The organism is Cupriavidus ulmosensis, from assembly GCF_977008105.1.
Genome location: NZ_CDRMWP010000001.1, coordinates 2,816,861 through 2,872,487, shown reverse-complemented (window position 1 = coordinate 2,872,487; position 55,627 = coordinate 2,816,861). Strand labels below are relative to the sequence as shown.

52 protein-coding genes and 2 tRNA genes (2 of these 54 cut by a window edge) are annotated in these 55,627 nt (G+C 68.3%); 23 read left to right on the top strand and 31 right to left on the bottom strand.

Annotation, left to right across the window (positions count from 1 at the left end; translation table 11 throughout):
* Window positions 1–4, top strand: partial view of a YbaL family putative K(+) efflux transporter gene (gene ybaL / locus ACWTPI_RS13095; RefSeq protein WP_020202254.1) — the end only. The gene continues 1,232 nt to the left of window position 1, outside the view; 4 of the gene's 1,236 nt are visible here — the last part of the coding sequence; the start codon falls outside the window, past its left edge; the stop codon is at window positions 2–4.
* A gap of 63 nt (window positions 5–67) precedes the next feature.
* On the opposite strand, the gene ACWTPI_RS13090 is transcribed toward ybaL, so the two are convergent.
* Entirely contained in the window at window positions 68–982 is a 915-nt protein-coding gene (locus tag ACWTPI_RS13090; RefSeq protein WP_059415466.1) for a LysR family transcriptional regulator, read from the bottom strand.
* A 129-nt stretch (window positions 983–1,111) separates the two neighbouring features.
* Between ACWTPI_RS13090 and ACWTPI_RS13085 the strand changes: the two genes are divergently transcribed.
* Complete coding sequence (locus ACWTPI_RS13085) at window positions 1,112–2,203, top strand: YeiH family protein (RefSeq protein ID WP_454731835.1); 1,092 nt, start codon at window positions 1,112–1,114, stop codon at window positions 2,201–2,203.
* Between the two features lie 16 nt (window positions 2,204–2,219).
* Here ACWTPI_RS13085 and ACWTPI_RS13080 read toward each other — a convergent pair.
* Window positions 2,220–2,306 (bottom strand) — tRNA-Leu (locus ACWTPI_RS13080).
* A gap of 204 nt (window positions 2,307–2,510) precedes the next feature.
* On the opposite strand from ACWTPI_RS13080, the gene ACWTPI_RS13075 reads away from it, so the two are divergent.
* The 3 genes from ACWTPI_RS13075 to ACWTPI_RS13065 all read left to right on the top strand — a co-directional run bounded on the left by ACWTPI_RS13075 (window position 2,511) and on the right by ACWTPI_RS13065 (window position 3,960).
* Entirely contained in the window at window positions 2,511–2,828 is a 318-nt protein-coding gene (locus tag ACWTPI_RS13075) for a hypothetical protein (RefSeq protein WP_029043434.1), read from the top strand.
* 281 nt (window positions 2,829–3,109) lie between these two features.
* On the top strand, window positions 3,110–3,373 hold the full coding sequence (locus ACWTPI_RS13070) for a hypothetical protein (protein ID WP_020202259.1): 264 nt from the start codon (window positions 3,110–3,112) through the stop codon (window positions 3,371–3,373).
* Between the two features lie 179 nt (window positions 3,374–3,552).
* A complete protein-coding gene (locus ACWTPI_RS13065) occupies window positions 3,553–3,960 on the top strand; it encodes a heme-binding protein (RefSeq protein WP_020202260.1) in 408 nt (135 codons plus the stop codon).
* A 314-nt stretch (window positions 3,961–4,274) separates the two neighbouring features.
* Here ACWTPI_RS13065 and ACWTPI_RS13060 read toward each other — a convergent pair whose 3' ends face one another.
* The 4 genes from ACWTPI_RS13060 to ACWTPI_RS13045 all read right to left on the bottom strand — a co-directional run bounded on the left by ACWTPI_RS13060 (window position 4,275) and on the right by ACWTPI_RS13045 (window position 6,697).
* The gene (locus ACWTPI_RS13060; RefSeq protein ID WP_020202261.1) at window positions 4,275–4,604 is read right to left on the bottom strand and encodes a hemin uptake protein HemP; all 330 of its coding nucleotides are present in this window, start codon (window positions 4,602–4,604) and stop codon (window positions 4,275–4,277) included.
* A gap of 228 nt (window positions 4,605–4,832) precedes the next feature.
* A complete protein-coding gene (locus ACWTPI_RS13055; protein WP_059415448.1) occupies window positions 4,833–5,246 on the bottom strand; it encodes an ExbD/TolR family protein in 414 nt (137 codons plus the stop codon).
* Window positions 5,247–5,276: 30 nt separating this feature from the next.
* Window positions 5,277–6,011: a MotA/TolQ/ExbB proton channel family protein gene (locus ACWTPI_RS13050; protein WP_020202263.1), complete on the bottom strand. Its 735-nt coding sequence runs from the start codon at window positions 6,009–6,011 to the stop codon at window positions 5,277–5,279.
* 29 nt (window positions 6,012–6,040) lie between these two features.
* The gene (locus ACWTPI_RS13045) at window positions 6,041–6,697 is read right to left on the bottom strand and encodes an energy transducer TonB (RefSeq protein WP_020202264.1); all 657 of its coding nucleotides are present in this window, start codon (window positions 6,695–6,697) and stop codon (window positions 6,041–6,043) included.
* A 526-nt stretch (window positions 6,698–7,223) separates the two neighbouring features.
* Between ACWTPI_RS13045 and ACWTPI_RS13040 the strand changes: the two genes are divergently transcribed.
* Window positions 7,224–9,524, top strand: a complete 2,301-nt coding sequence (locus tag ACWTPI_RS13040) for an AAA family ATPase (protein WP_020202265.1) — start codon at window positions 7,224–7,226, stop codon at window positions 9,522–9,524.
* An 18-nt stretch (window positions 9,525–9,542) separates the two neighbouring features.
* Here ACWTPI_RS13040 and murI read toward each other — a convergent pair whose 3' ends face one another.
* The 4 genes from murI to ACWTPI_RS13020 all read right to left on the bottom strand — a co-directional run bounded on the left by murI (window position 9,543) and on the right by ACWTPI_RS13020 (window position 13,791).
* A complete protein-coding gene (gene murI, locus ACWTPI_RS13035) occupies window positions 9,543–10,355 on the bottom strand; it encodes a glutamate racemase (protein WP_020202266.1) in 813 nt (270 codons plus the stop codon).
* 105 nt (window positions 10,356–10,460) lie between these two features.
* Entirely contained in the window at window positions 10,461–11,984 is a 1,524-nt protein-coding gene (locus tag ACWTPI_RS13030; RefSeq protein WP_020202267.1) for a fumarate hydratase, read from the bottom strand.
* 198 nt (window positions 11,985–12,182) lie between these two features.
* Complete coding sequence (locus ACWTPI_RS13025) at window positions 12,183–12,710, bottom strand: TIGR00645 family protein (RefSeq protein ID WP_020202268.1); 528 nt, start codon at window positions 12,708–12,710, stop codon at window positions 12,183–12,185.
* 112 nt (window positions 12,711–12,822) lie between these two features.
* Window positions 12,823–13,791: a DMT family transporter gene (locus tag ACWTPI_RS13020; RefSeq protein WP_454731833.1), complete on the bottom strand. Its 969-nt coding sequence runs from the start codon at window positions 13,789–13,791 to the stop codon at window positions 12,823–12,825.
* Window positions 13,792–14,113: 322 nt separating this feature from the next.
* Here ACWTPI_RS13020 and acs point away from each other — a divergent pair, with 322 nt between their 5' ends.
* The 3 genes from acs to ACWTPI_RS13005 all read left to right on the top strand — a co-directional run bounded on the left by acs (window position 14,114) and on the right by ACWTPI_RS13005 (window position 18,389).
* Window positions 14,114–16,096 (top strand): acetate--CoA ligase, encoded by a 1,983-nt coding sequence (gene acs / locus ACWTPI_RS13015; protein WP_454731832.1) that lies wholly within the window; start codon window positions 14,114–14,116, stop codon window positions 16,094–16,096.
* 90 nt (window positions 16,097–16,186) lie between these two features.
* Window positions 16,187–18,238 (top strand): VC_2705 family sodium/solute symporter, encoded by a 2,052-nt coding sequence (locus tag ACWTPI_RS13010; protein WP_020423735.1) that lies wholly within the window; start codon window positions 16,187–16,189, stop codon window positions 18,236–18,238.
* Window positions 18,239–18,298: 60 nt separating this feature from the next.
* A tRNA-Ser gene (locus ACWTPI_RS13005) sits at window positions 18,299–18,389 on the top strand.
* 101 nt (window positions 18,390–18,490) lie between these two features.
* Here the strand turns inward: ACWTPI_RS13005 and ACWTPI_RS13000 are convergent.
* Window positions 18,491–20,008, bottom strand: coding sequence for a sensor domain-containing diguanylate cyclase (locus ACWTPI_RS13000; protein ID WP_454731831.1), 1,518 nt, complete (start codon window positions 20,006–20,008; stop codon window positions 18,491–18,493).
* A 477-nt stretch (window positions 20,009–20,485) separates the two neighbouring features.
* On the bottom strand, window positions 20,486–21,019 hold the full coding sequence (locus ACWTPI_RS12995) for a GNAT family N-acetyltransferase (protein WP_454731830.1): 534 nt from the start codon (window positions 21,017–21,019) through the stop codon (window positions 20,486–20,488).
* 212 nt (window positions 21,020–21,231) lie between these two features.
* Between ACWTPI_RS12995 and ACWTPI_RS12990 the strand changes: the two genes are divergently transcribed.
* On the top strand, window positions 21,232–21,747 hold the full coding sequence (locus tag ACWTPI_RS12990; RefSeq protein ID WP_454731829.1) for a cytochrome b: 516 nt from the start codon (window positions 21,232–21,234) through the stop codon (window positions 21,745–21,747).
* 57 nt (window positions 21,748–21,804) lie between these two features.
* Here the strand turns inward: ACWTPI_RS12990 and ACWTPI_RS12985 are convergent, their stop codons facing one another.
* Together ACWTPI_RS12985 and ACWTPI_RS12980 are read right to left on the bottom strand one after the other, a co-directional pair.
* The gene (locus ACWTPI_RS12985; RefSeq protein ID WP_454731828.1) at window positions 21,805–23,154 is read right to left on the bottom strand and encodes a sensor histidine kinase; all 1,350 of its coding nucleotides are present in this window, start codon (window positions 23,152–23,154) and stop codon (window positions 21,805–21,807) included.
* A 2-nt stretch (window positions 23,155–23,156) separates the two neighbouring features.
* Window positions 23,157–23,813 (bottom strand): response regulator transcription factor, encoded by a 657-nt coding sequence (locus tag ACWTPI_RS12980; RefSeq protein ID WP_029043439.1) that lies wholly within the window; start codon window positions 23,811–23,813, stop codon window positions 23,157–23,159.
* Between the two features lie 299 nt (window positions 23,814–24,112).
* Between ACWTPI_RS12980 and ACWTPI_RS12975 the strand changes: the two genes are divergently transcribed.
* The gene (locus ACWTPI_RS12975) at window positions 24,113–24,808 is read left to right on the top strand and encodes a VIT1/CCC1 transporter family protein (RefSeq protein ID WP_454731827.1); all 696 of its coding nucleotides are present in this window, start codon (window positions 24,113–24,115) and stop codon (window positions 24,806–24,808) included.
* Window positions 24,809–25,039: 231 nt separating this feature from the next.
* Here the strand turns inward: ACWTPI_RS12975 and ACWTPI_RS12970 are convergent, their stop codons facing one another.
* The 6 genes from ACWTPI_RS12970 to ACWTPI_RS12945 form a co-directional block, all read right to left on the bottom strand.
* A complete protein-coding gene (locus ACWTPI_RS12970) occupies window positions 25,040–27,298 on the bottom strand; it encodes a hypothetical protein (protein WP_454731826.1) in 2,259 nt (752 codons plus the stop codon).
* An 88-nt stretch (window positions 27,299–27,386) separates the two neighbouring features.
* Window positions 27,387–29,648, bottom strand: a complete 2,262-nt coding sequence (locus ACWTPI_RS12965) for a phosphocholine-specific phospholipase C (RefSeq protein ID WP_454731825.1) — start codon at window positions 29,646–29,648, stop codon at window positions 27,387–27,389.
* Between the two features lie 49 nt (window positions 29,649–29,697).
* The gene (locus ACWTPI_RS12960) at window positions 29,698–29,859 is read right to left on the bottom strand and encodes a hypothetical protein (RefSeq protein ID WP_020202278.1); all 162 of its coding nucleotides are present in this window, start codon (window positions 29,857–29,859) and stop codon (window positions 29,698–29,700) included.
* A 218-nt stretch (window positions 29,860–30,077) separates the two neighbouring features.
* The gene (locus tag ACWTPI_RS12955) at window positions 30,078–30,836 is read right to left on the bottom strand and encodes a DeoR/GlpR family DNA-binding transcription regulator (RefSeq protein ID WP_020202279.1); all 759 of its coding nucleotides are present in this window, start codon (window positions 30,834–30,836) and stop codon (window positions 30,078–30,080) included.
* A 454-nt stretch (window positions 30,837–31,290) separates the two neighbouring features.
* Window positions 31,291–32,274, bottom strand: coding sequence for a Bug family tripartite tricarboxylate transporter substrate binding protein (locus ACWTPI_RS12950; protein WP_020202280.1), 984 nt, complete (start codon window positions 32,272–32,274; stop codon window positions 31,291–31,293).
* A gap of 210 nt (window positions 32,275–32,484) precedes the next feature.
* Entirely contained in the window at window positions 32,485–33,294 is an 810-nt protein-coding gene (locus tag ACWTPI_RS12945; protein WP_020202281.1) for an IclR family transcriptional regulator, read from the bottom strand.
* Window positions 33,295–33,550: 256 nt separating this feature from the next.
* Between ACWTPI_RS12945 and ACWTPI_RS12940 the strand changes: the two genes are divergently transcribed.
* The 8 genes from ACWTPI_RS12940 to ACWTPI_RS12905 all read left to right on the top strand — a co-directional run bounded on the left by ACWTPI_RS12940 (window position 33,551) and on the right by ACWTPI_RS12905 (window position 39,762).
* Window positions 33,551–34,378 carry an enoyl-CoA hydratase-related protein gene (locus ACWTPI_RS12940; protein WP_454731824.1) on the top strand — a complete coding sequence of 276 codons (828 nt, stop codon included), beginning with the start codon at window positions 33,551–33,553 and terminating at the stop codon, window positions 34,376–34,378.
* 58 nt (window positions 34,379–34,436) lie between these two features.
* A complete protein-coding gene (locus ACWTPI_RS12935) occupies window positions 34,437–35,336 on the top strand; it encodes an SDR family oxidoreductase (protein WP_020202283.1) in 900 nt (299 codons plus the stop codon).
* A 3-nt stretch (window positions 35,337–35,339) separates the two neighbouring features.
* Entirely contained in the window at window positions 35,340–36,005 is a 666-nt protein-coding gene (locus ACWTPI_RS12930; protein ID WP_020202284.1) for a 3-oxoacid CoA-transferase subunit A, read from the top strand.
* Window positions 36,002–36,700: a 3-oxoacid CoA-transferase subunit B gene (locus tag ACWTPI_RS12925; protein ID WP_020202285.1), complete on the top strand. Its 699-nt coding sequence runs from the start codon at window positions 36,002–36,004 to the stop codon at window positions 36,698–36,700. Before ACWTPI_RS12930 ends, ACWTPI_RS12925 begins: the two co-directional genes overlap by 4 nt.
* 10 nt (window positions 36,701–36,710) lie before the next feature.
* Entirely contained in the window at window positions 36,711–37,697 is a 987-nt protein-coding gene (locus ACWTPI_RS12920) for an NAD(P)H-dependent flavin oxidoreductase (RefSeq protein ID WP_454731823.1), read from the top strand.
* A gap of 66 nt (window positions 37,698–37,763) precedes the next feature.
* The gene (locus tag ACWTPI_RS12915; RefSeq protein ID WP_029043443.1) at window positions 37,764–38,228 is read left to right on the top strand and encodes a MaoC family dehydratase; all 465 of its coding nucleotides are present in this window, start codon (window positions 37,764–37,766) and stop codon (window positions 38,226–38,228) included.
* Window positions 38,225–38,605: a Zn-ribbon domain-containing OB-fold protein gene (locus tag ACWTPI_RS12910; RefSeq protein ID WP_020202288.1), complete on the top strand. Its 381-nt coding sequence runs from the start codon at window positions 38,225–38,227 to the stop codon at window positions 38,603–38,605. The genes ACWTPI_RS12915 and ACWTPI_RS12910 overlap by 4 nt, the downstream gene beginning before the upstream one ends.
* Window positions 38,602–39,762, top strand: a complete 1,161-nt coding sequence (locus ACWTPI_RS12905) for a thiolase (protein WP_454731822.1) — start codon at window positions 38,602–38,604, stop codon at window positions 39,760–39,762. The genes ACWTPI_RS12910 and ACWTPI_RS12905 overlap by 4 nt, the downstream gene beginning before the upstream one ends.
* Window positions 39,763–39,865: 103 nt before the next feature.
* On the opposite strand, the gene ACWTPI_RS12900 is transcribed toward ACWTPI_RS12905, so the two are convergent.
* Together ACWTPI_RS12900 and ACWTPI_RS12895 are read right to left on the bottom strand one after the other, a co-directional pair.
* Window positions 39,866–40,984: an alkene reductase gene (locus ACWTPI_RS12900; protein WP_454731821.1), complete on the bottom strand. Its 1,119-nt coding sequence runs from the start codon at window positions 40,982–40,984 to the stop codon at window positions 39,866–39,868.
* Between the two features lie 89 nt (window positions 40,985–41,073).
* Window positions 41,074–41,472, bottom strand: a complete 399-nt coding sequence (locus ACWTPI_RS12895) for a VOC family protein (RefSeq protein ID WP_454731820.1) — start codon at window positions 41,470–41,472, stop codon at window positions 41,074–41,076.
* Between the two features lie 123 nt (window positions 41,473–41,595).
* Between ACWTPI_RS12895 and ACWTPI_RS12890 the strand changes: the two genes are divergently transcribed.
* Window positions 41,596–42,501, top strand: coding sequence for a LysR family transcriptional regulator (locus ACWTPI_RS12890; protein WP_454731819.1), 906 nt, complete (start codon window positions 41,596–41,598; stop codon window positions 42,499–42,501).
* 36 nt (window positions 42,502–42,537) lie between these two features.
* On the opposite strand, the gene ACWTPI_RS12885 is transcribed toward ACWTPI_RS12890, so the two are convergent.
* From ACWTPI_RS12885 to ACWTPI_RS12845, 9 genes are all read right to left on the bottom strand, one after another.
* The gene (locus tag ACWTPI_RS12885) at window positions 42,538–44,031 is read right to left on the bottom strand and encodes an aldehyde dehydrogenase (RefSeq protein ID WP_454731818.1); all 1,494 of its coding nucleotides are present in this window, start codon (window positions 44,029–44,031) and stop codon (window positions 42,538–42,540) included.
* A gap of 44 nt (window positions 44,032–44,075) precedes the next feature.
* Complete coding sequence (locus ACWTPI_RS12880) at window positions 44,076–45,236, bottom strand: acyl-CoA dehydrogenase family protein (protein WP_454731817.1); 1,161 nt, start codon at window positions 45,234–45,236, stop codon at window positions 44,076–44,078.
* A 2-nt stretch (window positions 45,237–45,238) separates the two neighbouring features.
* Window positions 45,239–46,234, bottom strand: coding sequence for a tripartite tricarboxylate transporter substrate binding protein (locus ACWTPI_RS12875; protein ID WP_454731816.1), 996 nt, complete (start codon window positions 46,232–46,234; stop codon window positions 45,239–45,241).
* An 85-nt stretch (window positions 46,235–46,319) separates the two neighbouring features.
* Window positions 46,320–46,805, bottom strand: coding sequence for a Zn-ribbon domain-containing OB-fold protein (locus ACWTPI_RS12870; RefSeq protein WP_454731815.1), 486 nt, complete (start codon window positions 46,803–46,805; stop codon window positions 46,320–46,322).
* Complete coding sequence (locus ACWTPI_RS12865; RefSeq protein WP_454731814.1) at window positions 46,802–47,992, bottom strand: thiolase C-terminal domain-containing protein; 1,191 nt, start codon at window positions 47,990–47,992, stop codon at window positions 46,802–46,804. Before ACWTPI_RS12865 ends, ACWTPI_RS12870 begins: the two co-directional genes overlap by 4 nt.
* Window positions 47,993–48,033: 41 nt before the next feature.
* Window positions 48,034–49,260: a CaiB/BaiF CoA transferase family protein gene (locus ACWTPI_RS12860; protein WP_454731813.1), complete on the bottom strand. Its 1,227-nt coding sequence runs from the start codon at window positions 49,258–49,260 to the stop codon at window positions 48,034–48,036.
* On the bottom strand, window positions 49,257–50,234 hold the full coding sequence (locus ACWTPI_RS12855; protein ID WP_454731812.1) for a MaoC/PaaZ C-terminal domain-containing protein: 978 nt from the start codon (window positions 50,232–50,234) through the stop codon (window positions 49,257–49,259). The genes ACWTPI_RS12860 and ACWTPI_RS12855 overlap by 4 nt, the downstream gene beginning before the upstream one ends.
* 121 nt (window positions 50,235–50,355) lie before the next feature.
* Window positions 50,356–51,276 carry a LysR family transcriptional regulator gene (locus ACWTPI_RS12850; RefSeq protein ID WP_454731811.1) on the bottom strand — a complete coding sequence of 307 codons (921 nt, stop codon included), beginning with the start codon at window positions 51,274–51,276 and terminating at the stop codon, window positions 50,356–50,358.
* 220 nt (window positions 51,277–51,496) lie between these two features.
* Complete coding sequence (locus tag ACWTPI_RS12845; RefSeq protein ID WP_454732477.1) at window positions 51,497–52,150, bottom strand: GntR family transcriptional regulator; 654 nt, start codon at window positions 52,148–52,150, stop codon at window positions 51,497–51,499.
* A 336-nt stretch (window positions 52,151–52,486) separates the two neighbouring features.
* Between ACWTPI_RS12845 and ggt the strand changes: the two genes are divergently transcribed.
* The 3 genes from ggt to ACWTPI_RS12830 all read left to right on the top strand — a co-directional run.
* Window positions 52,487–54,079: a gamma-glutamyltransferase gene (ggt, locus tag ACWTPI_RS12840; protein ID WP_020202292.1), complete on the top strand. Its 1,593-nt coding sequence runs from the start codon at window positions 52,487–52,489 to the stop codon at window positions 54,077–54,079.
* A gap of 100 nt (window positions 54,080–54,179) precedes the next feature.
* Window positions 54,180–55,121: a Bug family tripartite tricarboxylate transporter substrate binding protein gene (locus ACWTPI_RS12835; protein ID WP_020202293.1), complete on the top strand. Its 942-nt coding sequence runs from the start codon at window positions 54,180–54,182 to the stop codon at window positions 55,119–55,121.
* Window positions 55,122–55,331: 210 nt separating this feature from the next.
* A protein-coding gene (locus tag ACWTPI_RS12830) for a succinylglutamate desuccinylase/aspartoacylase family protein (RefSeq protein WP_454731810.1) crosses the window boundary here: on the top strand, window positions 55,332–55,627 show its 5' portion. The gene runs 823 nt beyond the window's last position; only the first 296 of its 1,119 coding nucleotides appear in the window; it begins with the start codon at window positions 55,332–55,334; the stop codon falls past the right edge of the window.

Sequence of the window (55,627 nt, the reverse complement as noted above, 5' to 3'; positions counted from 1 at the left end):
CTGATGGCGGGGCGATCGCTGGGCCGATAGTCCGGCCGATAGCTGCGCCGATCGTCGGGCTGGCCTGCTAGCCCGCGGCGGCTTGCCCCGGGGCGGCCGCGCGGCGCAGGTATTCGGTGAAGGCCAGCAGGCCCTGCGTGGGGTACTTGTCCTGGTGCACCACCAGTTGCAGCGGCCTGACCACCTCGGGCAGCCCGTCGCGCAGCGCCACCAGGGTGCCGTGCTTCAGCTCGTCTTCCACCACCTGCAGCGACAGGCAGCTGACGCCGTAGCCGCTCATCACGGCCCGCTTGATCGCCTCGGTATTGCCCAGCTCCAGCGCGAAGCGCAGCTCGCCCAGCAGCGGCGCGAGCCGCTGCTCGATGATCTCGCGCGTGCCCGAGCCAGGCTCGCGCACCACCCAGTCCGCGTCGCGCAGGGCGGCCAGGTCGCCCGGCTTGCCGGCCAGCGGATGCGCCGGGCTGACCACCACCGCCATTTCGTCGTCGCGCCAGTGCGCGCTGCGCAGGTCGCGCTCGTGGCAGGTACCTTCGATCAGGCCGATGTCCGCCTCGAAATGCAGCAGGGCCTGCAGCACGTCGCGCGTGTTGCCGATGCGCATGTCCAGCGCGCACGGCCCGCTCTGCGCGTGGCGGAAGCCCGCCAGCAGGCCGGGCAGGATGTAGCTGCCGATGGTGTTGCTGGCGGCGATGCGCAGCTGTATGCCGGGCTGGACCGTGAAGTGCTCCAGCTCGTGGGCCTGGTCCAGCAGCGAGAGCGCGCGCGGGAAGAACAGCCGGCCCGACTCGTTGATGCTGAGCCGGCGCGCGACGCGGTCGAACAGGGCGCCGCCCAGCGCGGCTTCGAGGTCCGCCAGCGCCGCGCTGACGGCCGACTGGGACATGGCCAGCGCCTCGGCGGCGGCCACGGTGCTGCCATGCTGGGCGACGGCGACGAACACGGAGAGCTGGCGCAGGGTCAGCCGGAGCGGGCGCTGGTTCATATCTGGAATTCAGGTAAGGTATAACGATATTACCCGTTTTACAGGTTTGTGGCGGCTACGTACTCTGTGGACATCATCCACCAGCGCCCCGCCGCCACCCGGCGGCAGGGGCGGAGAGCCCCGCCCGCCATGTCGCCCACGCCCTCGACTGCAACCGCCAACCTCGGCGCCATGCCGCCTTCCTGGGCCGCGCGCCTGCTGACGCTGGTGCCGCTCGGCTTCATCGCCTGGCTGGCGATGGTCTTTTCGGCGCATCCGGCGGTGTCCCACCTCGGCATGAGCGCGCTGACGCTGGCGATGTTCGCCGGCATGGTGGCCGGCAATACCTTGCCGCAGCGCTGGCTGGTGCCGCTGGCGCCGGGCATGCAGGTGGCCCGGCATCACCTGCTGCGGCTCGGCGTCGCGCTGTACGGCCTGCGCCTGACCTTCGGCGCCATCGCCGATCTCGGCGTGGCCGGGGTGCTGGTGCCGCTGGCCATGCTGGTGGCGACGCTGCTGGTGGGGGTCTGGGCCGGCACCGCGCTGCTGGGCCTGAGCCGCCGCGAGGCGATCCTGGTGAGCGCGGGCAGCGCGGTCTGCGGCGCCGCCGCGGCCATCGCGGTGGCGTCGGTGGTACGCACCGACGACCGCCAGACCGCGGTGGCCGTCGCCACCGTGGTGCTGTTCGGCACGGCCGGCATGCTGCTCTATCCCTACCTGTTCGAGGTCGCCACGCGGCATCTGCACTGGGCCGTCAGCGAGCGTACCTTCGGCATCTACACGGGCGCCACGCTGCACGAGGTGGCCCAGGTCATCGCCTCCGGCAAGATGGTCAGCGATGCCACCGCCGACGCCGCCGTGGTGGCGAAGATGGTGCGGGTGCTGGCGCTGGGTCCGCTGCTGCTGGTGCTGGCGCTGTGGCCGCAGCTGCATGCCGAGGGCGAAGGCGAGCGCGCGGGCGGCGCGCGCCCGTGGCGCGCGATCCTGAAGGCCGTGCCGTGGTTCGCGGTGGGATTCGTGGCGGTGATGGCGGCGCATTCCGCCGGGCTGGTGCCGCCGGCGTGGAAGCCCGGCCTGCTGTCGCTGGACAACTGGCTGCTGGCCTGCGCGATGCTGGCGATCGGCCTGCACACGCGCATCGGCACGCTGCTGCATGCTGGGCGCAAGCCGCTGGTGCTGGCGGGCCTGCTGTTCCTGTTCCTGATGGCCGGTGGCGCGGCGCTTTGCGCGGCAGTCGCCTGAGCCGGCGCTGTGCTGCTGGTGCGGCCGACGGGGGTCGAACCCGTAAGCCCGTAAAGGCGGCAGATTTTAAGTCTGCTGAGTCTACCAATTTCTCCACGGCCGCACGCAAGCCCGGTATTGTGGTCGGTTGGGCGCGGTGATGCAAGCTTGGCGCGGGACAGCCGCGATGCGGCGGGAAGCGCGCAGATGCCGCCTAGATGTGCCGGTTGTTACGCCCGGTAACAATGTAGAACCCGCGGTTTCACCTGGATTGGCGGCAGTCTCTACAATATGACTTATCGAATAACGACTTGCAGGGGCAAAGATCATGAAACGCTGGTTGCTCGCAGGACTTGCAGTGCTTGGGGTGCTTTCGTCGGGCGCGGCAATGGCGCATGTCAATGTCGGCCTGTCGATCGGCGTCCCCGGCGTGGTGGTTGGCGGCCCGGCATACTATCCGGCGCCCGCTTATGTCGCGCCGCCGGTGGTGATGGCGCCCGCTCCGGTCTACTATGGCCCGCCGCCGGTGGTGGTACGCCCGGCGCCGGTCTATTACGGTCCGGGCTACTATGGCCCGCGCTACTACGGCCGCGGCTACTACGGCCCGCCGGGACGCTGGGGGCATGAGCATCGCCACTGGCGATAAGCATGAACGATCTGCTTCGCGCAGCGTCACAAAAGGGCCCCTCGGGGCCCTTTGACATTTGGGGCCGCGGCCGGCGGATGGCCGAATGACGCGGCAAAGCGGCAAGTGGTTCCCGCGAGATGATCGGGGTCAAAATATTTGAACAGACAAGTCAAACGGCAGGTTAGATCGTTATTAGGGTTTCCACCTACACTACTTGTGTTGCACCGCGATGAAATGATTTCGCAAAGTCCTGTCATCCGGTGCCCCTCCAGCACAGTACCTACCCAAAGGATCAGACCATGAAGATCAAGAACAGCCTGGTGACGATCGCCGCCTTGACCGCCCTCTCCGCCCTCTCCGCTTCCGCATTCGCCGCTGGCACCGGCAAGGCCGATCCGTACACCGATGGCGCCAAGCTTGGCAAGGTCGATCCGTACACGGACGGCGCCAAGTTCGGCAAGGTGGACCCGTACACCGACGGTGCCAAGTTCGGCAAGGTCGACCCCTACACGGACGGCGCCAAGGTCAGCGACCGCCGCGACTCGTTCACCGACGGGGCCTGAGTCTTCCGCAGGTTCAAGCGCGCCAACACAGCAACGCAAGCAGCAAGCAAGAAACCCGCTCCGGCGGGTTTTTTGCTTTTTCGCGCGCGCGGGGCGGCCCGTGGCAATGCCGGCGGCCGGAGCGCTATACTTCCGGCTCGTTGAACTGATTCACCGAAATGAACTTCGAGGAGAGTGGTATGCAGCAAAAAACTGTGCTGACGGCAGACGATGTGAAGAAGGTACTGGCCGCAGCAGAGGTCGAAGCCAAGAATCACCAGTGGGCCGTGTCGATCGCCATCGTTGACGATGGCGGCCACCTGCTGGCCCTGCAGCGCCTGGACGGCGCCGCGCCGATCTCGAGCTACATCGCCACCGAAAAGGCGCGCACGGCGTCGCTGGGCCGCCGCGAGTCGAAGATCTACGAAGACATGATCAACAACGGCCGCCAGTCGTTCATGACCGCGCCGGTGCTGCAAGGCATGCTGGAGGGCGGCGTGCCCATCGTCGTCAACGACCAGGTGGTGGGCGCCGTCGGCGTGTCCGGCGTGAAGTCGACCGAAGACGCGCAGATCGCGCGTGCCGGCATCGCGGCCCTGGGCGTCTGAGCCCAGGCTTCCGAGCCGTAGACGCGCGCAGCAGAAGCGCGCAGTAGAGGCGCGCAGTAGAAGCGTTCACCGGCAGCGGGCATCCTCGCTGCCGGTATCAGGATGAGGGCAGCGGCGCGTTGCCGCCATGTCCCGTTCCTCGCCGCTCCCGCCCGTGCCGTGGCTGTCGATGGCCCGGCACGTGGCCTGCCGGTCCCGGCAGGCATCTCGCCCGTTCCCGTCCGTTCCCGTTCGCAAGCCGCGTAGTGGCGCGACCTGCCATGCTTGCGCAGGCGGGTGCTCGCGCCCATGCGCAAGCGCGGACGGCGCGCGGCTTACTTCGTCAGGATCAGCTTGCCGTAGCGCGTGATGCGCAGCGTGTAGACCTCGCCGTTATGCAGGATCGGCAGCACGTTGTTGCCGCGCATCAGCGTTTCCAGCGGCACCGCTTCGCTGGCCTGCGCCACCGGCAGGCTGTCGCGCACGAGGGCCTCGAGGCGGGCGGGCAGGGCGGCCACGGCGGACTTCATCGATTCGATCGCCGTGCTGGCCGCGGTCTCGCGCCGCGACGGCGTGCGCGAGCTCGGATTGACTTCGATCCGGCGCAGCGAGAGGCGGCGGCGAGTCACGGCGGGTTGCGACATCGGCAGGGTCAGGGTGCTCATCGGAGGGCTCCGGTGCGTTGGCTGGCGGCGGCGGCGCGGGCTGCGCGCCATCACCAGCGGGGTTCAAGTTGCCCTTATCTTAAATGAGAACAGTTATCATTACAATAGTGTTTTTCGATGGAACCGCATGGAAACGCCGCGCCGGCGCCGGATGCGGCGAGGGCGGCGCGCCAAGCAAAAAGGGCACCCCTCGGGAGTGCCCTTTTGCTTGCCGATCGGTCCGGCCGCTCAGTGCTTCGGCTCGGTGATGAAGCCGATCTTGCCGAGCCCGCCGTGCTGCGCGGCGGCCATGACTTCGGCCACGCGCTCGTAGCGCACGTCGCGGTCGGCGCGCAGGTGCAGTTCCGGCTGGGGCTGCTGCTGCGCGGCTTCGGCGATGTTGGCGTCGAGCGTCTGCTCGTCGACCTCGGTCTGGTTCCAGAAGACCTTGCCGCTGGCATCGATCGACACGTTGATGCTCTGCGGCTTCGGATCGTTGGGCGTGTTGGTCGCGCGCGGCAGGTCGATCTTGACCGCGTGATTGATCACGGGAATGGTGATGATGAAGATGATCAGCAGCACCAGCATGACGTCGACCAGCGGCGTCATGTTGATCTCGCTCATTACCTCGTCATCGTCTGAGTCGAGGGTACCGAATGCCATGATGACTTCCTTCTTGCCTTGCTGCGGGCCTTACGGGTTCTTGACGGCGAGGCGCATACCGCTGTCGTCGGTAGCGCCACGGGCGTTGCTCGGACGCACGCGGGCGCCGGTCACGAAGTAGGCGTGCAGGTCGTGGGCGAAGCGGTTGAGCTTGGAGATCACGCCCTTGTTGCCGCGGCTCAGCGCGTTGTAGCCGAGCACCGCCGGAATCGCCACGGCCAGGCCGAAGGCGGTCATGATCAGCGATTCGCCGACCGGGCCGGCCACCTTGTCGATGGTCGGCACGCCCGAGGCGCCGATGTTGATCAGTGCGTGATAGATGCCCCACACGGTGCCGAACAGGCCGACGAACGGCGCGGTCGAGCCGACCGAGGCCAGCACGGCGAGGCCGGACTGCATGCGCGCCACGGCGTCGTCGATGGCGCTCTTGAGCGAGCGGGTCAGCCAGTCGGAGATGTCCATCACGTCATGCAGCTGGGGCTGGCTGGCGCGGTGGTGCTGGGCGGCTTCCTTGCCGGTCACGGCGAGCGAGCGGAACGGGTTGGCGTCGTTGCCGCCGAGCGTCTCGAGGGCGTGGTCGAAATCGTCGGAATGCCAGAAGCGCTTCTCCGCGCCGTGCGCCATCTTCTTCAGGCGGATCAGGTCCCACGCCTTGGTGAGGATGACGATCCACGAAGCCAGCGACATGATGAGCAGAATGATGGCGGTGGCGCGCATGACGAAATCGCCTTGCGTCCAGAGGTGCGAGAGTCCGAGGTCCTGCATGATGGTTCCTGGTGAGGTCGGTATTGAAATCAGTTGAGTTCGAAGCCGATCGGCTGCTGGGCGGTGACCGCCACGGCGCGACCGTTGTCCATGTATGGCTTGCAGCGCATGCGCTGGACCGCGTCCACGGCGGCCTGGTCCAGGCGCGACGAGCCGCTCGACGAGACGATGGCCGTCTTCACCACCTTGCCGCTTTCGTCGGTGGTCAGCCGGACCACGGCCTTGCCGGTTTCACCCATGCGGCGCGATTGCGAGGGATAGGCCGGCTGCGGCGGCGTGCACTGGATCTCGCCGATGCCGACGGCGCGCGGCGCGGCCGATGCCGGCGCGGGCGGCTCGGGTGCCGGGGCGGGCGGAGCCGGAGGCGCGGGCGGTGCCGGCGGCGCCTCGATGGCGTTGGGCGTGGGCGGCAGCGACGGCACCGGCAGCGGCGTGGGCCGGGGCTGCGGCGGCGTCGGTTTCGGCGTAGTGACCTTGACCTGCTTGGGCGGCGTTTCGGGCTTGGGTTTGGGGGTCTCGACGGCAGGCTTCTGCGGTGGCTCGAGCGGAATGATGCGGGCGATGATCTCGGGCGCGATCACGGCTTCCGTGATTTTGCGCCCCAGCCCGCTCTGGATCAGGTAAAGCAGGCCGACGTGGAACAGCAGGACGGCTAGCGTGATCTTGAAAAAACGTTGATCGAACATGTGAAAACAACGGATGTCGGCGGTCTGGCGCGGCGCCGGCTTTATTAGCGATAGGGCCTATTTGCGATAGAACAGGATCAGCGAGATGCCACAACCGACCAGCAAGCTAAGCAGCAATTCCATGATAAACGCTCCTTCAACAGGTATGCCGGTGGGAGCGCCGCTCTAGGGGGCAGCGTGTCAGCTTGCAAGTATAAACGATAATGATTCTTATTTGTTAGCATTTTGTGCAATGCAGCCGGGCATTCCCGCCGGCTTGTTGCGCGCCGGCGCGGCAATCGGCGCGGCAGCCGGTTCCGGGTCGCATCGCGGCGCTGCACAAGTCGTCTTTATACGCCGATTTCGCCGCGATTTCGCGCCGCGCTCCCGCCCCGCGACCGGACGCCGCGCCCGAATGCGCTCCGGCGCACGGCACAGGGTTGCCGGCAATGCCCGATCTGCCACAAAGCGCGCTAGCATAGGAAAAAGACGAGCAATTCGCCGCGCCGCCCACGGCGCCGGCGCCCCCGTGCGAGAGGATCAGGCTATGGACTTCACCCGTTGCGCCGATGATGACCGCTCCACGCTGCTGCGTGCCGCCGCTGTCTCGCCGGGCACCTCCGCGCTCGACTGGATGTGCGCCCAGTTCGCCCTGCGCGTGGTGTGCGCGCTGGGGCCGCGCTTCAACCTGCGCAGCAACATCAACGACATCCTGACCGTCAGCGCCCAGGACATGGTGTGGCCCTACGGCGTGGTGCTGCGCGTGCAGCGCTTCCTGGCCGCGCGCTGCGCCGACATGCCGGCCTGGAAGGGCGCCGCGCGCCTGACCCCGGAGGAATTCCTCGAGCGGCACGGCCAGTGGAACAGCGCCTTCGACGAGAGCGCGCTGTTCTATTACCTCGACGAATACGTCAAGCACCACGCCAAGGACATGTTCGCCGTGTTCGACGTCTCGGCCGCGGCGCTGGCCGCACGGCTGGACGGCGAGCGCGTGCTGCTGGTGCGCAATATCGACATGCTCAGCCACGTGCTGGACCTGCCCGAGCACGAGCGCAAGCTGCTGCTGTACGCCGCGCTGGCCAAGTACAAGCGCGACCTGCGCGCCGTGATGGTGGACTGCAAGGTGGCGCACAGCCAGGAGGCCTTCCAGATCCTGGCCGGGCTCACCGGCGCCAGCCCCGCGGCGGTGGCCGCCTCGCTGCGGCCCGGCTCGCGCCTGGAGACGCTCAACCTGATCGAGCAGCCGCTGCCCGAGAACAGCGTGACCGACCTCGGCGACCTGATGCGCCTGTCCGACCGCCTGCTGCACGTGCTGCTGGGCAACTACGCCGACGAGGCGGAGATGATGGCGGTGTTCACGCGCCCCGCCGCGGCGCCCACGCTGGGCACCGGCGACTATCCGCACGTGGAGACCGATGCGCGCTATCTCTCGGCGCTGCTGGCCAACGCCACCAGCCAGCACGCCTGCGGGGTCAACGTGCTGATCTACGGCCCGCCCGGCACCGGCAAGACCGAGTTCGCCAGGCTGCTGGCGCGCGAGGCCGGCTGCGAGCTGTACGAGGTGGACTGCCTCGACCGCGACGGCAACAGCCTCTCGGGCAAGGACCGCTATCGCTCGCTGCAGGTGTCGCAGGCATTCCTGCGCGGCCGCCCGCACACGGCGCTGCTGTTCGACGAGGTGGAAGACGTGTTCCCCGGCAGCACGCGCGAGCTGACCAGCCTGTTCGGCCAGGAAGACCCGCGCGGCTCGGTCAACGGCAAGGCCTGGGTCAACCAGACGCTGGAGCAGAACCCGGTGCCGGTGATCTGGATTTCCAATTCGATCCGGCAGATCGATCCGGCCTACCTGCGCCGCTTCCAGTTCCACCTGGAGCTGAAGATTCCGCCGCCGCAGGTGCGCGAGAACATCATCCGCAAGCATCTCGGCGCGCTCGACGTGAGCGATGCCTTCATCGCCACGCTGGCCGCGCGCAAGACGCTCACGCCGGCGCAGGTGCAGTCGGCCGCGCGCTTCGTGCAGCTGGCGCGCACGGGCGTGGCCGAGCCGGTGGAGGCGCTGATCCTGCGCCAGCTCGACCATGCCGACCGCGCGATGGGCCTGCGCCCGGAGGTGGAAGGGCGGCCGCTGGTGACGCATTACCGGCTCGACTACCTCAACCTGGAGACGCGCTACGACGTGGGCAAGATCGTGCAGGCGCTCAAGGCGCGCGAGCGCGGCACGCTGTGCTTCTACGGGCCGCCCGGCACCGGCAAGACCGCGCTGGCCGAGCATATCGCCGCGGCGCTGGAGCAGCCGCTGATGATCCGCCGCGCGTCCGACCTGATGAGCAAGTACGTGGGCGAGACCGAGCAGCAGATCGCGGCGATGTTCGCGCGCGCCGAGGAGGAGGGCGCGGTGCTGCTGCTCGACGAGGCCGACAGCTTCATGCAGAGCCGCCAGAACGCCGTGCGCAACTACGAGGTGTCCGAGGTCAACGAGATGCTGCAGGGCATGGAGCGCTTCAACGGCATCTTCGTGTGCACCACCAACCTGTTCGAGCGCATCGACGAAGCCGCGCTGCGGCGCTTCTCGTTCAAGATCCGCTTCCTGCCGCTCAAGCCTGAGCAGCGCGCCGCGATGTTCGTGGAAGAAGCGCTCGACGGCGACGCCGCGCGCCTCGACAGCGCCATGCGCGAGGAACTGGCGCACCTGGACTGCCTGACGCCGGGCGACTTCGCCACGGTCAAGCGCCAGTGCGTGCTGCTGGGCGAGTCGCTGACGCCCGACGAATTCCTCGCGCAACTGCGCCAGGAGCATGCGGTCAAGCCCGACGTGCGGCAGCGCAGGCCGCTGGGCTTCCTGCAGTAGCGTGGGCGCGCGCCGGGGTCAGGCCAGCGCGGGAGCCGGCTCGATCGACACGGTTTGCGCGTCGGCCTCCACGTGCAGCAGCGCGGCGGCCATCGCGCGCAGGTGCGCGGCGTCCTTGGTGGACGCATAGCGGTCGCGCGGCACCGCGCCGGCATCGGCGGCCAGGCCGTGCTCGCCAAGCTTGCGCTGCAACTGGCGCGCGATGGCGCTGCCGGTGTCGACCAGCGCCAGCCGGTCTCCCACCATGCCGTGGATCGCCTCCGCCAGGAACGGGTAGTGGGTGCAGCCCAGCACCAGCGTGTCGGCGCCGGCCGCGAGCATCGGCGTGAGATAGGCGTCGAGCTTCTCGCGCACGGCGGGGCCGGCCACGTCGCCTTCCTCGATCAGCGCGACCAGGCCGCTGCCGGCCTGGCAGAGAAAGCGGCTCTCGCCATCGAGCGAGGCCAGCAGCCGCGCGAACTTCGCGCTCCTGAGCGTGTTGCCGGTGGCCAGCACGCCGACCACCTTGCTGCGGCTCGCCGCCGCCGCCGGCTTGAGGCCGGGCTCGACGCCGATGATCGGCAGCGCCAGCCGCTCGCGCAGCGTGTGCACCGCGTGCATGGTGGCCGTGTTGCAGGCGATCACCAGCGCCTTGCAGCCTTGCGCCACCAGCCATTCGCAGGCCTGCAGCGTGCGCGCCTCGACGAAGCGCTCGGGCTTCTCGCCATACGGGTTGTACTTCGAGTCGGCGAGGTACAGCAGCGACTCATGCGGCAGCAGCGCGCGGACCTCGCGCAGCACGGACAGGCCGCCGAGGCCGGAGTCGAAGATGCCGATGGGTGCGTTGTTCACGGATGGCGTGTGGCGTATGGGAAGGAATTCGGGGCCTGCATGCAAAAAGCCGGGTCGGCGACCCGGCTCTCTACAGCGGCATGGCTGTCGCGGAAGCGGCCCGGATTATGCCGCGGCGACCGGGATCTTGCCGATCTTGGCCTGCCATTCGGCGGGGCCGGTCTTGTGCACCGAGGTGCCTTCGCTGTCCACGGCCACCGTCACCGGCATGTCCTTGACGTCGAACTCGTAGATGGCTTCCATGCCCAGGTCCGCGAAGCCGACCACCTTGGCTTCCTTGATCGCCTTGGCCACCAGGTAAGCCGCGCCGCCGACCGCCATCAGGTAGGCCGACTTGTGCTTCTTGATCGCCTCGATCGCCACCGGGCCGCGCTCGGCCTTGCCGATCATCGAGATCAGGCCGGTCTCGGCCAGCATCATCTCGGTGAACTTGTCCATGCGCGTGGCGGTGGTCGGGCCGGCCGGGCCGACCGCTTCGTCGCGCACCGGGTCGACCGGGCCGACGTAGTAGATCACGCGGTTCTTGAAGTCCACCGGCAGCTTCTCGCCCTTGGCCAGCATGTCGGCGATGCGCTTGTGCGCGGCGTCGCGGCCGGTCAGCATCTTGCCGTTGAGCAGCAGGGTCTGGCCCGGCTTCCACGACGCCACTTCCTCGGGCGTGAGCGTGTTCAGGTCGACGCGCTTGGAGGTTTCGGTGTTGGGCGCCCACTCGACCTTCGGCCATTGCGACAGGTCCGGCGCTTCCAGCCTGGCCGGGCCGCTGCCGTCCAGCGTGAAGTGCGCGTGGCGCGTGGCCGCGCAGTTCGGGATCATCGCCACCGGCTTGGAGGCCGCGTGGGTCGGGTAGCCCATGATCTTGACGTCGAGCACGGTGGCCAGGCCGCCCAGGCCCTGCGCGCCGATGCCCAGCGCGTTGACCTTCTCGTACAGCTCGACGCGCAGTTCCTCGATCCAGTCGCGCGGGCCGCGCGCGATCACGTCCTGGATGTCGATCGGGTCCATCAGCGATTCCTTGGCCATGACCATCGCCTTCTCCGCGGTGCCGCCGATGCCGATGCCCAGCATGCCGGGCGGGCACCAGCCGGCGCCCATCGTCGGCACGGTCTTGAGCACCCAGTCGACGATGGAGTCGGACGGGTTGAGCATGACGAACTTCGACTTGTTTTCCGAGCCGCCGCCCTTGGCCGCGACCTGGATGTCCACCGTGTTGCCGGGCACCACTTCATAGTGGATCACGGCCGGGGTGTTGTCGCGGGTGTTCTTGCGGCCGCCTTCGGGCGGGTTGACGATGGAGGCGCGCAGCACGTTGTCCGGATGGGTGTAGCCGCGGCGCACGCCTTCGTTGATCATGTCCGACAGCCCCATGGTGGCGCCGTCCCAGCGCACGTCCATGCCCACCTTGACGAAGATCGTGACGATGCCGGTGTCCTGGCAGATCGGGCGCTTGCCCTCCGCGCACATGCGGCTGTTGGTCAGGATCTGCGCGATCGCGTCCTTGGCGGCCGGACTCTGCTCCAGCTCATAGGCGCGGCCCAGGCTGGTGATGTAGTCCATCGGGTGGTAATAGCTGATGTACTGCAGGGAGTCGGCGACGCTCTGGATGAGGTCTTCTTGTTTGATGACGGTCATTTTTGTGGGGGACAGGCGAGGGGAAATTCAACTCGGAATGATACACCCGCGCGGCGGTGTCGCGGCACGCGCATGCGCATGCCGGCAACGCCGCGGGTGATGCCTGGGCCGCATCGCGCGGCCCGCCGGGCGTTCCGGCGGCAGGCCGAAAAAAACCGCAGCCGGGGCTGCGGTCTGGTGGCCTCGCCGGGAGCGCCTTCAGTGCGCCTTGCCGGGCGCGGGGTGCGACACCAGCTTGTCGACGTAGGCCATCGCCACCGCCGAGAGCAGGAAGGCGAGGTGGATGATGACCTGCCACATGATGGTGTTCGGCGCGCGCTGGTCGGCGTCGATGAAGGTCTTGAGCAGGTGGATCGACGAGATGCTGATCAGCGCCATCGACAGCTTGACCTTGAGCACGCCGGCGTTGACGTGGTCGAGCCATTCCGGCTCGTCCGGATGGTTGTCCAGCCCCAGGCGCGAGACGAAGGTCTCGTAGCCGCCCACGATCACCATGATCAGCAGGTTGGAGATCATCACCACGTCGATCAGGCCCAGCACCACCAGCATGAACTTGGTCTCGTCGTATTCGGTGGCGTGCGCCACCAGGTGCCAGACCTCCACGCCGAAGTGATAGACGTAGACCGCCTGCGCGACGATCAGGCCGAGGTAAAGCGGCAGCTGCAGCCAGCGCGAGGAAAAGATCACGCTGGCCAGCGGGCCGAGCCGCCGGGGCTGGTTCGACATGGGATTCGATGCCATTGGGGTTGAAAGCGGAATGTAAGGGAAGGGTTGCAATTGTACATTGCGCATATTTCGCGAATCGCGCGTTTTGCACCCCGGCCGGCCTTCAACCTGTTCAGCCGCCGCGATCCCGTCCGGCGCCGGCCGCCGCGCCGGCGCCGTCGCGCCACGTGCGCCGGGCGAGCGGGCCGGGCCAGCTCGCCAGCACGATGCCGGCCAGCACGCAGGCCAGCGCCACGCCATGCGCCCAGCCCGGCTTCTCGCCGAGGAAGACGATGCCGTAGGTGGCCGCCGCGACCGGCAGCACCGCGGTGAACACGCCGGCCAGTTGCGCGGGCACGTGGCGCACGCCCTTCATCCACAGCCAGAACGAGAAGATGCTGGCCGACAGCGCGTACCACAACAGCATCAGCCAGATGCCGGGCGGGACCGAGGCCATGTCGAACGTGAGCAGCGGCACCAGCCCCAGCGGCAGCATCAGCAGGCCGCCGATCAGGTGCGTGTAGGCGCAGATCTCGATCGCCGCCAGCGTCTGCGCCAGCCGCCGCGACAGGATCACGTAGACCGATTCGCAGATCACCGCGCCCATGATCATCAGGTTGCCGAGCAGCGCCTGCCCGCCGTCGGTCCCGCCGCCGGCGCCGTGCCCGGTGCCGCGCGCCACGTTCAGCACCGCGATGCCCGCCACCGCCAGCAGCACCGACAGCACGGTGCGGCGCGACAGCCGCTCGCGCAGGACCAGCCACGACAGCAGCGCCACCGTGGCCGGGATGGTGCTGGTGATCACGCCCGCGGCCATCGCGCTGGTCAGGCGCACGCCGCCCAGCATCAGCAGCGTGAACAGGAAGGTGCCGAAGAACGCCTGCAGGAATAGGTTGAGCCACTCGCCGCGCGACACCGCGCGCATGCGCGCGGGCCGGTACCACGGCGCCAGGCACACGATGGCGATGGCAAAGCGCAGCAGCGCGAACAGCAGGATCGGCACGTAGGCCACGATGGCCTTGCCCAGTCCGACATTGCTGCCGACCAGGGCCATCGCGGCGATCAGGAGGAGGGAGTGGACGGGCAAGTCGTGGACGGCCAAGTCGGCTCGGCGGGCGGCGTGCGGCGCGCGCAAACTCCGCGAATGTCGCAGCGCCGTGTTCGGAATAGGGCTCGCGGCATTATAGCTGTGCTAGCCTAATGGAGAAGGCTGCACATCGGCATGCGGGCGCCGCGATCGCGCCACCCGCGTTGCCGGCGCAACGCTCGCCGATGCTGCACCGCACGCAAGCGGCATGCTGCATCGCAGCAGCCGGACCCGGCCCAGCGGGGGCCTGAAAACCCCCGGCGGCACGTCAGGTTTAAGTAAGCCGTCGGGCGTAAGTTTGCAGCCACGCAGCCACACCATATCAGGAGACAAACAAATGTCCGCCATCGAATCGGTGATGCAGGAGCATCGCGTTTTCAATCCCCCGGAGTCGTTCGCAAAGCAGGCCGCGGTGCCAAGCATGGAGGCCTACCGGGCGCTGTGCGATGAAGCGGAGCGTGATTACGAGGGCTTCTGGGCGCGGCATGCGCGCGAACATCTGCACTGGAGCAAGCCTTTCACCAAGGTGCTCGACGAAAGCGACGCGCCGTTCTACAAATGGTTCGAGGACGGCGAGCTCAACGCCTCCTACAACTGCCTCGACCGCAACCTCGCCAACGGCAACGCCGACAAGGTGGCGATCGTGTTCGAGGCCGACGACGGCGCCGTCAGCAAAGTCACCTACCGCCAGCTTCACACCAAGGTCTGCCAGTTCGCCAACGGCCTCAAGGCGCTCGGCATCAGGAAGGGCGACCGCGTCGTCATCTACATGCCGATGTCGGTCGAAGGCGTGGTGGCCATGCAGGCCTGCGCGCGCATCGGCGCCACCCACTCGGTGGTGTTCGGCGGCTTCTCGGCCAAGTCGCTGCAGGAGCGTCTGGTGGACGTCGGCGCGGTCGCGCTGATCACCGCCGACGAGCAGATGCGCGGTGGCAAGGCGCTGCCGCTCAAGGCCATCGCCGACGAAGCGCTCGCGCTGGGCGGCTGCGAAGCCGTGAAGAGCGTCATCGTGTATCGCCGCACCGGCGGCAAGGTCAACTGGACCGAAGGCCGCGACCGCGCGATGGACGACGTCGCCAAGGGCCAGCCCGAGACCTGCGAAGCCGAGCCGGTCAGCGCCGAGCACCCGCTGTTCGTGCTCTACACCTCCGGCTCCACCGGCAAGCCCAAGGGCGTGCAGCACAGCACCGGCGGCTACCTGCTGTGGGCGCTGATGACGATGAAGTGGACCTTCGACATCAAGCCCGACGACCTGTTCTGGTGCACCGCCGACATCGGCTGGGTCACGGGCCACACCTACATCGCCTACGGCCCGCTCGCCGCCGGCGCCACCCAGGTGGTGTTCGAAGGCGTGCCCACGTATCCCAACGCCGGCCGCTTCTGGGACATGATCGCGCGCCACAAGGTCAGCATCTTCTACACCGCGCCGACCGCGATCCGCTCGCTGATCAAGGCCGCCGACGCCGACGAGAAGGTCCATCCGAAGCAGTACGACCTGTCCAGCCTGCGCCTGCTCGGCACCGTGGGCGAGCCGATCAACCCGGAAGCCTGGATGTGGTACCACCACAATATCGGCAACGAGCGCTGCCCGATCGTGGACACCTTCTGGCAGACCGAGACCGGCGGCCACATGATCACGCCGCTGCCGGGCGCCACGCCGCTGGTGCCGGGCTCGTGCACCTTGCCGCTGCCCGGCATCATCGCCGCCATCGTCGACGAGACCGGCCAGGACGTGCCCAACGGCAGCGGCGGCATCCTCGTCGTCAAGCGCCCGTGGCCGTCGATGATCCGCACCATCTGGGGCGATCCGGACCGCTTCAAGAAGAGCTACTTCCCCGAGGAACTCGGCGGCAAGCTCTACCTTGCCGGCGACGGCTCGATCCGCGACAAGGAAACCGGCTACTTCACCATCATGGGCCGCATCGACGACGTGCTCAACGTCTCGGGCCACCGCATGGGCACGATGGAGATCGAGTCGGCGCTGGTGTCCAACCCGATCGTGGCCGAGGCCGCCGTGGTGGGCCGCCCCGACGACATGACCGGCGAGGCCATCTGCGCCTTCGTGGTGCTCAAGCGCTCGCGCCCGACCGAGGAAGAAGCCAAGCAGATCGCCACCGAGCTGCGCAACTGGGTCGGCAAGGAGATCGGCCCGATCGCCAAGCCCAAGGACATCCGCTTCGGCGACAACCTGCCCAAGACCCGCTCCGGCAAGATCATGCGGCGCCTGTTGCGCTCGCTGGCCAAGAACGAGGAAATCACCCAGGACACCTCGACCCTGGAAAACCCCGCCATCCTGGACCAGCTCAAGCAGGTCCAGTAAGCAGGGCACGCACCACCGGCCGGCCGGTACGCCACGCGCGTGCCGGCCGGCCGTTTCCGCATCCGCGGCGCCAGTCCAACCACGCATCCCATGCCCGACGAACAGTCGCGCTTCCGCCGCCGGCTGCTGCTCTACTACGGCTTGTTCACCGTCGGCCTCTTCACGTTCATCGGCATGATGGGCCTGCTGGAGCATTCCAGCGGCGACGCGCTCTGGCTTGGCTACGTCTTCCTGTTCGTCACCATCGCCATCTATGCGTGCATCGGGCTGATCTGCCGCACCTCCGACCTCAATGAATACTACGTGGCGGGGCGCCGCGTGCCCGCCATGTTCAACGGCATGGCCATCGCCGCCGACTGGATGAGCGCCGCGTCCTTCATCGGCCTGGCCGGCATCCTGTTCGCCTCGGGCTACGAAGGGCTCGCCTACGTGATGGGCTGGACCGGCGGCTACTGCCTGGTCGCCTTCCTGCTCGCGCCCTACCTGCGCAAGTACGGCGGCTACACCATCCCCGACTTCCTCGCCGCGCGCTACGGCAACGGCAAGCCCGGCGGCAACCTGCCGGTGCGCGCGATCGCCGTGCTGGCCGCCTCGCTCTGCTCCTTCGTCTACCTGGTGGCGCAGATCCAGGGCGTAGGGCTGATCGTCACGCGCTTCATCGGCGTGGAGTTCGCCGTCGGCGTGTTCTTCGGTCTGGCCGGCATCCTGGTCTGCTCGTTCCTCGGCGGCATGCGCGCGGTCACGTGGACCCAGGTCGCGCAATACATCATGCTGATCGTCGCCTTCCTGGTCACGGTGTCGATGATCGCGTGGAAACATCATCACGACGCGCTGCCCCAGCTCAGCTACGGCAAGCTGCTCTCGCAGCTCGACACGCGCGAGCGCGAGATAGAGCGCGACCCGGCCGAGCAGGTCGTGCGCGAGTTCTATCGCCAGCAAGCCATCCGCATGCAGGAACGCATCGCCAGGCTGCCGCAGTCGTTCGCCGAGGAACGCGACGCGCTGTCCGCGCGGCTGCAGGAACTGCGCCTGCGCAACGCGCCGCTGCGCGAGATCAAGACCGTCGAGCGCGAGCGCATCGAATTCCCGCGCGACGTCGCCGCGGCGCAGCTGCAATGGAGCCAGCAGCGCGAAGAAGCGCTCGCGCGCAGCCAGCCGTCCACGCCCTCCACCGAACCCTATCCCTCCGCCTCCGAGCAGGAGCGCAAGACCAAGCGCCTCAACTTCGTGCTGCTCGTGTTCTGCCTGATGCTCGGCACCGCCAGCCTGCCGCACATCCTCACGCGCCTCTACACCACGCCGTCGGTCAAGGAAACACGCAGCTCCGTGGCCTGGGCCGTGTTCTGCATCGCGCTGCTCTACGTCTCCGCGCCCACGCTCGCCGCGCTGGTGAAATACGAATTCTTCCAGCACCTGGTCGGCACGCCCTACGCCGAACTGCCGCAGTGGGTAGTGCAATGGCGCAAGGTCGACCCGCCCGTGTTCGGCATCCGCGACGTCAACGGCGACGGCATCGTGCAGTGGGCCGAGATCCTGATCCAGCCCGACATGATCGTGCTCGCCGCGCCCGAGATCGCCGGCCTGCCCTACGTCATCTCCGGCCTCGTCGCCGCCGGCGCGCTCGCCGCGGCGCTTTCCACCGCCGACGGCCTGCTGCTCACCATCGCCAACGCGCTCTCGCACGACGTCTTCTATCACATGATCGACCGCACCGCGAGCCACCAGCGGCGCGTCACCACCGCCAAGATCGTCCTGCTCGGCGTCGCGCTGTTCGCCTCGTACGTCACCTCGCTGCGGCCCGGCAACATCCTCTTCCTGGTCGGCGCCGCCTTCTCGCTGGCCGCCTCCAGCTTCTTCCCGGTACTCGTGCTCGCCATCTTCTGGCGCCGCACCACCGCCGCCGGCGCGGTCGCCGGCATGACCGCCGGGCTCGGCGTGGCGGTCTACTACATCTTCGTCAACTACCCGTTCTTCACCCGCATGACCGGCATCTTCGGCAACCGCTGGTTCGGCGTCGACCCCATCGCGTCAGGCGCCTTCGGCGTCCCCGCCGGCTTCGCCGTCGCCATCCTCGTCAGCCTGCTGACCCCGCGCAACGCGCCCGTGATCGACCGCCTCGTGACCTACCTGCGACGTGGCTGACGGACCGCTTCACGAAACACTGGAATTGCCGGACAAGTCTGTTATAATCGCCGACTTCCCGGAGAGATGGATGAGTGGTTTAAGTCGCACGCCTGGAAAGCGTGTATAGGTTAATAGCCTATCGGGGGTTCGAATCCCCCTCTCTCCGCCAGGATCCCATAAGCCCTTGATTCTTCAAGGGCTTTTTTCATGGCTTCTCTGCCAGGTACCCCTCACAGGGGGACCTCTTTCCCTAATGGGAATGGACTGGGTTCATACTTCGCAAGCCATCGCAAGCCGATCCCGTCTAGCCGCTTTGGCGCGGTACAGTGCTTGGTCTGCCGCCTTGACCAACCCTTGCCACCGATCTAGCTTCGAGCCGGAGACGGAGGCAATCCCGACACTCGCGCTCACACGGCCAAACGGACTGGTTTCGTGGCGGATATTCTGCTGCCGCAACCGCTCCAGGATACGTTGCGCGACCACCTGTGCCCCGGCGCCGTCGGTATTGGGCAAGATGACGCCCATCTCTTCTCCACCATACCGCGCCACCAAATCGGACGGCCGTCGCACGCAATCCTCCAGCACTTTTGCAACCTTCTGCAAACAAGCGTCTCCGGCGAGATGGCCATGGGTGTCGTTAAACCTCTTGAAATAGTCGATGTCGATCATCAACAATGCCAATGGTGTCCCGTCCCGATGTGTCCGCTTCGTTTCCGTGGCAAGCGTCTCGTCAAAGCATCGCCGGTTCGCCAGACCGGTCAGTGCGTCTTTCATCGCCAGCAATTCCAGCTGCTGATTCGAACAGAGCAATTTTTCTTGCGTGACCAGCAATTCCCTTTCGACCTCGGTTCGCCGATTGATGTCCCGGATCAACAGCCAGCCGATAAGGCCGGTGAGTCCCAGCAGGCTGGACACCACGCTTATCGACAGCAGTGCGTTTAACTGCCACGCAGCCAATACTTCATGCCTGCCGAGTGCGACGGTAGTCACCAGTGGCAGCATGGCACTCTTGCGAAAAGCGTAGAGCCGCTCCACCCCGTCCAGAGTGGAGGTGTACGAAGCCGTACCGACCGATTGGTCGACAAGGTACTTGGCATAGATCGGGGACTGCAAGAAATTGCGCCCCATGTCCTGCTCGCGGAATGGATAGCGAACCAGCATCGAACCATCCGTATAGGTCACCCCGATGGCGCCATCCCGTCTCACGTCGATCTGCCCGAACAGCCGCAGGAAGTTTTCCACGTCCAATGCCACGACCACCACCCCGGCAAATTTCCCGTGAGCTTCATTGAAACGCCGACTGACGGTGATGATCCATTTGTGGGTGGCGCGGCTGCGAATCGGTTTCCCGATGAATGGCTCCCGGGATGGATCGTCACGGTGATGAATGAAATAGGCGCGACCTTTACAGGAAACCCCAGACAGATCCGGCCGATTCGAGAACATCAGGGCGCGGCCCTGGTCATCGCAGATGGCGACACCGTTTAGTTGTGGCATCTGGGGCCGCTGTCGGCCGACCAGTGCTTCCAGCCGCTGGATCTGGGCGGGGCCGCTGCCATCTATTTCCAGGCGATCGGCAAGCCCGAGCGAGAACATCGCGCTTTGCCGAACGATGTCTTCAGAGTAAGTCGCGAGCGCCTGGGTAAGGTTCAACCCGTGGATGCTCGCATTCTTCAGCGTCCGATCTCGGGATGCCACAACGTTCCAGATTGTCAGCAGCGCCAGGGAGCAGCCGCTAACGAGCAGCAAAAGTATGACGAGGTGGATGTCACGCTTCGATTTTCTCAAGAATGCAAACCCCCGTGGAATCTGAGGGGCTCGCCTTGCCGTCAAGGGGGAAATTGTATGAAGATTGACCACCTTGAATACGGAATAGCATATGGCAATAACAGGTTCTTACGCAGACGTGTCATTATACGTCTATTGATACGCAGAAAAAAGGCAGATAGCGGTCAAGATCGTACCTGTTGCAAGGATTAATCATCTGTGAATGCATCGCAGATGTGCAAGATCCGGGAAGTCACCTATGCCCTTAATTGAGGTGGGGTGAGATTTTCCAGGATTTGGCAGGGCACATACTCCGAAAAAGGGGGGGGTAAGAGTCTAGTGTAAATTGAGTGCTGGAGATCTGGTGAGGCACGTTAACCAGTGGGGAAGGGGTTCATATTCGTGAATTAAGAGCGTGCGGCGACGAAAGATCACTTTTGCAGCCTAATTTCATGCCGCGGCTATTCAGGGTTCACGAAATTTTGATGGCTGATCGCGTTATTCTTCAATAGACCATTCTTTACGAAGCATAGCGTACTGCATGGTGTTCTCGTAGATGGGTACGCCGTGACTGTCGTTCTTGAAGGACACAAATTCCTTGAAAATTCCTTCCTGTCGCATACCAAGTTTTTCGCAAAGTCGCCGGGATGGCGCGTTGGTGTCTTCCACATATGCATAAAGGCGACGTGCAGCCCTTTCTGAAAAGAGACTGGCTACCAGGGTCTTTGCCGCCTCATACGCATAGCCCATTCCGCCGAATTCAGGGTTGAAATTCCAGCCGACCGAGAAGGTATCTTGTTCCTGCACTGCAAAAAGATCCCCGATAAGTCTGCCTGATCTCCGCAGGCATACCGCAATATACTCATCACTTTCACTTCGCTTTTTAGCCTCGCCTTCGGCCTCGGCCATGTCTTTCAGGGCAAGCGAGAGAAAGCAATTGGAGACCGGCTTGTGCAAATATTCGAAGAGATCCGCGGCATCCTCCTGAACGAAACGCCTCAGAATGAGCCGGTCAGTTTCAATTGTTTTCATGGTAACGCGCATCGCATTATTCGAATTTCGATTTTATATGGGTGAATTTCATTCTTGAGTTCGCTGCGTGGAGTATAGCCATTTTAAGGAGTTCATCAACGATGTCCTTGCGTCCATAAGGGGCGGCGCCGGAAACCTGTTTGATTTTCAGGCTGGCGTCAGCTTGGCGGGGTCTACTAGGCGACATGGTTATCGTCATGGAAAGACATCCGATGGAACACAAGGTCCAGCACTACTCAAGATTCATGATCGTTCTGCACTGGCTTACCGCGCTCTGCGTGGGGATCGCATGGTTGCTCAGCGACGGTGGGCCGGCGGTCGTGCGCAATCCGCCGACGTGGCATTTCATGTTCGGACTAGCCGTGCTGCTGCTGGTAGTGCCGCGTATCGGCGCGCGGCTGGCTGGTGGCGCGCCTCCGCTCGACGCGGGTAGCCCGCCGTTGCTGCAGCTTGCCGCCAAGGTCGGTCATGGGGTGCTTTATCTGTTCCTGATCGCCATGCCGTTGACGGGCTGGTACGCCGCCTCGGCGCTGGGTATCCCGGTCACGGTGTTCGGGGTGGCCTTGCCGGCGCTGACGGATCCGGTCCAGCCACCGCCGGGCTTCGTTGCTGAACTCCACAGCACGGGCGGTTCCGTGTTTCTGGTCATCGCGGGCCTGCACGGACTCATGGCGCTGTATCACCATTTCGTGCTGAAGGACGACACGCTGCGGCGCATGACACTCTGATCCGGCTGCGTTGCGCTGTCGATGCCTGCCGCCGGCCGTGGCTGGCGGCTGCGGAAATCATGGCATCGAAGGTGGTTCGTCCGGCCATGCGATGATGGCCTCGAAGCCATCGCTTCTTCCGCTCGCGGGCGAGCGAAGCGTCAGGCTTCCGCCGGTCTGGTCCATGATGGCGCGAACGATGGACAGGCCCAGGCCGGTTCCCGCGGCCGACGTGACGCCGCGCCTGAAGGGCTCGGTGATCCGCGGCAGCATTTCGGTCGGGACCACTGGCCCCCGATTGACCACGCGAACCTGCTGGCCCGGTCCGGCGATCACGTCAACCGGGCCGTCCGCTGCGCCGTGGAGCAGGGCATTCTGGATCAGGTTGCGCACGGCGATGGCAAAGGCGTCGAGATTGATCCGGCGCTTCAGGACCAGTCCATCGCAGACCTGCAGCGTCACCCGGGCTGGCGTGCCGGAGGTCGGCTGGAAGTCCCGCACCACCAGGCGCAGCGCGGGAAGGAGGTCGGACGCCGTTTGCGCCTGGGCGAAGCCCGCGTCGAGCCGGGCGAGCTGCAGCAGCTTTTCGGACAGGCGCGACAGATGCCGCAGGGAAAGCTCGACTTCCTTCAGGCGCTGGCCCGCTGGCTGATCACCAAGCTCGACGGCCAGCAGCTGCGTTTGCGCCAGGGCGCCGGCGATCGGGGTTCGCAGCTCATGCGCGCTGCTGGCCGCGAAGGCGCGTTCCGCGTCCAGCGCCGCGCTCAGGCGCTTGAGCAGGCTGGCCACCGCGTCGGCGATGGGCGCGAGTTCGGCGGGTTGTCCTTCTGTCGCCAGGGGAGACAGGTTGTGGCTGCTCCGTTCGGAGATGTCGCGCGCCAGGCGCCCGACGGGCCGCATCGCGCGCTGGATCGCGATCCAGATGCCGGCGGCGGCCAGCGGTATCAGGCCGAGGAGCGGCCACAGTACCGCGTCGAGCGCCGCTCTGAGGGCCGCACGGCGATACCCCGTGTGCTCGACCAGGACGATCGAGAATCCGGAGCGGGGGTCCCGCTTCGAGAAAAGGCGCTTGCCGCCGAGTTCCGAAAACCCCGCCGCAACGGGCGCCGCGGGCGGGTTTTCCGGTGCGTCGTCCGTGCGCAGTACCACACGGCCGCGCGGGTCGATCAGGTAGTAGGTGAAGTAGGCCGTCCCCTGGTCGGGGTCGGCGCCCCGCACGCGATCCTGGCCATGCTCGTCCCCCTCCTGGATTTCATGCACGGCGAGCGGCAGCAGGCGCAAGGCGCCCTGCCGCAGCGACTGATCGAACGCTTCGTTGATCTGCGCGGACATGACCATGCCGGCGATGCTCGCGGCGCCGATCCAGAGCAGGGCCATGCTTGCCGAGACACCCGCGGCGAGCCGCCAGGCAATCGAAGGGCGCGCCATGTTCAGCCTTCCACCTGGTAGCCCAGTCCCCGGACGGTGTTCACGAAGTCCTTGCCGAGCTTCCTGCGCAGGCGGCTGACGTAGACCTCGACCGCATTGCTTTCGATTTCCGCGCCGAATTCGTATAGCGAATCCTCGATCTCGCCCTTGGTGACGATCGCGCCGCGATGGCGGACGAGCCGCTCCAGGACCGCCCACTCCCGCGCGGTGAGCCCCGCGTCCTTGCCGTTCACCATTGCCCGCTTGCGGGCCAGGTCGATGGAGACCGGGCCGATGTCCCGTACCGGGTTGGGGTCGCCCGTGTAGCGGCGCGCCACGGCGGATATGCGCGCGTTCATTTCACTCAGATCGAACGGCTTGACCAGGTAGTCGTCCGCGCCCGCGTTCAGCCCTTCGATCCGCACGGCGATCTGATCCTGCGCCGTGGCGATGATGACGGGAACCGGGTTGCGCGCGGCGCGCAGTTCGCGCAGCAGCGCCAGGCCGCAGCCGTCGGGCAGGCCGAGATCGAGGAGAACCAGCTCATAGGCGACGGTAGCCAGGGCCGACCGCGCCTCGTCGATGGTCCGCAGCCAGTCGACGCTGTGGCCGTTCAGTGCGATGTGGTCCCGCACGGCCGCGCCCAGCACCGGGTCGTCTTCGATCAGCAATGTCCGCATGAATCTCCTCCAGGAAGCCGACGCCCGAGCATGCCACGCCAGCCTGACGGGCGGCTGAACAACCGGCGGCCCTTTTCAGGCTGGCGTCAGGTCGAGGTTGTCCAATGGCACGGGTGCTGTCATGGTAGCAACGCTTGATGCCAATATTCGGGATGCCGGCGCGGAAAAGGCCAAAAGGCTGGCCCGCGCGGCGTCATCTTCAAGAGAAAATGGATCGCCCGTGTCGGCCGGACGGGATCCCGCCATGCTCTGCGCGAGAGAGCGGGTGCTGAAACAAATACCGGAATCGGGGGAGTTGGATGCGTCGCACACATACGGAAAGACACCTGATCGCGCGCGTTGGTTGGCTGCGAGCCGCCGTGCTTGGCGCCAATGACGGGATCATCTCGACGGCGAGCCTGATCCTGGGCGTGGCCTCGGCAGCGGGTTCGCAAGGCAATGTCCTGCTGACGGGCGTGGCCGGTCTGGTCGCCGGCGCCATGTCGATGGCGGCGGGGGAATATGTCTCGGTCAGTTCGCAGTCCGATACGGAGGAAGCCGATCTCGCGCGGGAAAAATACGAACTCGCGAAGGATGTGGAGTTCGAGGAAAAGGAACTGGCGCATATCTATGTCTCCCGCGGCGTCGAGGCCGGACTTGCGCGCCAGGTGGCCCAGCAGTTGATGGCCAAGGATGCCCTGGGTGCCCATGCCAAGGATGAACTCGGCATTTCGGAGATCACCACGGCGCGCCCCGTGCAAGCCGCGCTGGCATCGGCGGCGAGCTTCTCGGTCGGGGCGGCCGCTCCGCTCGCGCTCGTCGTGGCTTCGCCATCGAACTGGTTGTTGCCGGTGGTATCCGCTGGGTCCCTGGCGTTCCTGGGGCTGCTTGGCGTGGCCAGCGCCAAGGCCGGCGGCTCCGGCATCCTGAAGCCGACGATCCGCGTGATGTTCTGGGGCGCGCTCGCAATGGCCGTGACTGCCGGGATCGGCGCCGCTTTCGGCGCGGCGGTCTGAAACGCTCCGGCGTGTGCGGCATGGATCGTTTCGGGGCCGCAGTACCATGCCGGCGACGCGGCGCATGCGCTCGATCCGGTCCCGCGGAATCCGCGTGCGCAAAAAAGAAAAGCCCCGCAGAAACAAATTCCGCGGGGCTTTCATCTTCCATCCTTCCATTGCGCCTGCCGGACCCGGGCCCAGCCAAGAGGGCCCGGAAATACCGACCCGCTCAAGCGCGCCGGATCCCGCTTACTTCGGCAGCAGGCCGGACAGCGGTTTCTGCGACAGGAACATCGAGCTCATCTCGTCCGCCGTCAAGGCGCGATTCCACATCGCCAGATCGGAGAAGGCCATCTGCATGGGCTTGTCGGACGTGGCGCGGCTGGGATCGTAGGATCCGGCGGTCTGCCCGTTCTTGACCATGTAGAACTTGCCGGTTCCATCCTCTCCCAGGCCGAAGCCGACTTCGCTTGCCTGGTTCACGCCGGCCAGGCCCGCGACGTTCATGCCGGCGGCGAACGCATGGGTCTGCGACTGGGTGCCCAGGATGGGATCGAACACGTAGCCCGACATGGTCTTCCCGCCGACGTCGACCACCAGCGCGAAGTACACCCACTGGTTCTCGCTGAACGGGATGTACGGGCTGTTGGTGTCGGTGCGGTGCGAGCCGTCCGCGACGTTGAACTCCGCGCCGCATCCGAACATGCTGATGATGATGCCCGCGGTGCCGCCGCTGGTGGCGTAGCCGGTCTTGTTGCTGAGGATGGGCTCGCCGACGGTGTTGGTGCTGCACGCGGGGGCCTTGTACCAGAAGCCGATGGTGAAGGCGCCGCTGCTGGCGATCGCGCTGTTCACCACGTCCTGCGCGGCGGACTGCGGCGTGAGCCGGTAGCCGTCGTAGCCGGCGGCGTTCGCGATGGCGGTGTCGATGAACAGGCCATGTCCGCCGAGCGGGTCGGCGGTGGTGGCGCCGCCGTTGGCATCGGCCGCCCACGGTCCCATCGTGCTGTGGCCGAGCGCATCGACGGGCGCGGTGAGCTGCGGGTCTTCGCCGAAGGGGTAGTAGACCGTCAGCCCGTTGGCGAGGGTGGTGGCCAGCGGCACCGGGGGCTGCGCCTTGATGTACGAGATCTGCGGCGTGAGCACGGCGCGGGCCGCCGTGCCCGCGACCACGGTGTAGCTGAACTGGTACTTGCCGGTCTTCAGTTCGTTCCGGTCGGCGAGCGGGTCGGTGTAGGTCGTCGTGCCCGCGGGCAGCGTGGCGATCGCCGTGCCGTCGCGCATCACGGTGATGGCCGCGCCGGCGGGCGCGGTCCAGTTGAGCACGGCGCGCGCGCGCGTGGTGGTGTCCTCGGCAATCTGGACGGTCAGCGCGGGAGGCTGCGCGCCGATCAGCTGGCCGCCGTCCATCGCGTAGTCCTGGCCGGCCGGCGTCTTGTCCAGATAGGCCAGCATGGTCGGGGCCACGTCCGCGATGCTGGCATATTGGTACAGCCCCGCGACGGTCGCCGGCAGCGCCGGGGTGGCGCCCCGCTGGCCATTGTTCTCGTCCTGGTTGACGGCGATGAACGCGGCCGACTGCGGCACCTGGGGCAGCCCGTCGGCGCGGCCGTTGGCGTTCAGGCCGTGGCTCGAGGCCACCACGATCAGCCATTTGCTGTCGGGATTCCTGGCGGTTTCCGACAGCAGCGTGCCGACCGCCGCGTCCAGCTGCGCGAGCTTCTGCGCGTACTGGGACGAGGCCAGGCCATTGCCCAGCGCCACGTCCTCGGCGGAATGGTACTGGGCGACGATGGTCGCGTAGCCGCCGTTGCCGATCATCTGGACGGCGTTGCGCGTGACGCAGTCGTCGGGGGTGGCGTCCTGGGAGCAGTCGGTCAGCGTGTCCAGCGCGCCCGCGGTGTGGTCGGACGCCAGCAGGGTCGCCAGCGGCGCCGAGGCGACAGTCGCCCCGGTCAGGTCCGTGCTGGCTGCCTTGACCCTGCCGAACAGGGTCTGCACGGCGGGTTTCTGGCCGGGCGCGATCGCGAAGATGCGATGCCGGCTGGCCCACGTTCCCGTCAGCAGCGTCGCCCATCCGGGCGCGTCCAGGTTGGGCTGCTGGCTGACGCCGTTGAGCACGCCGCCGCTGTAGGCGAGCTGCGGCTGGAGCTTGGCGAGATTCGGCAGCTGGCCCGACGCGATGCCCTGGCGCACGGCGTCGTACGTGACGCCGTCGAGATCGACGAACAGCGTGCGCTTGGCCAGGGTGGCGGACGGCGTGGGCGTGCCGGTGCCGGGGGGCGGCACGACGGGTGCGCCGGCGCTGGCGTTAGCGTCGTCGCTGCTGCCGCAGCCGCTCAGGGCACTGCCCATGAGCCCGGCCAGGGCCAGCGTGCCGGCAAGTCTGGCCAGCGGCCAGCGCCGGTGTTGCGCGCGCTGGCGCGCGATGGCGGCGGCACTGTCGCGCGCCGCGGCCGGCGGCCGCGGACTGCCGCCCGCCCGCAGAGGATCGTATTGGATGTTCATGTTGTGGAATGGCTGGATTGGGGATGGATGTCGAGACCCTGGGGTCTGCCGTGTCCCGCCAGGCCGGCGCGCCGGCCTGGCATCGTTGCTATGCGCCCGCGCCCATCGCCGGGTCCGAGACGGTGTCCTTGCCGGTTTCGATCCGGCCGGCGAAACGGCGCTTGAACGACGGCGATGTGCTGGCGCCGACGCTGAAGTCGTACCAGTTGCCGCTGTCGGCGACCGGCCAGCTCAGTTCGCCCACCGAGTTCGGCGCCACCGTGGCCGTCCACGGGCCGTCGGTGTGATAGGCGTTCGCGGTGACGGTGAAGGTGCAGGGCTGGCTGCCCTTGTTGTACAGCTTGACGCTCACCGAGGCGGCGTCGCACGGCTGGTAGCAGACCTGGATTTCCGGGCTTGCCGTGCCGGTGGTTTCATTCAGGTCGCCGGCGAATTCGCGGTGGTAGCCGTTGGGGCCAAGTACCCAGAGGCGATACTTGCCGTTGTCGGCGGCGGTCGGCAGCCAGCTGCCGGTCAGCGACTTGTTGGCCTCGACCAGGTAGCGGCGCGGGATGAGGTCCAGGTGCAGCTGGTCGTAGACGTGGAAGAGCGCGCCCACGCCGTTGGTGCTGGCGTTGACGAATTCCAGCGTGACCGCGCCCGGCTGCGCGTTCGGATGCATGGTGGTATGCAGTTCGTAGGGCAGCGCGCGCGACGGCCGCGTGCCGGCGGCCTGGGCGGGCAGGGCGGAGGCGGGCGTGGCGCCGGGCACGGGAATGGCGGTCTTGGCGCTCTGCGCGATCGCCAGCGCGTCGGCGCTGACCTTGGTCATGCGGCCGGACAGGGTCGGCACCACGGCGGCGTTCGGGTTCACGAAGTCGAAGCACGAGGTCAGGTCGCCGCAGACGGTGCGGCGGTAATTGCTGATCTGGGGCTCGACCACGCCGAAACGCTTTTCGAGGAACATCAGCGTCGACGTGTGATCGTAGACCTGCGAGTTGACGAAGCCGCCGCGGCTCCACGGAGAAATCACGAACATCGGCACGCGCGGGCCCGGGCCGTAGGGGCGGCCGTCTATCGCGGGCTGGTTGCTCGTGGCCGGTGTGTAGGTGTGATACTCCGGCGCCATGTCGCTGTCCGAAAGCGTGCTGCCGCCCGCCAGCGTGCCGTCCGTATTGCGCGACGGCGCGCTCGGCGGCGGCAGGTGGTCGAAGAAGCCGTCGTTCTCGTCATAGTTGACCAGCAGCACGGTCTGGCTCCAGATCTCGGGGTTCGCGGTCAGGGCGTCCAGCACCTGCTGCACGTACCAGCCGCCCTGCGCCGGGCTGGAGGGGCCGGGATGCTCGCTGTATTGCGAGGGCGGAATGATCCAGGAGACCGACGGCAGCGTGCCGTTCTGCACATCGTTGCGGAACGTCTCGAGCAGGCCTTCCGGCATGGTGTTGCCAAAGCCCTTGGCCAGCGGGCTCAGCGCGTCGTCGATCTCCGGGTTGTAGACCGGGCCGGCCGCCGTCGGCGACTGCGCCAGGCTTTCCGTCGCCACGTACAGCGGCCGGCGCGTCGAGGGCATCTGCTCGATGGCCTTGCGCCAGTGGCGAAAGCCCATCATTTCATTGCAGCCGAAGTTGTCGATCAGGCTTTGGTAGACCTTCCAGCTGACGCCCGCGCGCTCCAGGCGGTCGGCGTACGTGGTCCACGTCCAGCCGGTCGTGGAGGCGCCGATGTCGTTGCCGCCGTTGAATTCGTTGTTCAGCCCCGCGACCGCGACCGGCGCGTTGGTGTTCGGGTCCAGTCCGTTCGGGCCGTTGGTGCCGGTCCAGTAGAACAGGCGGTTGGCGATGGTGCCGGTGTGCATGCCGCAGTGATAGGCGTCGCACACCGTGAAGGCGTCGGCGAGCGCGCGCTGGAACGGCACTTCCGCGGTGTCGTAGTAGCCCATCGAGAGCGGCGTCTTCGCGTTCGGCCAGGCCGCCATGCGGCCGTGGTCCCAGGCGGCCTGCGCGTCGTTCCACGTGTGCGGCGTGCCGCCGGCGCGCTGCGCGTTGCCTGCGGTCCCGTCGAGGTGATACGGGATGAGGGTGGCGGCGCCGTAGTTCTGGTAGAAGATGTTGGCGGTGTTCGCGGACGGAACCGGGAAGCGGTCCCCGTAGCCGCGCACGCCCTTGTGCGTGCCGAAATAGCTGTCGAACGAGCGGTTCTCCAGCATCACCATCACCACGTACTTGACGTCCTGGATGGAGCCGGTGGCGTTGTTGGCTTCGATGGCCAGCGCGCGCCGGATGCTCGGGGGGAAGGTGGAGAGCGTCGCGACCGCGGCGGCGGTGCCAAGGGACGAGCGCAGGAACTTGCGTTTGGAAGGATTGAAGGTCATACCGGATCAGGGATTGTGGGTGGCTCGGACAGGCTCGGGCGCGCCCCGGTCAGGGCGCCGGCGCGCAGTGCACCGTGGTGCAGGCCGCCGGCGTGGAGGCGCCGCCGCCGGTATTGCCGGGGTTGGCCGGGGTGGTCGGCGTCGTCGCGTTGTCATCGCCACCGCAGCCGCCCAGCAACAGCACGATGCATAGCGCACCAATGCCCAGCATGGATCGGCCTGTTGCTTGATGTGTAGGGATCGGTCTAGTCATGAGATTGGTCAGTTGCAGTCCGAGCACGAGTCGTTGTGATGGGCTTCGTGGTCAATCGAGCGGTGCGCAATGCGCGGGTATCGCGATGACCGCGGGCGTACCTGGAGCAGGCTCGGCTGCGAGGGAAAAGGTGTTCCGGTACGCTTCATGGGGTGTTTTCGACGCCACGAGGGCGTTCAGCAAAGGTGCGTCTCCACGCCCGCGCGCTCGCAGAGCGCCTGCAGTTCGGCGGAGGCGTCGGCATCGGTGAAGAAGTGGTCGACCTGCTCGAGCCGCGCCACCCGGCAGGGCGCCTCGCGCAGGAACTTGCTGCTGTCGGCAAGCAGCAGCCTGCGGTGGCTGTGCGTGAGGAGGACCTGCGACAGTTCGGCTTCGTCCGGCTGGAATTCGTAGAGCGTGCCGTCGGCGCTCACGGCGCCCACGCCGCAGATCGCGAAGTGCGCGCGGAACTTGCGCAGGAAGTCGAGCGTGGTGCTCCCCATCACGTCGCGGTCGGCGGGCCGCAGCTTGCCGCCGGCCACCCAGGTCTCTATCTCGGGTTTGTCGGCCAGGGCCCGCACGGCATCGATGTTGTTCGTCACCACGCGCAGCGGCCGGTCCGGCGGCAGGGCGCGCGCGAATTCCGCCACCGTGGTGCCATAGCCAAGAAAGATCGTCGCGTCGTCCTGCATGAGGCCGACGGCCGCCTGCGCGATGCGGCGCTTGCGCTCGATCTGGACATTGCTTCTCTGCAGGAAACTCTGGTTGTGCTGGTTCGTCGGCAGGCTCAGCCCGCCGTGCACGCGCCTGACCAGGCCTTGCTCATCGAGATCGTTGATGTCGCGCCGGATCGTCTGGCTGCTCACGTTGAAGCGGCTGGCCAGTTGCTCGGTGCTCAGTTGGTCGACTTCGTGCAGCCAGTCGAGGATGTCCCGTTGTCGGCGGCTCAGGCTCATTGTTCATTCGCTCAAGATTTATGTTCGAATGAAAATTTACCCGCCGAATGTGACGGCAAAATGATATCGGCGGCGAAAGCGTGGATAGTTTTGGCCGCTTCCGGCGCGTTTCCGGTGCGCTGTCGGCGGGCTTCCGGCGGGCGGACAGGGTCGCGGGGAGGTCGTGCGGAAGAGGAAGGCGCCGGGTTCGCCGTCATCGGCGATGACGGCGTTCAGGCGCTCACAGGGCCTGCATCCCGCTGTCTGGCCGTATCTTCAGGCGGACAGGCTTGCGTATCGAAGCGGTGCGTCGGCGCCCGGATGGCGACGGCTCCGGGCGGGCCGCGCGGATCGGCCGGCCTGGCCGGGTGCGCGCGTGCGGGTCGCGGGGAAATGCCGCGTGCCCGCGTCTGTGGCGGTCACGTGGCAGTCATGCGGCGGTTATGCGGCGGTTATGCGGCGGGGGGCGGCGTCCTCAGTTCGTCGCCTTGATGTTCAGCCGGTGGATGATCTCCCCGAAGCGCTTCACCTCGGACCGATAGAACGTGTTGAGCGCCGCCGGCGTGGTGTAGGCCGCGTCGGCGCCTTGCGATGCCATCGCCTTCTTGACGTCGCTGCGCGCCAGCGCCAGCTTGAGTGCGCCGTTGAGTTTTTCGATGGTGGCCGCGGGCGTGCCCGCGCGCGTGAACAGCGCATACCACTGCGCGAAGTACAGGCCCTTGAAGCCGGCCTCTTCCAGCGTGGGGACGTCGGGCAGCGAGCTGCTGCGCTTCGGGCTGGCCACCGCGAGGATGCGGATCTTGCCCGACTGCAGCATCGACGCCGCCGAGGCTACGCCGACGAAGGCCATCGAGACCTGGCCGCCCATCGCGTCGGCCGCGGCGGGGGCGTCGCCCTTGTAGGGCACGTGGACCATGTCGAGCCCCGCCGCCGCGTTGAATGCCTCGCCGGCGAGGTGGCCGGTGCCGCCGATGCCGCTGCTGCCGTACGACAGTTTGGACGGATTGGCCTTGCCGTAGGCGATCAGTTCGGCCACGGTCCTGACGTTGAGCTTGGCGTTGACCGCAAGCACGATGGGCACCGAGCCCACCATGCCGATGGGGGCGAAGTCCTTCACCGGGTCATAGGTCACGTCGGGATACAACGTGGGGTTGGTGCCGTGCGTCGCGCTATTGCCCATGAGGACCGTATAGCCGTCGGGCTGGGCCTTGGCAACGAAGCTGGCGCCGACCACGCCGTTGGCGCCGGCGCGGTTGTCGACGACGATGGTGGTCTTCAGTTCGTCGCCCATGTGCTGGGCCATCAGGCGCGTCAGAAAGTCGTTGGCGCCGCCGGCCGCGTAGGGCGAGACGAACTGGATCGGGCGGTCGGGGAACTCGGCCTGCGCCGACGTCGCGATACCCAGGCCGACGATCAATGCCGCGGCGGCGCGCAGCCCCAGACGATGAAAGCAGAACATGTCTTCCTCCTGTGCCTTCGTTGGCACGATTAGTTAGGTGTATTCCCGTGCGATGCCTCGTCACCACTGCCGTGTCGAGGCATCGCAGGTACGGCAAACAGTCTAAGTACCTGCGACTGTCTTTTGCACATGACGCGGGCAGTTTCAGGTCCACTACTTGAACTATCGCGTTGCCCGCGGAGCGGCGTCGCTTCGTCGCGTCAACAGAAGTCAATAGAGCTTGGTGAGATTCGCCAGTTCGTCCTCGATCGAACGGATGGCGTCGCCGAGGCAGTTCACCACGGTTTCGGTCCGCTCCTTGCCCAGCCGGGTGGCCAGCGTCGACACGCTGATCGCCGCCGCGGGCGTGCCGTCGGGATAGCGGATGACCATGCCGACGGACATCACCGCGGGCGAGTCGAACACCTTGTTCGTGGCATAGCCGCGCCGGCGCGTCTCCGCGATGCTCGCCTGCAATGCCGCCAGCGAGTAGCGCGGATTCTTGCGCTGGGTGCGCGCCACGTTCACCTTGCAGATGCGGTCGACTTCTTCGTCGGGCAGCGCGCTGAGCAGCGCCAGCCCGGTCGCGCCGATATTCAGGGGCCGGTGCCGTCCCACGTCGAGGATGAACAGCTTGATCGGGAAGTTGCCGTCGGCGCGCGCCACGCAGACGTTGTCGAAGCCGGAGCGCACGGTCATGAAGACGGTATCCCCGGTCTGGTCCGCGATGGATTGCAGGTAGGGCTTGCAGATGTCCCGCAGCGAGAGCTTGGGCGCGGCCGCGAGGCCCATCTCGTAGAGCAGCGGGCCGAGGTAGTAGCGCTTGGTGGTCTCGTCCTGCCGGATCAGCTGCTCGGCGATCATGCCCTGCAGGATCCGGTGCGCGGTGGGCCGCTCGATGCCGACGCGCCGGTACAGGTCCACCAGGCGGATGCCGCCGCGGTTGTTGGCCGTGATCAGCCGCAGCAGCGCCACCGCGCGATGCAGGGTCTGCGTGCCGGCGGCGGCGCTGGCCAGGACATTGGGCTTGGACGGGCTCATGGCATTTTCATTCCGAGCGGTTCTCATTATGTGGACCGTATCGTCCATCGTCTTGGCCAGGCTGTATATGGCCTGGACTCATGAAGTCCATATTTTGGACTTCATATGGCGGCCCGCTCGCGCTTGCTGTCATTCTTCGCTCCGGCAGCGGCGCATCGCGGATGACCGCCCGGAGGCGAGGCGGTCGACGAGACGCCTGGCCGGACAAGACAAGACTGGAGACACGCTGCGCTGCAGCAAGGCGCGGCACACGGCAATGGAAGACACACACCTGCTTGCGGTGCGTCAGGACGGCGTACTGACCCTGACGCTCAACCGCCCCGAACGGCGCAATGCGCTGAGCCCACAGTTGTACGAAAACCTGCGCGAGCAGTTGTCCCTGGCGGCGGCGGACGATGCGATCGGCGCCGTGGTGCTCACGGGCGCCGGCGGCGCGTTCTGCGCCGGCGGCGACGTGGCGCGCATGGCCGACGCGTCGGCGGCCGAGACCCTGTCGTTCGAGGCCCGCGCGAACCGGCTGCGCCGGCGTGCCGAGATCTGCGAACTGCTGCACGAGATGCCCAAGCTGACGCTGGCCATGATCCGCGGCGCGGCCGTCGGCGCGGGGCTGTCGATCGCGCTGGCCTGCGACATGCGCATCGGCGACGACACCGCGCGACTCAAGACCGGCTTCATCGACGTCGGCGTGCCCGGCGATTTTGGCGGCCACTATTTCCTGCCGCGCATCGTGGGCGCGGCGCGCGCCCGCGAACTCTATCTCTGCTCGCCGCTGCTCGACGCCGGCCAGGCCGCCGCACTGGGCCTGCTCAACCAGAAAGTCGCCGCGGAGCAGCTCGAAGCCGTGGTCATGGCCATCGCCAGGCATTGCGCAAGCCATTCGCGCACGGCGGTCGGCTACATGAAGCGCAACCTCAATGACGCGCTGGGCGCCACGCTCGGCGAAGTGCTGGATGCCGAGGCATGGCGCCACGTGCGCTGCACCGAGACGCCCGAGCACCGCGAGGCGGTGCGCGCGCGCGCGGCCCGACGCCGGGCGGCGACGGGCGCGGAGGGCGTGGAGGGCGGCGGCGCGACACCCGCGTGAGCCGGGCAGGGCAGGGCAGTTTCTTCCATTTTTCCCCATCTTTTTCAGGATGACATCGATGAGCAAGGTTTGTCAGGACCGCGTCGTGATCGTGACGGGCGCCGCCCGTGGAATCGGACGCGAATACGCGTTGCATCTGGCCGCGCATGGCGCCAGGGTGGTCGTCAACGACCTCGGCAGTTCCCGCGAGGGCATCGGCCAGGACATGTCCGCGGCGCAGGCGGTGGTCGACGAGATCGTCCATGCCGGCGGCCAGGCCGTGGCCAACGGCGACAACATCGCCGACTGGGAAGGCGCGCGGCGCCTGATCGCGCATGCGGTCGAGCATTTCGGCCGGCTCGATGCGCTCGTCAACAACGCCGGCATCCTGCGCGACCGCACCATGGTCAACATGGAAGAGGGCGAATGGGATGCCGTGGTGAACGTCCACCTGAAAGGCACCTTCGCGCCGTCGCACCATGCCGCGGTCTACTGGCGCGCCACGCAGAAGGCCACGGGCGAGCCGGTCAACGGCCGCATCATCAACACGACGTCGTCGTCGGGCCTGTTCGGCAACATCGGGCAGACCAACTACGGCGCGGCCAAGGCCGGCGTCGCGGCGCTGACCGTCATCGGCGCGCGCGAGCTCAAGCGCTATGGCGTCACCGTCAATGCCATCTGCCCGCATGCCCAGACCCGCATGACCGAAGGCCTGCGCGAGCGCACGCCCGAGGAGATCGCCGCGCGCCATCCGCGCTGGATCGCGCCCGTGGTGGTGTGGCTGGCCGGCGCCGACAGCGGCGCGGTGACGGGGCGCGTGTTCGAGGTCGGCGGCGGCCATCTGGCCGCGCTGGAAGGCTGGCACCGCGGGCCGTCGGCCGAGCCGGTGGACGATGCCGGCAAGATCGGGCCGGTCCTGAGCGACCTGGCCGCGCGCGCGCGCCGCAATGCCGACATGAAAGGCAACGACCTGGACTGAGCAATGATCGATAAGCGCTGCAAGAACGTAGCCGACGCCATCGCGGGGATCCGCGACGGCGCGGTGCTGCTGGTCGGCGGCTTCGGCACGTCGGGCCGGCCCACCCGGCTGATGGAGGGCGTGCTGGAGCTGGGGGTGCGCGACCTGACCATCGTGGCCAACAACGCGACCATCGGCACCGACATCGTGGGGGACCTGATGCGGGCCGGCCGCATCCGCAAGATCGTGTGCTCGTTCCCGCGCGGGCTGACCGGAAAGACCATCTTCGACGAGCTCTACCACGCCGGCCGCATCGAGCTGGAACTGGTGCCGCAGGGCACGCTGGCCGAGCGCATCCGCGCCGGCGCGGCCGGCATCGGCGGCTTCTTCACGCGCACGGCCGCCGGCACCGAACTGGCCCGGGGCAAGGAGACGCGCGAGATCCGCGGCGAGCTGTACGTGCTGGAGGAGCCGATCACCGGCGACGTGGCGCTGATCAAGGCGCAGCGCGGCGACCGCTGGGGCAACCTGGTCTATCACCGCGGCGCCCGCATCAACAACCCGGTCATGGCGGGGGCCGCCAGGCTTGCCGTGGCGCAGGTGAGCGAGTTCGTCGAACTGGGCGAGCTGGACCCGGAGCACGTGGTGACGCCCGGCATCTTCATCGACCGGCTCGTGGAGGCGAAATGAGCAAAGGACTGAGCAAAGGGCTGAGCCGCGAGGACATGGCGCGCGTGGCCGCCGGCGATATCCCCGACGGCAGTTGCGTGAACCTCGGCATCGGCCTGCCGACGCTGATGGCCGACTACGTGCCCGCCGGCCGCGAACTGCTGTTCCACAGCGAGCAGGGCCTGCTGGGGCTGGGACCGAAGGCCGCGCCCGGCGAGGAAGACGAGGACGTGCTCAATGCCGGCAAGGAATTCATCACGCTGCTGCCGGGCGCGTCGGTGTTCAGCCACAGCGACTCCTTCCTGATGGTGCGCGGCGGACATATCGACATCGCCTGCCTGGGCGCGTTCCAGGTCGCGGCCAACGGCGATCTCGCCAACTGGTCCACCGGCCTGCCCGGACAGATTCCGGGCGTGGGCGGCGCGATGGACCTCGCCTGCGGCGCCGCCCAGGTGTGGGTGCTGATGGAGCACTGCACGAAGGACGGCAAGCCGCGCATCCTGGACGCCTGCACCTATCCCCTGACCGCCGCGCGCTGCGTGGACCGGATCTACACCGACCTGGCCGTGATCGACGTCACGCCGCGCGGCCTGGTGGTGCGGCGCATGGCGCGCGGCCTCGACTTCGCCACCTTGCAGCAATCGACCGCGGCCCCGCTGACCCTGGCGCCGGACTGCGGACCCTACGCGCCGGACGCCGGCCACACTGAACGTTGATCGAGTCACCATGAAAACAGCGATTACGAAACTGCTCGGCATCGAGCACCCGATCGTGCAGGGCGGCATGCAGTGGGTCGGCCGGGCGGAGCTGGTGGCGGCGGTCTCCAACGCCGGCGCGCTGGGCATCCTGACGGCGCTGACGCAGCCCTCGCCCGAGGTGCTGTCGGCCGAGATCGCGCGCACGCGGACCATGACGGACAAGCCCTTCGGCGTGAACCTGACCTTCCTGCCGACGCTCAAGCCGGTGCCCTACGACGCCTATCGCGACGCCATCATCGATGCCGGCGTGACGATCGTCGAGACCGCCGGCAACAATCCCTCGCAGCACCTGCCCGCGTTCAAGCGGGCGGGCATCAAGGTGATCCACAAGTGCACCACCGCGCGGCATGCGCTCAAGGCGCAGCAGATGGGGGTGGATGCCGTCAGCATCGACGGCTTCGAGTGCGCCGGGCACGTCGGCGAGGAAGACATCCCGGGCCTGATCCTGATCCCGGCCGCGGTGGCGCAGCTCGACATCCCGGTCATCGCCTCCGGCGGATTCGGCGATGCGCGCGGGCTGGTGGCGGCGCTGGCGCTGGGCGCCGAGGGCATCAACATGGGCACGCGCTTCATGTGCACCCGCGAGGCGCCGATCCACGACCGCATCAAGCAGGCCATCGTGGCCAACAGCGAGCGCGACACCTGCCTGATCCTGCGCAGCCTGAAGAACAGCAGCCGGGTGGCGCGCACCGCGCTGTCCGAGAGCGTCATCGCGATGGAGCGCGCCGGCGCCACCATCCAGGAGATCGCCCCCAAGGTGGCCGGCGTGCGCGGCCGCGGCGTCTACGAGAACGGCGACGTGGAGGAGGGCATCTGGACCGTGGGCCTGGTGCAGGCGCTGATCGAGGACATCCCCACCTGCGCGGAGCTGGTGGGCCGCATCATCCGGCAGGCCGAGGCGCTGATCGCCGACCGGCTGGCCGGGCTGGCCGGCGTCCCGCTGCGCGCGGCGTAGTGGAGTAACGGCGTAACGGCGTAACGGCGAGACCCGCTCACCGACCGATCTTTCAAGGAGACTGCAATGCTGGAAGTAGAAACACCCGAGGACATGGCGCAGTATGTGGGCAAGCCGCTGGGCGTCAGCGACTGGCTGACGGTGGACCAGGAGCGCATCGATGCGTTCGCCCGCGTGTCGGGAGACGAGAACTGGATCCACGTGGACGTGGAGCGGGCGCGCCGGGAGCTGCCCGGCGGCAAGACCATCGCGCATGGCATGCTGACGCTGTCGCTGGTCACGTACATGGGCGGCAACATCCTGCGCATCCGCCAGCGCTCGCGCGGCATCAACTACGGTTCGAACAAGGTCCGCTTCACCGCGCCGGTGCAGTGCGGCGCGCGCATCCGGCTGCACCGCACGCTCGAGAAGTACGAGGCCATCGACGGCGGCGCGCGGCTGACGTTCGGCAACCGGATGGAGATCGAGGGCGTGGAGCGCCCCGCGCTGGTCGCGGAAACCGTGTCGGTCATCTACGCCAGGGGGGCATGATGGCCCCTGCCGCCCAATCCCCATACGAGGTCTACCTCGGCCACCTGCGCGAGGGCCGGCTTGCCTACCAGTTCAGCCCGGCCGCGGACCGCGCGGTGTTCTATCCCCGCGTGCTGTGCCCGTACACCGGCAGCACCGACCTGCAATGGCGCGTGAGCAAGGGCCTGGGCACGGTCTACAGCACGACCGTGGTCTACCCGCGCGACGGCGCGCCGTACAACGTGGCGCTGATCGACTGCGACGAAGGCTTCCGGCTGATGAGCCGCGTCGAGCAGATGCCCGCCGGCGCGGTGGCGATCGGCATGCGCGTATCGTTCCAGGTCCACGCGAATGGCGACGATCCCTATCCTGTTTTCCATCCGGTGACCGTGGCATGACATCCTCCCTCATCAAGCGCGGCAGCGCGGCCATCGTGGGCGCCGCCGAATCCGACCTGGGCGAAGTCGGCTCGGGATATACCCCGATCGACCTGATGGCGCAGGCCGTGCGGCGCGCGCTGGACGACTGCGGGCTGGCCCTGTCCGACGTCGACGGGCTTTTCTGCGCGACGTCGCAGAGCCGGCTGTCCGGCCTGGCGCTGGCGGAGTACCTGGGGTTGCCCGAAGCCTACGTGGACTCCACGTCGACCGGCGGCTCGTCGTTCATGCTGCACCTGGCGCACGCGCAAATGGCGATCGCCGCCGGCGCCTGCAAGGTTGCCGTCATCGCCTACGGCAGCACGCAGCGCTCGCTCGGCCGCAAGAACACCAGCGCGGCCGAGCCCAATCCGTACGAGTCGCCGTTCAAGCCGTTCATGCCGCCGACGGCCTATGCGCTGGCGGCGGCGCGCCACATGCACGAGTTCGGCACCACGCGCGAGCAACTGGCGGAGGTGGCGGTCGCCGCGCGGCAATGGGCGCTGCTGAACCCGGTGGCCTGGGAAAAGAAGCCGCTCACGGTGGAAGAGGTGCTGGGCGCGCGCATGGTGAGCTATCCGCTGACCATTCGCGATTGCTGCCTCGTCACCGATGGCGGCGGCGCCATCGTGGTGACGTCGGCCGAGCGCGCGCGCGGCATGCGCCGCCCGCCCGTGTATGTGCTGGGCGCCGGCACCGTCACCACGCATCACAGCATCTCCAGCATGCCCGACCTGACGCACAGCGGCGCGCGGCGCGCGGGCGAGATCGCCTACGCGATGGCGGGCCTGCGCCCGGCGGACGTCGACGTGGCGCTGGTGTACGACGCCTTCACGATCAACACGATCCTGTTCATGGAAGACCTCGGCTTCTGCGCCAAGGGCGAAGGCGGCGCGTTCGTCAGCGGCGGCCGCATTGCCCCGGGCGGCACGTTCCCGGTCAATACCAACGGCGGCGGGCTGTCCTACTGCCATCCGGGCATGTACGGCATGTTCCTGCTGATCGAGGCGGTGCGGCAACTGCGCGGCGAATGCGGCGCGCGCCAGGCGGCCGGCGCGGAGATCGCGCTCGCGCACGGAAACGGCGGCGTGCTGTCGTCGCAGAACACCGTCATTCTGGGGGCGGCGCACACGGTGTAGTTTCTCCGGGGCATGGCTATGGCCCTTCCGCTCACCCATGCGCGCGGGTGGGCGGAAGGGCCTTCCGATTCCGATGTCGCCCGCAACCGCGCGCGCCCGGCCCTCACGCCTGCGCGGCGGCTTCCTCGGCGGCGGGATAGTCGGTGTAGCCATGCTCCGCGCCGCCGAACAGTGAGCCGGCGTCGAACGCGGCGAGCGGCAGGCCTTCGGCCAGGCGGCGGGGCAGGTCGGGGTTGGCGACGAAGGGGCGGCCGAACGCGACCAGGTCGGCGTAGCCCTGGTCGAGCACCCACGCGGCGCGCGCCAGGTCGTACTTGCCGGCCACGATGATCGGGTTGGCGAAGCGCTGGCGGATGGCCTGCCGGAATGCCTCGGTGAACTGCGGCGCGTCGTCCCAGTCGGCCTCGACCAGGTGCAGGTAGGCGAAGCCGCCGGCGTGCAGGTATTCGGTGGCCTCCAGGATGGTGGGCAGGATGTCGGGGCAGGCCATGCCGCGCGCGGTCAGGAACGGCGCGAGCCGGATCGCCGCGCGGTCCGCGCCGATCTCGGCGGCGATCGCGTCCATCACTTCCTTGAGGAAGCGCAGGCGGTTCTCGCGCGAGCCGCCGTATTCGTCGGTGCGCACGTTGGCGGTGGTGCGCAGGAACTGGTCGACCAGGTAGCCGTTGGCGCCGTGGACTTCGACGCCGTCGAAGCCGGCCTCGATGGCATGGCGCGCCGCGCGGCGGAAATCCTCGACGATGGCCTTGATCTCTTCGCGCGTGAGCGCGCGCGGCGTCGGGCAGGCCACCATCGCGCCCGCGCCGGTGGCCGGGTCCACCTTCCAGATCGCGCCTTCGAACGGCACCGCCGAGGGCGCCACCGGCAGCGCGCCGCCGTGGAAGTCCGGGTGCGACATGCGCCCGACGTGCCAGAGCTGCAGGAAGATGCGCCCGCCGGCGTCGTGCACGGCCCGCGTGACCAGCTTCCAGCCGGCCACCTGTGCGGCGCTGTGGATGCCCGGCGTGAACGAGTAGCCCTTGCCCTGCGGCGAGATCTGCGTGGCCTCGGTCACGATCAGCGCCGCCGAGGCGCGCTGCGCGTAGTAGCGGGCGTTCATCGCGTTGGGGATGTCGCCCGGCTGCGTGCTGCGCGCGCGCGTCATGGGCGCCATGACGATGCGGCTGGGCAGCGCGTGGCGGCCGAGGTGGATGGGCGTGAACAGACTGGATGGCTTCGACATGCTTTGCTCCGGATGGCTGGGGTCTGGCGGGGTTGGGGGATAAAGGGGCGGGTGGCGCGGGGTGGCGCGGCCGAAATCGCCGGCGCCGCTCAGCGGGCGCCGGGCTCGGCTTGCGCCGGGACGGGTTCGGAAAACACGGCTTCGAGCAGCGGCCCGCCGGGCGCGCGGAAGAACAGCCGGCGCTCCCGCAGCTCGGCCAGGTCCATCGTCGAGTAGCGGATGCCGAGCCGTTCCAGCCTGGCGCGGAAGGCACCGTAGCCTTCGAGGCGGAAGCCCACGTGGTCGATGGCCTCGGCGGCGTGGCCGACGCCGTAGCCGTGCGAGCCGACGATGTGGACCAGCGGCTGGCCGCCGGCATGGAGCCAGTGGCCGGGAATGCCCCGCAGCGCCTGCGGGCGGGCGCCGTCGCGCAGGCCGAATACCGACTCGAAGAACGCGCGCGTGCCGGCGATGTCGCGCGTGCGGATGGTGACGTGGTCCAGGTGCATGGCTATCTCTCGTGCCGGCGTGCTTGCCGTGTGATGGCAGAACGATAGACCTTGCGTGTTTCCCTGATAATCACCTACATTTCAAAATCATATTTCGGATTTTCCGAAGAAAGACCGACGACCATGCTGCTGGACAACCTCGCCCTGTTCCTGATGATCGTGGAGAAGGGCGGCCTGTCGGCCGCCGGGCGGGAGATGGGGCTGTCGCCCGCGTCGGTCTCCGAGCGGCTGGCGATGCTGGAGGGCTACTACGGCGCGAGCCTGCTGACGCGCACCACGCGCTCGCTCAGCCTCACCGACGAGGGCCGCCTGCTGGCCGAGGGCGCGCGCCGCCTGCTCGCGGAGGCGGACGAGCTGGAGAGCAACGTGCGGCTCGGCGCGGGCAAGATCTCCGGCCCGGTCCGCCTGAGCGCGCCGATGGATCTCGGGCAGTCGCGCATCGTGCCGATCCTGGACCGGTTCCTGGCCGCGCACCCGGACGTGACCATCGACCTCAATCTCACCGACGGCTTCGTCGACCTCGCCAGCCAGGGCATCGACTTCGCGATCCGCTACGGCACGCTGGCCGACAGCACGCTGCGGGCCAGGCCGATCGGCGAGAACCGGCGCGTGGTGTGCGCCGCGCCCGCGTACCTGGAGCGCAACGGCACGCCGCGCCACCCCGACGACCTCATGCGGCACGACTGCATCGTGATGCGGTTCGGCGCCAATATCGACCGGGTCTGGTCGTTCCGCGTCGATGGCGGGGCGTATCGCGTCGCCGTCGGCGGCCGGCGCGTGGCCAACGACGGCAGCCTCGTCAGGCAATGGTGCCGCGACGGGCACGGCATCTGCCGCAAGTCGATCTGGGACGTGCAGGCGGACCTGGATGCCGGCCGGCTGCGCGAAATCCTCGCCGACTTCTCGCCCGGGAGCACGGCGCTGCAGATCGTCTACCCGCCCACGCGCGTCCAGCCGCGCCGGGTGCGGGCGCTGATCGACGCCATCGCCACTGAACTGGGCCCGGCGGCCGGCGGCGCGCCTTCCTGACGCCGGCCGTGCTTCGCATACCGCCTCACGCGCGCCTCACACGCGCATCACGAACGGGTCCGTGAGCTGCGTGCCGAGTTCGCACCAGACGCTTTTCGTCTTCAGGTACTGGAAGACGGACTCCATGCCGTTCTGCCGTCCGATGCCGCTGTCCTTCATGCCGCCGAACGGCGAGTTGCACGCCATCGCGCGATAGGTGTTGACCCATACCGTACCGGCGCACAGGCGCCGGGCCATGACGTGGGCGCGGCGCAGATCCCGGGTCCATATGCCGGCGCCAAGCCCGAACGCCGTGCCGTTGGCCATTGCCAGCACGTCCTCGTCGTCGGCGAACGGGGTCACGGAAAGGACCGGGCCGAACACTTCGTTCTGCATCAGGAAACTGCCGTGGGCCGCGTTCTCGATGATGGTCGGCTGGAAGAAGTTGCCCAGCGGCAGGCCGGCGACGGCGGCGCGGCGGCCGCCGCAGAGCACGTGCGCGCCTTCCGCCACGGCGCGCGCCACCATGCCGATGTCCTTGTCGAGCTGCGCGGCGGTGGCAACCGGCCCCATCTGCGTGGCGCCGAGCATCGGGTCGCCGAGCACGATCGCGTTGGCGCGCTCGACGAGCCGGCCGACCAGCCGGTCGTACAGGCTTTCGTGGATATACGCCCGGCTGCCGGCGATGCAGGTCTGGCCGGCGGCGGCGAAGATGCCGGCCAGCACGCCGGCCTCGGCCAGGTCGGGATCGGCGTCCGCGAACACGATGTTGGGGCTCTTGCCGCCGAGCTCCAGCGTGCAGGAGGCCAGCCGGCCGCCGGCCCGGGCCGCGATCAGGCGGCCCGCGGCATCGCTGCCGGTGAAGCAGATCTTGGCGACCGCGGGATGGTCCACCAGGGCCTCGCCGGCCTCGCGCATGCCGTTCACCACGTTGACCACGCCCGCCGGCATGCCGGCCTGGAGGGCCAGCGCGGCCAGCCGCGTGGCCGATGCCGAGGTCACTTCCGACGGCTTGATGACGATGGTGTTGCCGGCGGCGAGGATCGGCGCCACCGACATGATGGTCAGGAACACCGGCGAGTTCCACGGCACGATCACGCCGACCACGCCGAGCGGCTCGCGCAGCGTGTAGTTGAGCACGGTGGTCTGGGTCAGCGGGATCACGGCGCCTTCGATCTTGTCCGCCAGGCCGCCGAAATAGTACAGCCAGTCCTGCATCGCGCGAATCTGCGCGCGGACCTCGCTGAAGAGCTTGCCGCCCTGGGCGGTGTCCAGCGCGGCCAGCTCGTCGGCCGCGTCGGCCACCAGGTCCGCCCAGCGCATCATCAGGCGTCCCCGGCGCGTGGGGGACAGGGTTCCCCACGCGCCCTGCAGCGCCCGCTGCGCCGCGCTCGCGGCCAGCGCCACGTCCGCCGCGCCCGACAGCGGGAACCGGCCCCACCGGGCGCCGGTGGTGGGATTGGTGGTGACGAACTCCGCCCCGGACAGGGCGGCGGCTTCCTGGCCGTCGATATGGTTGTGGAACGTGCGGATTTCCTGCTGCGGGTGCATGGGCGTCTCCTGGGCGTGGCGTTCGGACGGCGCCGCCGGGCGGGTCAATCGCGGCCGCCGGGCGGATCGATCAGGTCGCGGGCGATGATCTGCTTCATGATTTCCAGTGAGCCGCCCGCGATCTTGGCGATGCGCGCGTCCGCGTAGGCGCGGCATACGGGGCTGTCCCAGAGGTAGCCGCTGCCGCCGTGCAGTTGCAGGCATTGGTCGACCGTGGCGCACTGGAGCTCGACCAGCTGGAGCTTCAGCGCCGCCGCGTCGGCCGCGTCCAGCGTGCCGCGCAGCTGCAGCTCGATGCAGCGGTCGACGTAGACGCGCGCCGCCGTGATGGCGGCGCGCAGTTCGGCGAGCTTGAAGCGGGTGTTCTGGAAGGCCGCGAGCGGCTGGCCGAATGCCATGCGCGCCTTGACGTGCGCGACCGTCTGTTCCAGCGTGGCTTCGCAGACCGCGGCCGCGCGCACCGCCTGGGCCAGGCGCTCGCGCGCGAGGTTGTTCGTCAGGTACGCCATCGCGCGGTGCTCGGCGCCGATCAGGTTCGACGCCGGCACGCGCACGTCGTCGAAGAACAGTTCGGCGGTATCCTGGCCGCGGTTGCCCAGCTTCTGCATGCGGGGGCCGCGGCTGAACCCGGCCCGGTCCGACTCCACCAGGATCAGGCTCATCGCGCCGCGCTCGCCGGGCGGGCCGGACTTGACCACCAGCACGACGAAGTCGCAGTTGTGCGCGTTGGAGATGAAGGTCTTCTGGCCGTTGATCACGTATTCGCCGCCGTCGCGCCGCGCGGTGGCGGCGATGCCGCGCACGTCGCTGCCGGCGCCCGGCTCGGTGATGCCGATCGCCCCGATCGCCTCGCCGCGCACCATGCGCGGCAGCCAGCGGCTCTTGAGGGCTTCGCTCGCGTAGACCTCCAGGTAGGGGGCGACCATCTCGCTGTGGATGAAGAAGCCCGGCGCGGTGATGCCGGCGCGCGCGAGTTCCTCGATCACCACCACGTTGAACAGGAAGCTCGCCTCCGGGCCGCCGTACCGCTCGGCAACGCCGCAGCACAGCAGTCCGGCCGCGCCCGCCTGGCGCCAGATCCCGCGCGGGACGATGCCCTCGCGTTCCCAGTGCGCGTGCCGCGGCGCGAGCTCGCCGGCGACGAAACGGCGCACCGAATCGCGGTAGGCCTCGTGGTCCGCCTCGAACAGCGTGCGTGGAATCATGTTCAGAACCCCCGGATGCCGTTGTCCTCGATGAGCCGCGTCCACTGCGCTTCCTCCGCCACGATGTCGCGCTGGAACTGCTCGGACGATCCGCCCACGGGCACCACGCCGCGCTCCATCAGGGCGCGCTGGACGTCCGGCGTGGCGACGGCCTTGTCGAGGGCCTGGGACAGGCGCGAGACGATGGCCGCGTTCGTCCCGGCCGGCGCGAGCACGCCGTACCAGCCGCTCAGTTCGAAGCCGTCCATGCGCGACTCCTTGAAGGTCGGCACCTCAGGCAGTCCCGGGAAGCGCCGGGCCCCCGTGATGGCCAGCGCCCGCAGCCGCCCGGCGGCGAGGAACGGGGCGATGGTGCCGATGTCGGCGAAGGCGAGCGGGATCTGGCCGCTGACGACGTCGTTGACCGCCGGCGCCACGCCCTTGTACGGCACGTGGACCATCGCGATGCCGGCCGACCGGTTCAGCAGCTCGCCGTAGATATGCGCGGAGGTGCCGCTGCCATACGAGCCGAACGCATACTTGCCGGGCCGCGCCTTGATCTCGGCGACCAGCTCGGCGAGGGTCCTCGCCTGGACCCGGCCGGGGTTGGCCACCAGCACGAGATTGGTCACCCCGACTTTCGAGACCGGCGCGAAATCGGTCAGCGCGTAGGGCGGTTTGCGGGGCTGCGCCGCGGACTGGACCAGGTTGCTCGCGGTGAAGAACAGCGTGTAGCCGTTGGCCGGCGCGCGCGCGACGATCGAGCCGGCGATCGTGCCCGATGCGCCCGGGCGGTTCTCGACCACCACCTGCTGGCCCAGGATCGCGGCGAGCTGCCGCGCGACGAGCCGCGCGGTGACGTCGACCCCGCCGCCCGCCGTCGAGCTCGCCACGAGCGTGATGGGGGCGCTCGGATAGTCGGCGGCGGATGCCGCCGCGGAGCCGGCGGCGCACAGGGCCGGCATGCCCAGTGCGCAGGCGCGCGCCCATTGCCTCAGTCGGTGAAAATGCGCTGGCATGACTGTCTCCTCGCTTGTGCGTCGTCTTGTACGTCGTCTTGTGCGTTGTCTTGTCTGTGTGCGCCGCCGGCGCCGGGCGCGCGCCTCAGCCGGCCGCGGGCGCCCAGTGCAGCAGCGTGTATGGCCGCTGCCGGGCATCCACCGCATGCTCGAACACGCCGCGCATCGGCTCGCCGATGCGCGGCGGCCGCAGCGGGTCCCCCAGGATGTTGCCGACCATGCGCACGCGGCCCGCGTCGGGCAGCTCGACCAGGCCGATCAGGTACGGGCCCGCCCGGTCGAGCGCGGGATGGACCGGATGCCAGACGCGCTGCCAGCTGTAGAGCACGCCCGCCGGCGCCACCTCGACATAGGCGATCTCCAGCGAGTGGCACCGGTGGCACAGCCATTCCGGGCCCCACTGCCAGGCGTGGCAACGGGGGCAGCGCTGCACCAGCAGCCTCTCGCCGCGCAGCGCGTCCCAGTACGGCGCGGTCAGGCCGTCCGCGTCGGCGACCGGCGCCGGCAGGCCGGGCGGCAGGTACCTGGTTGCTGTCGTGTTGGCCGATGTCGTATTGGTCGATGTCGTCATAGCGCGGCTCCGGTTCCGTAAATGGCCGAGCTGACCGGCGTGACCATCGGCCCGCCGATGACCAGCCCGAGCCGGGCGTTGTCGATCTGGGCGGTGGAGGTGCCGCGCAGTTGCCTGACCGCTTCCAGGTGGAGCTCCAGGCCGTGCATGTAGCACTCGGCCAGGTTGCCGCCGCTGGTGTTCAGCGGCAGCGCGCCGCCGGGGGCGATGAGGTTTTCGGGTTTGAGGAAATCGTTGGCCGCCTCGGCGCTGAACAGGCCGTGCTCGATCAGCGCCATCAGCACCCCGCCCGTGAAGTTCTCGTAGCTCTGCACGAAGTCGAAATCGGCGGGCTCGACCCGCGCCATCCGGTAGAGGTTGCGCGCCACGCCCGGGAACGACGACGAGGCATAGTCGGGGGCGTTGTGGCTCCAGGCGGCGCAGCGATGGTCCGAACCGGCCGCGGCGGCCAGCAGGTAGACCGGCGTGCCCGGCAGGTCGGCGGCTTCCTCCGCGCGCACCAGGATCATGGCGGCGGCGCCGTCGTTCTCCATGCAGCAGTCGAAGAGATGGAACGGCTCGGTGATCCAGCGCGACTGGTCGTACTTCTCCTCGGTCAGCGGCTTGCCGAACATGACCGCGCGCGGGTTGCGCTGCGCGTGGTGGTACGAGGCCAGGGCGATGGCGCGCAGCGCTTCCTGGCCGATGCCGTGGTCGTGCATGAAGCGCCGGACCTTCATGGCAAAGCGCTGGGCCGGCGAGATCAGCCCGTAGGGCACGGTCAGCGCGTACTCGCCGCTGATGGTCTGCTCGACCTGGCCGCGGCCATAGCGCTGGTACTGGCCCTGCGCCAGCGCGCGCATGACGACGACGCAGTCGGCCATGCCGGTCGCCAGCGCGGCGGCGGCGTTGCCGACCGCGGCCGAGACGCCGCCGCCGCCGCCGCCCCATTGCATGCAGGAGAACCGGAGCTCGCGGATGCCCAGCGCGGCCGCCATCCGCGACGGATCGCTGCGGTCGTTGCCGTAGGACGAGAACCCGTCGATGCGGCGCGGGTCGATGCCGGCATCCTCGCAGGCGTTGAGCGTGGCGCGCAGCGCCAGCTTGAATTCCGCGTCGGGAGACTTGCCGTGCCTGAAGTACTCGGTCTCTCCGATGCCCACCACCGCGGTCTTTCCCCGCAAGGTAGGTGCGTCATGCGCATTCATGGCTTGTCCTCGTGGTCGTGGTTTCGGGGGAATGACGCCGCCTAGATGACGCCGTCGGCCTCGAGCCGGCGCAGGTCGTCTGCGCCCAGGCCCGCGTATTTCATGTACACCGTGGCGTTGTCCGCGCCGATGGACCTGCCGGCGTGGCGCACGCTGGCGGGCCGGCGGGCGAAGCGCGGCACGACGTTGGGCATGCTCAGCGCGCCGAAGTCCTCGTCGTGCGCGCTGACGATCGCCTCGCGCGCGACCATCTGCGGATCGCGCACCACCTGGTCGATGGTGTAGACCGGCGCCATCGTGCCGTCCGCCGCGGCGAAGGCGGCGATGACCTCGGCGAGCGGGCGCGCGGCGCACCAGTGCGCGAAGATCCCGTTGAGCTCGCGCTCGTGGCGGACGCGGTCGGCGTTGGTGGCGAAGCGCGGGTCCCGGAGCAGGTCGGCGCGGCCGATCGCCGCGCAGTTGTTGGCGAACATCGCGTTGATCGATCCGGCCATCGTGACCCAGTGGCCGTCCTGGGTGCGGTACACCGCCGACGGCGCCGAGTACGGGCTGCGGTTGCCGAGCCGCGCCGGCGCCTGGCCGAGCTGCTGGAGCGCGGCGGGCGCGACGTCGAGCAGCCGCAGGATGGATTCGGTCAGCGACAGGTCGATCTCCTCGCCGCCGCATTGCGGGTCGCGCTGCCTGCGCCAGAGCGCGGCGAGCGCGCCCACCGCGCAATACAGGCCGCCGATCAGGTCGCCCAGCGGCGCGCCGGTATGCATCGGCTCGCCGTCCTCGGTGCCCGACACGGCGGTCAGCCCGCCCATCGCCTCGAAGATCCTGGCGAAGCCCGGCCGCCCGCGATAGGGGCCGCTCTGGCCGAAGGCCGACACCCGCATGATCACCAGCTGCGGATTGGCCTGCCACAGCACCTCGCGGCCGAGCCCCCAGTTGTCGAGCGTGCCGGGGCGGAAGTTCTCGATCAGCAGGTCGAAGTGCGGCAGCATGGCCTTCAGGATCTCGGCCCCGCGCGCCTGGCGCAGATCGAGCGTGACGCACTGCTTGTTGCGCTGCGAGGTCTTCCACCACAGGCTCTTGCCGTCCTTGAACGGCGGAAAGCCGCGCAGGCCGTCGCCGCGGCCGGGAAGCTCGACCTTGACGACCTCGGCGCCGTAGTCGGCGAGAAGCGTCGCGCCGAACGGCCCGGCCAGCACCGTGGCGACGTCCAGTACGCGCATGCCCGCGAGCGGGCCGCCGGGTTGCGTGTCGTTGTCGGGGGTGTCGGTCATGGCTGCGCCGTCTCCGCGATGCCGTTGTCGATGACGACCGCGCCCCGCTCGGCGGCGATGACGCGGAAGCGGGTCTGGCGGCCGTGCGGCCACAGTTCGGTGCGGATGGTCTCGCCCGGATACGCGGGTGCGGTGAAGCGGGCGTCGATGCGCAGCAGGCGGCGCGGCTCGTATCCGCAGATCGCCTTCACCACCGCGCGGGCCGCGATGCCGTAGGTGCACAGCCCGTGCAGGAGGGGGCGGGCGAAGCCCGCCGATCTCGCCACGGCGGGATCGGCGTGCAGCGGATTCATGTCTCCGCACAGGCGATACCACAGCGCGGCGTTGGCCGCGGTGCGGTACGCGTCGACGATGGCGGGCGGGCCCTGCGGCGGACCCTGCGGGCGCGTGCCGGCGGGTGCGGTGCCGCCGCATGCGTCGCCGCATGTGTTGCCATACATGCCGCCATACGTGCCGCCGTACGTACTGCTGAATCCCCCGTTGCCGCGGGCCAGGTAGACCTGCGTCGCCGTGGCCAGCCTGCGCCCGGTTCCTTTTTCCACGAGCGTGCGCTCGCTGGTGATGAGCGCGCCCACCGACGGGCCCTTGTCGATCACCTGCGTCACCCTGAGGTGCCCGACCACCGTCGCCGCGGCCGGCATCTCCGCGTGCAGTTCCAGCGTCTGTCCGGCATGCAGCACCGATTGCCACTCGATGCCGGTATCGGGCGCCATCATCCAGAAGCCGGGATAGCCCACCACCAGCGCCAGCGTCGGCGCCGCGCGCTGTGCCTGCTGGTAGACGAACGGCAGCTCGCGCGCGTCGAGCGGGTCGTGGCCGTAGCCCACCGCCAGCGCGTACAGGATCGAGCGCGAGGCGTCGTAGGTCTGCTCGGTCGCGGGGAATGCCCGGCGCAGCAGGCGCTCCGGGTCGAATGCCCGGCCGCGCGCATGCGGGCCGTGTGGCTGCTGCTCGTGCATCGCATCTGGCGTCATCGGTCGCTCGCTCGTTCCTGCGTCCTTGTGCGGACAACGGCTTGATGATGACAGCGGGGTGCGGCAGCCTACAAACGACTTAAATGACTGATGTCAGTCCGGATCGAGATCAATGCCGAGATCAATGCGCGGCGGCGTCCTGCCGCGCCGCCGCGCCGAACTGGCGCTCCATCTCCGCGATGAACGCGGCGGCGGCGATGGTGGGTTCGGCATCGCGGCGGGTCAGCAGCGAGATCTCGTGCAGCTGGCGGTCGGCCGCGGCGATCGGCACGATGGCGAGCCCGAGCTGGCGCGCGAAGCCGGACGCATAGCCCGGAATCAGCAGGATGCCGAGATTCTCGCTGACCAGTCCCAGCGCCGAGGTCAGCGTGGCGACCTGGATCGACGAGCGCAGGCTGAGGCGATGCCGGCTCAGGATCCGGTCGACCGTGCGCCGGAAGCTGTAGACGCTGCGGATCGTGATGTGCCGGTGCTCGACGATCCGTTTCCATCCGGCCGACTTGCAGGACGCTAGCGGATGGGTTTTCGCGCACGCCACGCAGATCGGCTCGCGACGCACCACCCGGCTCTCCATCTGCGCATCGAGCTCGCCGATCGAGACGAGCGCGAAGTCGCACTGGCCGATCCGTACGGACTCGATGCTCTGGTCGGTCGACAGTTCCTGCAGGTCGATCTGGATGCCCGGATAGCGCGCGGCGAACCCGGCGATGACCGGCCGCAGCAGGCCGAAGGCCATCATGGGCGAGCAGGTCAGGCTGACCGTGCCGCACTCCAGCCCACGCAGGCTTTGCAGGCTGCGCTGCGCCGATCGCAGCGTGCCCAGCATCTGCTGCGCGTAGCGGTAGAGATCGGCCGCGGCGTCGAGCGGCACCACCCGGCGCGTGCTGCGCTCGAACAGCCGCACGCCGGTCTCCGACTCGAGGTCGGCGCACAGCTTGCTGACGGCCGACTGCGTCAGGTGCATCGCCTCGGCGGCCAGCGTGAAGTTGCGCAGTTCGTAGACGGCGCAGAACGCGCGCAGCTGTTTGAGGGTGATGTTCATCGATCTGCCGGACAGTGGGATGAAGGCGGTGGCGACGGGAACGCCCCGGGCCCGCTCCGCGGCGCGGCAAAGCCGCCGGCGCCGGGCGCAGTCCAGTATAGGGGCGGGCGGCGCCCGCCAGGCCGCCGGCCGCGTGCGGGAAGTCCGCATGGCCGAAGCCGCCGCGGTTGTCGTACCCCGCCACCGGGACCGGCGGGTGAGGTGGGGCGGCGCGGGCGCGTCAGCGGCCGCCGCCCGCGTCGTCGATCTGGTCGCGCGCCACCGTGATGACTTCCATGACGCTGCTGCCGATATGCCGCTTCATTGCCGTGGCCGCCGCCTCGGTCTGGCCGGCGCGGCTCAGGCGGATCAGCTCCATGTGTTCCTGGCGCGCCTGCAGGCGCTGCGGAACGCTGACCACGCGGAAGTTGAGGTAGCGCTCGGACTTCTCGTGCAGCGTGCGCACGATGTTCAGCGCGAACGGCCGGTTGGCCGGCCGGTACAGCGTTTCGTGCAGCTGCCAGTTGAGGCGGCTCCAGGCGTCGGCGGGAGCGCTGTCCATTTCATTCACCAGCGCCTCGGCGCGCGCCAGGTCCGCGGCCTGCAGCTGCGGCACGGCCAGGCGCAGCAGCCACGGTTCGAGCTGCACGCGCAGTTCGAAGAACTCCTGCACTTCGTCCACCGACAGCTGCGCCACGTAGGCGCCGCGGTGCGGCTGCAGATTCACCAGGCCTTCGGAGCTGAGCAGGCGGATCGCCTCGCGCAGCGGGATGCGGCTCACGCCCAGTTCTTCCGCGAGCGCTTCCTGGCGCAGCGCCGAGCCCGGCGCGAGCTTGCCCGAGAGGATGCGCTGGCGCAGGTCGGCCGCCACCATTTCCACCGCGGTGGCGCGCACCAGGCGGGCGCCGCCAGGGCCGTCGGCCGTGGATGAGGAAGGGGAGGAAGAAGGCGCGGACATACGGGAAAAGTGGCTAGTCATGACGTGCTCGGCATTGTCTCTGATTTTGTGGCGCGGCTGCGGCTTGTTTTTTGCACAACGCCATTGTATATTGGATCCAATTTGTGAAAACAGCAAGACAGAACCACATAGATCCACAATATCTACCCAGGTATCTGGCCAAGAAGGCCGGCGGTGCCTGCACATTGGATATTTGATTCAGTGCTGCGTGCGTGACCGGCCCCCTCGAAAAACTCCTTTCCCAAGACGTTCTACCCAAAAATCCAAATGAGAATGCGCGACTTCGAAAGCCCCGGGCGCTCGTCCGTCATGGCCCGCAACGGCATGGTGGCGACCTCGCATCCGGCCGCCACCCTGGCGGCGGCGCAGGTGCTGGACGCCGGCGGCAACGCCATGGACGCGGCGGTGGCCGCCTGCGCGGTGCAATGCGTGGTCGAGCCGGGCTCCACCGGCATCGGCGGCGACTGCTTCGCGCTCTACGCCAGGAACGGCGGCGCGGACGTGGTGGCCTACAACGGCAGCGGCTGGGCGCCCTCGGGCATCAGCCCCGCGGCGCTGCGCGAGCGCGGCGTGACCTCGCTGCTGCGTCCCACCCCGCACGGCATCACCGTGCCGGGCGCCATCGACGCCTGGGACCGCCTGATCCGCGACCACGGCAGCCTGCCGCTGGCCGAGGTGCTGCGCCCGGCCATCCGCCACGCGGAAGAGGGCTACGCGATCACCCCGCGCGTGTCGCGCGACTGGACCCTGGCCGAGCCGCTGCTCAAGCGCAACGAGCACGCCGCGCGCGTGATGCTGCCGGGCGGCAGCGCGCCGCTGCCGGGCAGCGTGCACCGCCAGCCGGAACTGGCCGCCACGCTGCGGCTGATCGGGCAGAAGGGCCGCGACGGCTTCTACGCCGGCCCGGTCGCCGAGGAGATGGTGCGGTACCTGCAATCGCTGGGCGGTTTCCATACCGAGGCGGACTTCGCCGAATACCGCGGCAGCTACGTCACGCCGATCAAGACGCAGTTCCGCGGCTACGACATCCACGAATGCCCGCCCAACGGGCAGGGCGTGATCGCGCTGCTGATCCTGAACATCCTGGCCGGTTTCCCCGCCGACGGCGACCCGCTCTCGGCCGACCGCCTGCACCGCGAGATCGAGGCCACGCGCCTGGCCTACGCGGCGCGCGACGAGGTGCTGTGCGACCCCGACTTCACCGCGGTCGACGTGGAGCGGCTGCTGTCGCCGGCGTTCGCCGACGCGCTGCGCGCGAAGATCGACCTGGCGCGCGCCAGCGACGTGCCGCCGGTGATCGGCATGCCCGAGCACCTGGACACGGTCTACATCAGCGTGGTCGACAAGGACCGCAACTGCGCCAGCTTCATCAATTCGATTTTCTACGGCTTCGGCAGCGGCATCATGACGCCGACCACCGGCATCCTGCTGCACAACCGCGCCCAGAGCTTCTCGCTGCTGGACGGCCATCCCAACGCCATCGCGCCGCGCAAGCGGCCCATGCACACCATCATCCCCGGCATGGCGACCAAGGACGGCCGCGCCGCGCTCAGCTTCGGCGTGATGGGCGGGCACTACCAGGCGATGGGCCACGCGCATCTGGTATCCAAGGTGCTGGACTACGGCATGGACCTGCAGGACGCGGTGTCGCTGCCGCGGGTCTTTCCCACGCCGGGCAGCAACGCGGTCGAGATCGAGCGCACCGTGCCGGCCGAGGTGGTCGCCGAACTGCGCCGCCGCGGCTTCGAGATCGCGCCGCGCACCCGCCCGATCGGCGGGGCGCAGGTGATCCGCATCGACTGGGAGCAGGGCGTGCTCACCGGCGCGTCGGACCACCGCAAGGACGGCTGCGCCATCGGGCTCTGAGCGCGCCCGACTGCCCACCGGAAAGCAGCCACGCCGCCTTTTTTCTCAACTCGCACGTTCGCTCATGAAATCGTTGCTTTCCGCGCTATGCGCTTGTCTGTTGTTCTCCTCCACGGCCGTGATGGCGCAGGGGGAAAAGGAAAAGGCGTGGCCCACCCAGCCGATCCGCCTGGTGGTGCCGTTCCCGCCGGGCGGCGCGGCCGACGGCATCGCGCGCATGCTGGCGCCGGCGTTCCAGCGGGAGCTCGGCCAGTCGATCATCATCGACAACAAGCCGGGCGCCTCCGCCGCCATTGCCAGCATCAACGTGCTGCAGTCGGCGCCCGACGGCTACTCGGTGATGATGAGCGGTTTCGCGCCGCTGATCACCAACCGCTTCACGCAGAAGAAGCTGGCCTACGATCCGGATGCCTTCACCCGCATCGGCCTGCTGTCGGCCACGCCCAACGTGCTGGTGGCGAGCATGAGCGCGCCGTTCAGGACGCTGCCGCAGATGGTGAGCTACGCCAAGGCGCATCCGGGCGAAGTCACCTTCGGCTCCTACGGCATCGGCTCGCTGGCGCACCTGTCGGGCGAGATGCTCAAGGGCGCCGCCCACATCGACATGCTGCACGTGCCCTACAAGGGCGCCAACCAGGCCGTGCCGGCGCTGCTCGGCGGCGAGCTGATGACGTACTTCGACGCGGTCGGCCCCACGCTGTCGCTGATCCGGCAGGGCAAGCTGCGCGCGCTGGCGGTGACGAGCGCGAAGCGCCTGCCGGCGCTGCCCGACGTGCCCACCGTGGCGGAGCAGGGTTATCCGGGCTTCGAGTCGACCTCGTGGAACGGCATCGTGGCGCCGCCGCACACGCCGGCCTACATCGTCGCGAAGTTCAATGCCGCCATCAACAAGGTGATGAGCGAGCCCGAGGTCAGGAAGAAGCTGGCCGACATCGGCACCGAGGCGCTCACCGGCAGCGTGGCCGACTTCGATGCCCGCCTCAGGAAGGAGATTCCGCGCGTGCAGGCGCTGGTCAAGCGCGCCGGCATCGAGCCCGAGTAACCGAGCCCGAGTAACCGAGCCCGAATAACCGGGCCCGAATAACCGGGCCTGAGTAGTCGAGTCCGCGTAGTCCGGTCCGCGCAGTCCAGCCGGATTGACTCCGGCCAACGCCGCGGCCGCCGCGCCGGCCCTGCCTGCTCCGGTTCACCGCTTCCATCCCCGGCGGACAGCGCGCGCTGTCCGCCCTTCGTCGTCCGTTTTACTGTCGCCATGCAAACCACCACCCATCCGCTGCTGCCGGCCACGCCCGGCATGTCCTGCCATCTGACCAGCCACCGCTTCGGCCCTGCCGACGCGCCGAAGAAGATCTACATCCAGGCCGCGCTGCACGCCGACGAGATCCCCGGCATGCTCGTGGCCGTGGTGCTGATGGACCGGCTGCGGGAGCTGGAGGCGGCGGGCGCGCTGCGCGCGGCCGTGACGCTGGTGCCGGTGGCCAATCCCGCCGGCCTGGCGCAGACCGTGCTCGGCAGCCCGGTCGGCCGCTTCGACCTGGGCAGCGGGCA

Coding starts and splice junctions, on each gene's coding strand:
- ACWTPI_RS12945 (WP_020202281.1), bottom strand. CDS start 33,294: ATGAGCCCGTCCAAGCCCAATGTCCTGGCCAGCGCCGCCGCCGGCACG.
- ACWTPI_RS12975 (WP_454731827.1), top strand. CDS start 24,113: ATGCGTCGCACACATACGGAAAGACACCTGATCGCGCGCGTTGGTTGG.
- ACWTPI_RS12875 (WP_454731816.1), bottom strand. CDS start 46,234: ATGCCAGCGCATTTTCACCGACTGAGGCAATGGGCGCGCGCCTGCGCA.
- ACWTPI_RS12940 (WP_454731824.1), top strand. CDS start 33,551: ATGGAAGACACACACCTGCTTGCGGTGCGTCAGGACGGCGTACTGACC.
- ACWTPI_RS13045 (WP_020202264.1), bottom strand. CDS start 6,697: ATGTTCGATCAACGTTTTTTCAAGATCACGCTAGCCGTCCTGCTGTTC.
- ACWTPI_RS12980 (WP_029043439.1), bottom strand. CDS start 23,813: ATGCGGACATTGCTGATCGAAGACGACCCGGTGCTGGGCGCGGCCGTG.
- ACWTPI_RS13075 (WP_029043434.1), top strand. CDS start 2,511: ATGAAACGCTGGTTGCTCGCAGGACTTGCAGTGCTTGGGGTGCTTTCG.
- ACWTPI_RS12900 (WP_454731821.1), bottom strand. CDS start 40,984: ATGTCGAAGCCATCCAGTCTGTTCACGCCCATCCACCTCGGCCGCCAC.
- ACWTPI_RS12935 (WP_020202283.1), top strand. CDS start 34,437: ATGAGCAAGGTTTGTCAGGACCGCGTCGTGATCGTGACGGGCGCCGCC.
- ACWTPI_RS13090 (WP_059415466.1), bottom strand. CDS start 982: ATGAACCAGCGCCCGCTCCGGCTGACCCTGCGCCAGCTCTCCGTGTTC.
- ACWTPI_RS12890 (WP_454731819.1), top strand. CDS start 41,596: ATGCTGCTGGACAACCTCGCCCTGTTCCTGATGATCGTGGAGAAGGGC.
- ACWTPI_RS12930 (WP_020202284.1), top strand. CDS start 35,340: ATGATCGATAAGCGCTGCAAGAACGTAGCCGACGCCATCGCGGGGATC.
- acs (WP_454731832.1), top strand. CDS start 14,114: ATGTCCGCCATCGAATCGGTGATGCAGGAGCATCGCGTTTTCAATCCC.
- ACWTPI_RS12905 (WP_454731822.1), top strand. CDS start 38,602: ATGACATCCTCCCTCATCAAGCGCGGCAGCGCGGCCATCGTGGGCGCC.
- ACWTPI_RS13010 (WP_020423735.1), top strand. CDS start 16,187: ATGCCCGACGAACAGTCGCGCTTCCGCCGCCGGCTGCTGCTCTACTAC.
- ACWTPI_RS12895 (WP_454731820.1), bottom strand. CDS start 41,472: ATGCACCTGGACCACGTCACCATCCGCACGCGCGACATCGCCGGCACG.
- ACWTPI_RS13085 (WP_454731835.1), top strand. CDS start 1,112: ATGTCGCCCACGCCCTCGACTGCAACCGCCAACCTCGGCGCCATGCCG.
- ACWTPI_RS12860 (WP_454731813.1), bottom strand. CDS start 49,260: ATGACCGACACCCCCGACAACGACACGCAACCCGGCGGCCCGCTCGCG.
- ACWTPI_RS13050 (WP_020202263.1), bottom strand. CDS start 6,011: ATGCAGGACCTCGGACTCTCGCACCTCTGGACGCAAGGCGATTTCGTC.
- ACWTPI_RS12995 (WP_454731830.1), bottom strand. CDS start 21,019: ATGAAAACAATTGAAACTGACCGGCTCATTCTGAGGCGTTTCGTTCAG.
- ACWTPI_RS12855 (WP_454731812.1), bottom strand. CDS start 50,234: ATGACGCCAGATGCGATGCACGAGCAGCAGCCACACGGCCCGCATGCG.
- ACWTPI_RS12950 (WP_020202280.1), bottom strand. CDS start 32,274: ATGTTCTGCTTTCATCGTCTGGGGCTGCGCGCCGCCGCGGCATTGATC.
- ACWTPI_RS12955 (WP_020202279.1), bottom strand. CDS start 30,836: ATGAGCCTGAGCCGCCGACAACGGGACATCCTCGACTGGCTGCACGAA.
- ACWTPI_RS12885 (WP_454731818.1), bottom strand. CDS start 44,031: ATGCACCCGCAGCAGGAAATCCGCACGTTCCACAACCATATCGACGGC.
- ACWTPI_RS12960 (WP_020202278.1), bottom strand. CDS start 29,859: ATGCTGGGCATTGGTGCGCTATGCATCGTGCTGTTGCTGGGCGGCTGC.
- ACWTPI_RS12965 (WP_454731825.1), bottom strand. CDS start 29,648: ATGACCTTCAATCCTTCCAAACGCAAGTTCCTGCGCTCGTCCCTTGGC.
- ACWTPI_RS12990 (WP_454731829.1), top strand. CDS start 21,232: ATGGAACACAAGGTCCAGCACTACTCAAGATTCATGATCGTTCTGCAC.
- ACWTPI_RS12925 (WP_020202285.1), top strand. CDS start 36,002: ATGAGCAAAGGACTGAGCAAAGGGCTGAGCCGCGAGGACATGGCGCGC.
- ACWTPI_RS13040 (WP_020202265.1), top strand. CDS start 7,224: ATGGACTTCACCCGTTGCGCCGATGATGACCGCTCCACGCTGCTGCGT.
- ACWTPI_RS12880 (WP_454731817.1), bottom strand. CDS start 45,236: ATGATTCCACGCACGCTGTTCGAGGCGGACCACGAGGCCTACCGCGAT.
- ACWTPI_RS13070 (WP_020202259.1), top strand. CDS start 3,110: ATGAAGATCAAGAACAGCCTGGTGACGATCGCCGCCTTGACCGCCCTC.
- ACWTPI_RS13060 (WP_020202261.1), bottom strand. CDS start 4,604: ATGAGCACCCTGACCCTGCCGATGTCGCAACCCGCCGTGACTCGCCGC.
- ACWTPI_RS12910 (WP_020202288.1), top strand. CDS start 38,225: ATGATGGCCCCTGCCGCCCAATCCCCATACGAGGTCTACCTCGGCCAC.
- ACWTPI_RS13030 (WP_020202267.1), bottom strand. CDS start 11,984: ATGACCGTCATCAAACAAGAAGACCTCATCCAGAGCGTCGCCGACTCC.
- ACWTPI_RS13025 (WP_020202268.1), bottom strand. CDS start 12,710: ATGTCGAACCAGCCCCGGCGGCTCGGCCCGCTGGCCAGCGTGATCTTT.
- ACWTPI_RS12870 (WP_454731815.1), bottom strand. CDS start 46,805: ATGACGACATCGACCAATACGACATCGGCCAACACGACAGCAACCAGG.
- ACWTPI_RS12985 (WP_454731828.1), bottom strand. CDS start 23,154: ATGGCGCGCCCTTCGATTGCCTGGCGGCTCGCCGCGGGTGTCTCGGCA.
- ACWTPI_RS13055 (WP_059415448.1), bottom strand. CDS start 5,246: ATGGCATTCGGTACCCTCGACTCAGACGATGACGAGGTAATGAGCGAG.
- ACWTPI_RS12970 (WP_454731826.1), bottom strand. CDS start 27,298: ATGAACATCCAATACGATCCTCTGCGGGCGGGCGGCAGTCCGCGGCCG.
- ACWTPI_RS12850 (WP_454731811.1), bottom strand. CDS start 51,276: ATGAACATCACCCTCAAACAGCTGCGCGCGTTCTGCGCCGTCTACGAA.
- ggt (WP_020202292.1), top strand. CDS start 52,487: ATGCGCGACTTCGAAAGCCCCGGGCGCTCGTCCGTCATGGCCCGCAAC.
- ACWTPI_RS12915 (WP_029043443.1), top strand. CDS start 37,764: ATGCTGGAAGTAGAAACACCCGAGGACATGGCGCAGTATGTGGGCAAG.
- ACWTPI_RS12865 (WP_454731814.1), bottom strand. CDS start 47,992: ATGAATGCGCATGACGCACCTACCTTGCGGGGAAAGACCGCGGTGGTG.
- ACWTPI_RS12920 (WP_454731823.1), top strand. CDS start 36,711: ATGAAAACAGCGATTACGAAACTGCTCGGCATCGAGCACCCGATCGTG.
- ACWTPI_RS13065 (WP_020202260.1), top strand. CDS start 3,553: ATGCAGCAAAAAACTGTGCTGACGGCAGACGATGTGAAGAAGGTACTG.